Annotated in this window: 58 protein-coding genes and 1 other annotated feature (1 of these 59 running past the window's edge); of the genes, 38 read left to right on the top strand and 20 right to left on the bottom strand. The window is 57.5% G+C overall.

The genetic code is table 11. The annotated features are described in order from the left end of the window. Window positions 1–65: 65 nt before the first annotated feature. Together recF and gyrB are read left to right on the top strand one after the other, a co-directional pair. Complete coding sequence (gene recF / locus BJF97_RS28730) at window positions 66–1,139, top strand: DNA replication/repair protein RecF (RefSeq protein ID WP_032694288.1); 1,074 nt, start codon at window positions 66–68, stop codon at window positions 1,137–1,139. Between the two features lie 28 nt (window positions 1,140–1,167). Further along, the gene (gene gyrB, locus BJF97_RS28725; RefSeq protein ID WP_004126944.1) at window positions 1,168–3,582 is read left to right on the top strand and encodes a DNA topoisomerase (ATP-hydrolyzing) subunit B; all 2,415 of its coding nucleotides are present in this window, start codon (window positions 1,168–1,170) and stop codon (window positions 3,580–3,582) included. Window positions 3,583–3,614: 32 nt separating this feature from the next. Here gyrB and BJF97_RS28720 read toward each other — a convergent pair whose 3' ends face one another. Continuing rightward, window positions 3,615–4,550 (bottom strand): LysR family transcriptional regulator, encoded by a 936-nt coding sequence (locus tag BJF97_RS28720; protein WP_032694302.1) that lies wholly within the window; start codon window positions 4,548–4,550, stop codon window positions 3,615–3,617. A gap of 110 nt (window positions 4,551–4,660) precedes the next feature. On the opposite strand from BJF97_RS28720, the gene BJF97_RS28715 reads away from it, so the two are divergent. The 8 genes from BJF97_RS28715 to BJF97_RS28680 all read left to right on the top strand — a co-directional run bounded on the left by BJF97_RS28715 (window position 4,661) and on the right by BJF97_RS28680 (window position 12,958). Then, window positions 4,661–5,686, top strand: a complete 1,026-nt coding sequence (locus tag BJF97_RS28715; RefSeq protein ID WP_014839852.1) for a zinc-dependent alcohol dehydrogenase family protein — start codon at window positions 4,661–4,663, stop codon at window positions 5,684–5,686. Between the two features lie 115 nt (window positions 5,687–5,801). Continuing rightward, window positions 5,802–6,614, top strand: coding sequence for a sugar-phosphatase (gene yidA, locus BJF97_RS28710; RefSeq protein ID WP_004855697.1), 813 nt, complete (start codon window positions 5,802–5,804; stop codon window positions 6,612–6,614). Between the two features lie 241 nt (window positions 6,615–6,855). Further along, on the top strand, window positions 6,856–7,545 hold the full coding sequence (dgoR, locus tag BJF97_RS28705) for a D-galactonate utilization transcriptional regulator DgoR (protein ID WP_032694289.1): 690 nt from the start codon (window positions 6,856–6,858) through the stop codon (window positions 7,543–7,545). Beyond that, on the top strand, window positions 7,542–8,417 hold the full coding sequence (locus BJF97_RS28700) for a 2-dehydro-3-deoxygalactonokinase (protein ID WP_032694290.1): 876 nt from the start codon (window positions 7,542–7,544) through the stop codon (window positions 8,415–8,417). The genes dgoR and BJF97_RS28700 overlap by 4 nt, the downstream gene beginning before the upstream one ends. Beyond that, window positions 8,401–9,018, top strand: coding sequence for a 2-dehydro-3-deoxy-6-phosphogalactonate aldolase (locus BJF97_RS28695; RefSeq protein WP_070083019.1), 618 nt, complete (start codon window positions 8,401–8,403; stop codon window positions 9,016–9,018). The genes BJF97_RS28700 and BJF97_RS28695 overlap by 17 nt, the downstream gene beginning before the upstream one ends. After that, window positions 9,015–10,163, top strand: coding sequence for a galactonate dehydratase (dgoD, locus tag BJF97_RS28690; protein WP_014227329.1), 1,149 nt, complete (start codon window positions 9,015–9,017; stop codon window positions 10,161–10,163). The genes BJF97_RS28695 and dgoD overlap by 4 nt, the downstream gene beginning before the upstream one ends. 179 nt (window positions 10,164–10,342) lie before the next feature. After that, on the top strand, window positions 10,343–11,680 hold the full coding sequence (locus BJF97_RS28685) for an MFS transporter (protein WP_071846050.1): 1,338 nt from the start codon (window positions 10,343–10,345) through the stop codon (window positions 11,678–11,680). Window positions 11,681–11,731: 51 nt separating this feature from the next. Beyond that, on the top strand, window positions 11,732–12,958 hold the full coding sequence (locus BJF97_RS28680; protein ID WP_014839849.1) for a DUF3748 domain-containing protein: 1,227 nt from the start codon (window positions 11,732–11,734) through the stop codon (window positions 12,956–12,958). A 1-nt stretch (window position 12,959) separates the two neighbouring features. Here the strand turns inward: BJF97_RS28680 and BJF97_RS28675 are convergent, their stop codons facing one another. After that, the gene (locus tag BJF97_RS28675) at window positions 12,960–13,292 is read right to left on the bottom strand and encodes a YceK/YidQ family lipoprotein (RefSeq protein ID WP_032694303.1); all 333 of its coding nucleotides are present in this window, start codon (window positions 13,290–13,292) and stop codon (window positions 12,960–12,962) included. Between the two features lie 300 nt (window positions 13,293–13,592). Continuing rightward, window positions 13,593–13,667 (top strand) — a sequence feature (ROSE (Repression Of Heat Shock gene Expression) occurs in the 5'-region of heat shock genes and acts as an RNA thermometer to modulate expression.). Here BJF97_RS28675 and ibpA point away from each other — a divergent pair. The 3 genes from ibpA to BJF97_RS28660 all read left to right on the top strand — a co-directional run bounded on the left by ibpA (window position 13,661) and on the right by BJF97_RS28660 (window position 16,479). Further along, window positions 13,661–14,074: a small heat shock chaperone IbpA gene (ibpA, locus tag BJF97_RS28670; RefSeq protein WP_004126917.1), complete on the top strand. Its 414-nt coding sequence runs from the start codon at window positions 13,661–13,663 to the stop codon at window positions 14,072–14,074. It overlaps the preceding feature by 7 nt. 118 nt (window positions 14,075–14,192) lie before the next feature. After that, window positions 14,193–14,621, top strand: coding sequence for a small heat shock chaperone IbpB (ibpB, locus tag BJF97_RS28665; RefSeq protein WP_032694291.1), 429 nt, complete (start codon window positions 14,193–14,195; stop codon window positions 14,619–14,621). Window positions 14,622–14,817: 196 nt separating this feature from the next. Beyond that, window positions 14,818–16,479 carry a putative transporter gene (locus BJF97_RS28660; protein ID WP_004855675.1) on the top strand — a complete coding sequence of 554 codons (1,662 nt, stop codon included), beginning with the start codon at window positions 14,818–14,820 and terminating at the stop codon, window positions 16,477–16,479. Here the strand turns inward: BJF97_RS28660 and BJF97_RS28655 are convergent. After that, complete coding sequence (locus BJF97_RS28655) at window positions 16,447–17,193, bottom strand: GntR family transcriptional regulator (protein ID WP_070083018.1); 747 nt, start codon at window positions 17,191–17,193, stop codon at window positions 16,447–16,449. The genes BJF97_RS28660 and BJF97_RS28655 overlap by 33 nt on opposite strands. A gap of 341 nt (window positions 17,194–17,534) precedes the next feature. Between BJF97_RS28655 and BJF97_RS28650 the strand changes: the two genes are divergently transcribed. From BJF97_RS28650 to BJF97_RS28630, 5 genes are all read left to right on the top strand, one after another. Continuing rightward, window positions 17,535–19,157, top strand: a complete 1,623-nt coding sequence (locus BJF97_RS28650; RefSeq protein WP_009654320.1) for an alpha-glucoside-specific PTS transporter subunit IIBC — start codon at window positions 17,535–17,537, stop codon at window positions 19,155–19,157. After that, window positions 19,154–20,476, top strand: a complete 1,323-nt coding sequence (locus BJF97_RS28645) for a 6-phospho-alpha-glucosidase (RefSeq protein ID WP_004855669.1) — start codon at window positions 19,154–19,156, stop codon at window positions 20,474–20,476. The genes BJF97_RS28650 and BJF97_RS28645 overlap by 4 nt, the downstream gene beginning before the upstream one ends. A gap of 180 nt (window positions 20,477–20,656) precedes the next feature. After that, window positions 20,657–21,004, top strand: a complete 348-nt coding sequence (locus BJF97_RS28640) for a YidH family protein (protein WP_004855665.1) — start codon at window positions 20,657–20,659, stop codon at window positions 21,002–21,004. After that, entirely contained in the window at window positions 20,994–21,356 is a 363-nt protein-coding gene (locus BJF97_RS28635; RefSeq protein WP_014227322.1) for a DUF202 domain-containing protein, read from the top strand. Before BJF97_RS28640 ends, BJF97_RS28635 begins: the two co-directional genes overlap by 11 nt. Further along, entirely contained in the window at window positions 21,353–21,883 is a 531-nt protein-coding gene (locus tag BJF97_RS28630; protein WP_032694292.1) for a hypothetical protein, read from the top strand. The genes BJF97_RS28635 and BJF97_RS28630 overlap by 4 nt, the downstream gene beginning before the upstream one ends. A gap of 52 nt (window positions 21,884–21,935) precedes the next feature. Here the strand turns inward: BJF97_RS28630 and dsdA are convergent, their stop codons facing one another. Then, window positions 21,936–23,264 (bottom strand): D-serine ammonia-lyase, encoded by a 1,329-nt coding sequence (gene dsdA, locus BJF97_RS28625; protein ID WP_032694293.1) that lies wholly within the window; start codon window positions 23,262–23,264, stop codon window positions 21,936–21,938. Window positions 23,265–23,281: 17 nt separating this feature from the next. Continuing rightward, complete coding sequence (gene dsdX, locus BJF97_RS28620; RefSeq protein ID WP_032694294.1) at window positions 23,282–24,619, bottom strand: D-serine transporter DsdX; 1,338 nt, start codon at window positions 24,617–24,619, stop codon at window positions 23,282–23,284. Window positions 24,620–24,842: 223 nt separating this feature from the next. Between dsdX and dsdC the strand changes: the two genes are divergently transcribed. Next, on the top strand, window positions 24,843–25,772 hold the full coding sequence (gene dsdC, locus BJF97_RS28615; protein ID WP_014227320.1) for a DNA-binding transcriptional regulator DsdC: 930 nt from the start codon (window positions 24,843–24,845) through the stop codon (window positions 25,770–25,772). Window positions 25,773–26,017: 245 nt separating this feature from the next. On the opposite strand, the gene emrD is transcribed toward dsdC, so the two are convergent. From emrD to tisB, 4 genes are all read right to left on the bottom strand, one after another. Continuing rightward, window positions 26,018–27,202 carry a multidrug efflux MFS transporter EmrD gene (emrD, locus tag BJF97_RS28610; RefSeq protein ID WP_004855651.1) on the bottom strand — a complete coding sequence of 395 codons (1,185 nt, stop codon included), beginning with the start codon at window positions 27,200–27,202 and terminating at the stop codon, window positions 26,018–26,020. A 177-nt stretch (window positions 27,203–27,379) separates the two neighbouring features. Then, a complete protein-coding gene (locus BJF97_RS28605; RefSeq protein WP_014227319.1) occupies window positions 27,380–28,213 on the bottom strand; it encodes a DMT family transporter in 834 nt (277 codons plus the stop codon). Between the two features lie 70 nt (window positions 28,214–28,283). Then, entirely contained in the window at window positions 28,284–28,730 is a 447-nt protein-coding gene (locus BJF97_RS28600; protein WP_004855646.1) for a GNAT family N-acetyltransferase, read from the bottom strand. A 71-nt stretch (window positions 28,731–28,801) separates the two neighbouring features. Next, the gene (gene tisB, locus BJF97_RS28595) at window positions 28,802–28,891 is read right to left on the bottom strand and encodes a type I toxin-antitoxin system toxin TisB (protein WP_004107126.1); all 90 of its coding nucleotides are present in this window, start codon (window positions 28,889–28,891) and stop codon (window positions 28,802–28,804) included. A gap of 581 nt (window positions 28,892–29,472) precedes the next feature. On the opposite strand from tisB, the gene ivbL reads away from it, so the two are divergent. From ivbL to nepI, 11 genes are all read left to right on the top strand, one after another. Then, window positions 29,473–29,568 (top strand): ilvB operon leader peptide IvbL, encoded by a 96-nt coding sequence (gene ivbL, locus BJF97_RS33210; protein ID WP_004107123.1) that lies wholly within the window; start codon window positions 29,473–29,475, stop codon window positions 29,566–29,568. A 102-nt stretch (window positions 29,569–29,670) separates the two neighbouring features. Then, complete coding sequence (ilvB, locus tag BJF97_RS28590; protein ID WP_004855639.1) at window positions 29,671–31,359, top strand: acetolactate synthase large subunit; 1,689 nt, start codon at window positions 29,671–29,673, stop codon at window positions 31,357–31,359. 3 nt (window positions 31,360–31,362) lie between these two features. Beyond that, the gene (gene ilvN / locus BJF97_RS28585; protein WP_004855635.1) at window positions 31,363–31,653 is read left to right on the top strand and encodes an acetolactate synthase small subunit; all 291 of its coding nucleotides are present in this window, start codon (window positions 31,363–31,365) and stop codon (window positions 31,651–31,653) included. 182 nt (window positions 31,654–31,835) lie between these two features. Then, complete coding sequence (gene uhpA / locus BJF97_RS28580) at window positions 31,836–32,429, top strand: transcriptional regulator UhpA (RefSeq protein ID WP_004107112.1); 594 nt, start codon at window positions 31,836–31,838, stop codon at window positions 32,427–32,429. Between the two features lie 17 nt (window positions 32,430–32,446). After that, window positions 32,447–33,928 carry a signal transduction histidine-protein kinase/phosphatase UhpB gene (gene uhpB, locus BJF97_RS28575; RefSeq protein WP_162933650.1) on the top strand — a complete coding sequence of 494 codons (1,482 nt, stop codon included), beginning with the start codon at window positions 32,447–32,449 and terminating at the stop codon, window positions 33,926–33,928. Between the two features lie 9 nt (window positions 33,929–33,937). Beyond that, a complete protein-coding gene (locus BJF97_RS28570) occupies window positions 33,938–35,257 on the top strand; it encodes an MFS transporter (RefSeq protein ID WP_032694296.1) in 1,320 nt (439 codons plus the stop codon). Window positions 35,258–35,402: 145 nt separating this feature from the next. Beyond that, entirely contained in the window at window positions 35,403–36,794 is a 1,392-nt protein-coding gene (gene uhpT / locus BJF97_RS28565) for a hexose-6-phosphate:phosphate antiporter (RefSeq protein ID WP_004126843.1), read from the top strand. Between the two features lie 177 nt (window positions 36,795–36,971). After that, the gene (locus tag BJF97_RS28560; protein ID WP_009653860.1) at window positions 36,972–37,424 is read left to right on the top strand and encodes a DUF1198 domain-containing protein; all 453 of its coding nucleotides are present in this window, start codon (window positions 36,972–36,974) and stop codon (window positions 37,422–37,424) included. Between the two features lie 250 nt (window positions 37,425–37,674). Then, entirely contained in the window at window positions 37,675–38,016 is a 342-nt protein-coding gene (locus BJF97_RS28555; RefSeq protein WP_014227314.1) for a type II toxin-antitoxin system RelE/ParE family toxin, read from the top strand. Between the two features lie 9 nt (window positions 38,017–38,025). After that, a complete protein-coding gene (locus tag BJF97_RS28550; protein ID WP_014227313.1) occupies window positions 38,026–38,325 on the top strand; it encodes a helix-turn-helix domain-containing protein in 300 nt (99 codons plus the stop codon). Between the two features lie 118 nt (window positions 38,326–38,443). Next, window positions 38,444–39,625, top strand: a complete 1,182-nt coding sequence (gene nepI, locus BJF97_RS28545) for a purine ribonucleoside efflux pump NepI (protein ID WP_014227312.1) — start codon at window positions 38,444–38,446, stop codon at window positions 39,623–39,625. Between the two features lie 32 nt (window positions 39,626–39,657). Here nepI and phnX read toward each other — a convergent pair whose 3' ends face one another. Together phnX and phnW are read right to left on the bottom strand one after the other, a co-directional pair. Further along, on the bottom strand, window positions 39,658–40,467 hold the full coding sequence (gene phnX / locus BJF97_RS28540; protein ID WP_004855618.1) for a phosphonoacetaldehyde hydrolase: 810 nt from the start codon (window positions 40,465–40,467) through the stop codon (window positions 39,658–39,660). A 9-nt stretch (window positions 40,468–40,476) separates the two neighbouring features. Continuing rightward, complete coding sequence (phnW, locus tag BJF97_RS28535; protein ID WP_014227310.1) at window positions 40,477–41,580, bottom strand: 2-aminoethylphosphonate--pyruvate transaminase; 1,104 nt, start codon at window positions 41,578–41,580, stop codon at window positions 40,477–40,479. Between the two features lie 140 nt (window positions 41,581–41,720). On the opposite strand from phnW, the gene phnR reads away from it, so the two are divergent. From phnR to phnV, 5 genes are all read left to right on the top strand, one after another. Beyond that, entirely contained in the window at window positions 41,721–42,440 is a 720-nt protein-coding gene (gene phnR / locus BJF97_RS28530; protein ID WP_032694297.1) for a phosphonate utilization transcriptional regulator PhnR, read from the top strand. Between the two features lie 248 nt (window positions 42,441–42,688). Beyond that, entirely contained in the window at window positions 42,689–43,702 is a 1,014-nt protein-coding gene (gene phnS / locus BJF97_RS28525; protein ID WP_014227308.1) for a 2-aminoethylphosphonate ABC transporter substrate-binding protein, read from the top strand. A 5-nt stretch (window positions 43,703–43,707) separates the two neighbouring features. Further along, the gene (phnT, locus tag BJF97_RS28520; protein WP_014227307.1) at window positions 43,708–44,820 is read left to right on the top strand and encodes a 2-aminoethylphosphonate ABC transport system ATP-binding subunit PhnT; all 1,113 of its coding nucleotides are present in this window, start codon (window positions 43,708–43,710) and stop codon (window positions 44,818–44,820) included. Beyond that, complete coding sequence (gene phnU / locus BJF97_RS28515; protein ID WP_004855607.1) at window positions 44,820–45,680, top strand: 2-aminoethylphosphonate ABC transporter permease subunit; 861 nt, start codon at window positions 44,820–44,822, stop codon at window positions 45,678–45,680. The genes phnT and phnU overlap by 1 nt, the downstream gene beginning before the upstream one ends. Before the next feature lie 2 nt (window positions 45,681–45,682). Beyond that, the gene (gene phnV, locus BJF97_RS28510; protein ID WP_032694298.1) at window positions 45,683–46,480 is read left to right on the top strand and encodes a 2-aminoethylphosphonate ABC transport system, membrane component PhnV; all 798 of its coding nucleotides are present in this window, start codon (window positions 45,683–45,685) and stop codon (window positions 46,478–46,480) included. A 197-nt stretch (window positions 46,481–46,677) separates the two neighbouring features. Here phnV and BJF97_RS28505 read toward each other — a convergent pair whose 3' ends face one another. From BJF97_RS28505 to BJF97_RS28490, 4 genes are all read right to left on the bottom strand, one after another. Then, window positions 46,678–48,057 (bottom strand): carbohydrate porin, encoded by a 1,380-nt coding sequence (locus BJF97_RS28505; protein WP_064388188.1) that lies wholly within the window; start codon window positions 48,055–48,057, stop codon window positions 46,678–46,680. Window positions 48,058–48,284: 227 nt separating this feature from the next. Further along, complete coding sequence (locus BJF97_RS28500) at window positions 48,285–48,587, bottom strand: PTS lactose/cellobiose transporter subunit IIA (protein ID WP_004855598.1); 303 nt, start codon at window positions 48,585–48,587, stop codon at window positions 48,285–48,287. A 108-nt stretch (window positions 48,588–48,695) separates the two neighbouring features. Continuing rightward, a complete protein-coding gene (locus BJF97_RS28495; RefSeq protein ID WP_014227305.1) occupies window positions 48,696–50,021 on the bottom strand; it encodes a PTS sugar transporter subunit IIC in 1,326 nt (441 codons plus the stop codon). An 11-nt stretch (window positions 50,022–50,032) separates the two neighbouring features. Continuing rightward, window positions 50,033–50,344: a PTS sugar transporter subunit IIB gene (locus BJF97_RS28490; RefSeq protein ID WP_014227304.1), complete on the bottom strand. Its 312-nt coding sequence runs from the start codon at window positions 50,342–50,344 to the stop codon at window positions 50,033–50,035. A gap of 294 nt (window positions 50,345–50,638) precedes the next feature. Here BJF97_RS28490 and BJF97_RS28485 point away from each other — a divergent pair, with 294 nt between their 5' ends. Then, a complete protein-coding gene (locus BJF97_RS28485; protein ID WP_014227303.1) occupies window positions 50,639–51,580 on the top strand; it encodes a LacI family DNA-binding transcriptional regulator in 942 nt (313 codons plus the stop codon). Between the two features lie 23 nt (window positions 51,581–51,603). On the opposite strand, the gene BJF97_RS28480 is transcribed toward BJF97_RS28485, so the two are convergent. Then, window positions 51,604–51,897: a YicS family protein gene (locus BJF97_RS28480; RefSeq protein ID WP_014227302.1), complete on the bottom strand. Its 294-nt coding sequence runs from the start codon at window positions 51,895–51,897 to the stop codon at window positions 51,604–51,606. A 209-nt stretch (window positions 51,898–52,106) separates the two neighbouring features. Here BJF97_RS28480 and BJF97_RS28475 point away from each other — a divergent pair, with 209 nt between their 5' ends. Further along, window positions 52,107–53,072, top strand: coding sequence for an Rpn family recombination-promoting nuclease/putative transposase (locus BJF97_RS28475; protein ID WP_038423881.1), 966 nt, complete (start codon window positions 52,107–52,109; stop codon window positions 53,070–53,072). Window positions 53,073–53,203: 131 nt separating this feature from the next. Next, window positions 53,204–53,329 (top strand): hypothetical protein, encoded by a 126-nt coding sequence (locus tag BJF97_RS35425; protein ID WP_256557856.1) that lies wholly within the window; start codon window positions 53,204–53,206, stop codon window positions 53,327–53,329. A 3-nt stretch (window positions 53,330–53,332) separates the two neighbouring features. On the opposite strand, the gene BJF97_RS28465 is transcribed toward BJF97_RS35425, so the two are convergent. The 4 genes from BJF97_RS28465 to murP all read right to left on the bottom strand — a co-directional run. Then, window positions 53,333–54,235 carry an EamA family transporter gene (locus BJF97_RS28465; protein WP_014227300.1) on the bottom strand — a complete coding sequence of 301 codons (903 nt, stop codon included), beginning with the start codon at window positions 54,233–54,235 and terminating at the stop codon, window positions 53,333–53,335. Window positions 54,236–54,385: 150 nt separating this feature from the next. Next, the gene (locus tag BJF97_RS28460; protein ID WP_014227299.1) at window positions 54,386–54,694 is read right to left on the bottom strand and encodes a CcdB family protein; all 309 of its coding nucleotides are present in this window, start codon (window positions 54,692–54,694) and stop codon (window positions 54,386–54,388) included. A 2-nt stretch (window positions 54,695–54,696) separates the two neighbouring features. Beyond that, window positions 54,697–54,933 carry a type II toxin-antitoxin system CcdA family antitoxin gene (locus tag BJF97_RS28455; RefSeq protein WP_014227298.1) on the bottom strand — a complete coding sequence of 79 codons (237 nt, stop codon included), beginning with the start codon at window positions 54,931–54,933 and terminating at the stop codon, window positions 54,697–54,699. Between the two features lie 105 nt (window positions 54,934–55,038). Beyond that, window positions 55,039–55,771: the 3' portion of a PTS N-acetylmuramic acid transporter subunit IIBC gene (gene murP / locus BJF97_RS28450; RefSeq protein WP_014227297.1), read on the bottom strand. It continues 701 nt past the right edge of the window; only the last 733 of its 1,434 coding nucleotides appear in the window; its start codon lies off the right edge, out of view — the gene reads right to left on this strand; it ends in the stop codon at window positions 55,039–55,041.

Below are 55,771 nucleotides of genomic sequence, written 5' to 3'. Positions count from 1 at the left end.
TCTGCGCGCTGGCGGTAGACGAACTGGCTGCGACACCTACGCCCCTTGAATGATGACGAGCTGATATGTCGCTATCCCGACTTCTAATCAAAGACTTCCGCAATATTGAAAATGCGGATCTCGCCCTATCCCCCGGCTTTAACTTCCTGGTTGGCGCCAACGGCAGCGGCAAAACCAGCGTACTTGAAGCTATCTACACGCTTGGCCATGGTCGGGCGTTTCGTAGTTTGCAGATTGGCCGCGTGATTCGTCACGAGCAGGAGTCCTTTGTCCTGCACGGTCGCCTGCAGGGCGAAGAGCGAGAAGTCGCCATCGGCCTGACGAAAGATAAGCAGGGCGACAGCAAGGTTCGTATCGACGGCACTGACGGGCATAAAGTGGCGGAGCTGGCGCACCTGATGCCGATGCAGCTGATTACGCCCGAGGGGTTTACTTTACTCAACGGCGGCCCCAAATACAGAAGAGCGTTCCTTGACTGGGGATGCTTCCACAACGAAGCCGGATTCTTTACCGCCTGGAGCAACCTGAAGCGCCTGGTGAAGCAGCGCAACGCCGCGCTGCGTCAGGTCAGCCGCTATGCACAGCTGCGGCCCTGGGATCTGGAGCTGATACCGCTGGCGGAGCAAATCAGCCGCTGGCGGGCCGAATACAGTGCCGCTATCGTCGAAGACATGGCGGATACCTGTCGGCAGTTTTTACCGGAGTTTGCTCTCACCTTCTCTTTCCAGCGCGGCTGGGAGAAAGAAACGGATTATGCCGAGGTGCTGGAGCGAAATTTCGAACGCGACCGCATGCTAACCTATACCGCCCACGGCCCGCACAAAGCGGATTTCCGCATTCGTGCCGACGGCGCGCCGGTAGAGGATACATTGTCACGCGGGCAGCTTAAGCTGCTGATGTGCGCCCTACGACTGGCGCAAGGCGAGTTTCTGACCCGTGAAAGCGGGCGGCGCTGCCTGTACCTGATAGATGATTTTGCCTCGGAACTTGACGACGCGCGGCGCGGGCTGCTGGCCAGCCGCTTAAAAGCCACGCAGTCGCAGGTTTTCGTCAGCGCCATTAGCGCTGAACACGTTATGGACATGTCGGACGAAAATTCGAAGATGTTTACCGTGGAAAAGGGTAAAATAGCGGATTAACCTAAGATGAAATGAGCGAGAAACGTTGATGTCGAATTCTTATGACTCCTCCAGTATCAAAGTCCTGAAAGGGCTGGATGCGGTGCGTAAGCGCCCGGGTATGTATATCGGCGACACGGATGACGGCACCGGTCTGCACCACATGGTATTCGAGGTTGTGGATAACGCTATCGACGAAGCGCTCGCAGGTTACTGTAAAGACATCGTTGTTACTATCCACAGCGACAACTCCGTCTCCGTACAGGATGACGGCCGCGGTATTCCTACCGGTATTCACCCGGAAGAGGGCGTGTCGGCGGCGGAAGTGATCATGACCGTTCTGCACGCGGGCGGTAAATTCGATGATAACTCGTATAAAGTTTCCGGCGGTCTGCATGGCGTAGGCGTTTCCGTTGTTAACGCCCTGTCGCAGAAGCTGGAGCTGGTCATTCAGCGCGATAACAAAATTCACCGTCAGATTTATGCCCACGGCGTGCCGCAGGCGCCGCTGGCGGTTACCGGCGAAACTGAAAAAACCGGCACCATGGTTCGCTTCTGGCCGAGCTACGAAACCTTTACCAACGTGGTCGAATTCGAATACGAGATTCTGGCAAAACGCCTGCGCGAGCTGTCGTTCCTGAACTCCGGGGTGTCGATTCGCCTGCGCGACAAGCGCGACGGTAAAGAAGATCATTTCCACTACGAAGGCGGTATCAAAGCGTTCGTCGAATATCTGAACAAAAACAAAACGCCGATCCACCCGAATATCTTCTATTTCTCCACCGAAAAAGACGGCATCGGCGTTGAAGTTGCGCTGCAGTGGAACGATGGTTTCCAGGAAAACATCTACTGCTTTACCAACAACATTCCGCAGCGCGACGGCGGTACCCACCTTGCAGGCTTCCGTGCGGCAATGACCCGTACCCTGAACGCCTACATGGATAAAGAAGGCTATAGCAAAAAAGCGAAAGTCAGCGCCACCGGCGACGATGCCCGTGAAGGCCTGATTGCCGTGGTCTCCGTGAAGGTGCCGGATCCGAAATTCTCCTCGCAGACCAAAGACAAGCTAGTCTCTTCCGAGGTGAAATCGGCGGTCGAACAGCAGATGAACGAACTGCTGAACGAATACCTGCTGGAAAACCCGTCTGACGCCAAAATCGTGGTCGGTAAAATCATCGACGCGGCGCGCGCGCGCGAAGCCGCACGTCGTGCGCGTGAAATGACTCGCCGTAAAGGCGCGCTGGATCTGGCTGGCCTGCCGGGCAAGCTGGCGGACTGTCAGGAACGCGACCCCGCGCACTCTGAACTGTACTTAGTGGAAGGGGACTCTGCGGGCGGCTCTGCGAAACAGGGGCGTAACCGTAAGAACCAGGCGATTCTTCCGCTGAAAGGTAAAATCCTTAACGTTGAGAAAGCGCGCTTTGACAAAATGCTCGCGTCTCAGGAAGTGGCGACGCTGATTACCGCGCTGGGCTGCGGCATTGGCCGCGATGAGTACAACCCGGACAAACTGCGCTACCACAGCATCATCATCATGACCGATGCGGACGTCGACGGCTCGCACATTCGTACGCTGCTGCTGACCTTCTTCTATCGCCAGATGCCGGAAATCGTTGAGCGCGGACACGTCTACATTGCCCAGCCGCCGCTGTACAAAGTGAAGAAAGGCAAGCAGGAACAGTACATTAAAGACGACGAAGCGATGGATCAGTACCAAATCTCCATCGCGCTGGATGGCGCCACTTTGCATACCAACGCCAACGCGCCGGCCTTAGCCGGCGAGCCGCTGGAGAGACTGGTTGCCGAGTATAACGCCACGCAGAAAATGATTACGCGTATGGAACGTCGTTATCCTAAAGCCCTGCTGAAAGAGCTTATCTATCAGCCGACGCTGGCGGAGGCCGACCTGGCGAACGAGCAGACCGTAACGCGCTGGATCAACGCTCTGGTGAGCGAGCTGAACGAGAAAGAGCAGCACGGCAGCCAGTGGAAATTTGATGTCCGCGAGAACGCCGAGCTGCAGCAGTTTGAGCCAATCGTTCGCGTGCGTACCCACGGCGTGGATACCGACTACCCGCTGGATCACGAGTTTGTCACCGGGCCGGAATACCACCGTATCTGCGCGCTGGGCGAAACGCTGCGCGGTCTGATTGAAGACGATGCCTTTATCGAGCGCGGCGAACGTCGTCAGCCGGTTGCCAGCTTCGAGCAGGCGCTGGACTGGCTGGTGAAGGAGTCCCGTCGCGGCCTCTCTATCCAGCGCTATAAAGGTCTTGGTGAGATGAACCCGGATCAGCTGTGGGAAACTACCATGGATCCGGACAGCCGCCGCATGCTGCGCGTGACCGTCAAGGACGCGATTGCCGCTGACCAGCTGTTCACGACCCTGATGGGGGACGCCGTTGAACCGCGTCGCGCCTTTATCGAAGAGAACGCCCTCAAAGCGGCAAACATCGATATTTAATCGTCGTACACCGCCATACTCAGGCCGCGCGTTTAGCGCGGCTTTTTTGTGGGCGCAGGCATATCCAGCGACATCACGGACGGTAAGCGGCTGGCGAGCGTATCGACGGCAATTCTCACCCTCAGCGGTAGATGCGGCGTCTGTTGCCAGACCGCGTGAACGTCGAAGCGCACATCCGGCGCCTGCTTTAACAGCGGAACGAGTTTTCCCTGATGAATTTCTTTGCTGACCATCCAGCAGGGCAGCCATGCAATGCCGTGTCCGGCCAGTGCAGCGTCGCAGATCGCCTGCAAATCATCCATATTGAGCGATGAACGGGGAGTGAAGGTGTGCGAGGCACCTTCGCTATCCATCAGTTGCCAGGAGAGCACTCTGCCGGCCTGCAGATAGTTAATGGCCGCATGATGGGGTAAATCATCAACGCTTTGCGGCGTGCCCTTCTTCAGCAGATAATCCGGCGCGGCGCACAGCACCATGCGGTGTTCTCCCAGCCTTCGGGCGACCAGAACGCTGCTGTCCTGAAGCGTGCCGTTACGCACCGCCATATCAAACCCTTCCTCGACGAGATCCACCACGCGATCGCTGAATGACATCTCCAGCTCAAGGCCTGGATGTTCCTGCGCCAGCGCGATCAGCAGCGGGGCGACGCACTGGCGGCCAAACAGCACCGGCATGGCCACGCGCAGGCGGCCACTGACCTGCTGTTTCCCCGTTTCCAGCAGCGATTCTGCGCCCCGAATTTCCTCCAGCGCGCGCAGGCAGTGTTCATAAAAAAGGGCGCCGTTGTCGGTCAGGCTCTGGCTGCGGGTGGTACGTTGAAACAGACGTACCCCCAGTCGCTCCTCAAGGCGAGCGATGCTCTTTCCCACCGCCGAACGCGACAAATGCAAACGGATTGCGGCCTGAGCAAAACTCCCCGCCTCAACGGCGGCCACAAAAACCGGAATATCCTTCAGCGTATCGGTCATGGATTGTATCTTTTCTTTCATCAATAATGGGAAAACTTATCGCCACTGGCGACCCTGAGTCAACGGTAGACTGTCGCTCCTGAAGCTTATTTAATGGCAGGAGAGAAAAAATGACTGAGACAATGCAACGCTGGTCCATGGACGCCCTCGGGCGCGACAACCTCAAACTCATCCAGGCGCCTGTTCCGCAGCCAGGGCCGGGTGAAGTCCGCGTACGGGTGAATGCCGTTGCGCTCAACTATCGCGATAAAATGGTCATTGAAGGCACCATGCCGATTGCGCTTTCCTTCCCGTTTACGCCGGCGTCCGATATGGCGGGCGTGGTGGAAAGTACGGGTGAGGGCGTCACGCGTTTCACACCCGGCGCTCGCGTCATCTCGACCTTTTTCCCGGAGTGGATCGACGGTAGGCCAACAGCGGACGCCCGCACTTTGCCCTATAAAACGACCGGCGGTTACTTCCAGGGCATGCTGTCTGAGTACGTGATTGTGAATGAAAACGGGCTGGTGGCCGCCCCGGAAACCCTGGATGACGCCGAGGCCAGCACGTTACCGTGCGCCGGGCTTACCGCATGGTTCGCGCTGGTGGAGCGCGGTCATTTACGCGCCGGGCAATCGGTACTGGTGCAGGGCACGGGCGGTGTGGCGATATTCGCTTTGCAAATTGCCAAAGCGCAGGGGGCAGAGGTTTTTGTCACGTCCGGGAGCGATGAAAAACTGGCGCGGGCCAAACAACTCGGCGCCGATTATGGCATCAACCGGCTTAAAGGCGACTGGGCTGAAGGGATATACGAACTGACGAACGATCGCGGCATCGACCACATCATTGAAACCGTTGGCGGGGAGAACCTGAGGCATTCCCTGCGCGCCGTGGCTGTTCATGGGCGTATTTCGGTCATCGGCGTGCTGGCCGGCAGTGAAATCTCGCTACCGGCAGGCGAGCTTTTGCTGAAATCCCCGGTGATTCAAGGTATTGGCGTGGGTCACCGCCGCGCACTGGAAGATTTTGTCCGCGCCGTTGACGTGACCAGGCTGAAACCGGTGATTGAGCACCGTTACCGCTTTAACCAGCTTGCACAGGCGCTTGAACACCTCGATCGCGGTGCGTTTGGCAAAATCGTGCTCACCCGCGAGTAAGACCCCGTTCCCCGGATCTTGCCTAAAAGGGGGGGTTCTGCTGCGCAATGTAGCTCTATTTTTGTGGGCTTAATCGCGTTAGCATGAGTAAGGACTCATCTTACCCGGGGATTTCATGGCTATTAAACTGATTGCAATCGATATGGACGGCACGCTGCTGCTGCCTGACCATACTATCTCTCCTGCGGTGAAAACCGCGATTGCCGCAGCCCGTGAACGCGGCGTCAACGTGGTGCTGACCACCGGCCGTCCTTACGCTGGCGTGCACAGCTATCTGAAAGAACTGCATATGGAGCAGCCTGGAGATTACTGCATCACCTATAACGGTGCTTTAGTGCAGAAGGCGAGCGACGGTAGTACCGTTGCGCAAACCGCGCTGGGCTACGACGACTACCGCTATCTGGAACAGCTGGCCCGCGATGTCGGCTCCCACTTCCACGCGCTCGATCGTAACACCCTGTATACCGCGAACCGCGATGTGAGCTATTACACGGTACATGAATCCTACGTGGCGACGATCCCGCTGGTCTTCTGCGAAGCCGAAAAGATGGATCCGAATATCCAGCTGCTGAAAGTGATGATGATCGATGAGCCGGCGATTCTGGACAAGGCTATCGCCCGCATTCCGGCTGAAGTGAAAGAGAAGTACACCGTGCTGAAAAGCGCGCCGTACTTCCTTGAAATTCTTGATAAACGCGTCACCAAAGGTACCGGCGTGAAATCGCTGGCCGATGCGCTGGGCATCCAGCCGGAAGAGGTGATGGCGATTGGCGATCAGGAAAACGACATCGCGATGATTGAATACGCTGGCGTCGGCGTGGCGATGGATAACGCGATTCCGGCCGTCAAAGAAGCGGCAAACTTTATCACCAAATCCAACCTGGAAGACGGTGTGGCATATGCTATTGAAAAATATGTCTTAAACTAAAAATCTCTTTCTGAAAAACCCGCGTTAATCGCGGGTTTTTTTATGCCTTGAGTTTACCCCGCCGCAAAATCACCAAACCGAATTGTCGTTTTTGTGATCTAAATTGTAGTACAACATGTTTGTGTTGTACTACATTGTGTCCATAGCAATGACGAGTGACATCACGTTAGTACTACAAAGTTGCGGTTAAAACCGCCTGTCGCGGTAAAGTAGAGAGACATCCAGAGCACAAGGACTTTCCATGACTCTCAATAAAACCGATCGCATCTTCATCACGCTGGGCAAGCAGATTGTCAGCGGCAAATACGTTCCCGGCTCTGCGCTGCCCGCTGAAGCCGACCTGTGTGAGGAGTTTGCCACCTCGCGCAATATCATTCGCGAAGTGTTCCGTTCGTTGATGGCTAAACGGCTGATTGAAATGAAGCGCTATCGCGGCGCGTTCGTTACCCCGCGCAACCAGTGGAATTATCTCGACACCGACGTTTTACAGTGGGTGCTGGAGAGTGATTACGACCCGCGGCTGATTAGCGCGATGAGCGAGGTACGTAACCTGGTTGAACCCGCGATCGCCCGCTGGGCGGCAGAGCGCGCGACGTCGAGCGACCTGGCGCAAATAGAAGACGCGCTCAACGACATGATCGCCAATAACCAGGACAGGGAAGCGTTTAACGAAGCGGATATTCGCTATCACGAGGCGGTGCTGCAGTCGGTGCATAACCCGGTTCTGCAGCAGCTCAACGTGGCGATCAGCTCGCTACAGCGGGCGGTATTTGAAAGAACGTGGATGGGCGATGAGGCCAACATGCCGAAAACGCTCCAGGAACATAAGGCGCTGTTTGACGCCATCCGGCATCAGGACAGCGAAGCGGCGGAGCAGGCGGCGCTCACCATGATCGCCAGCTCGACACGAAGGTTAAAGGAAATCACATGACATCTCGCTACATCGCAATTGACTGGGGATCGACCAACCTGCGCGCCTGGCTCTATCAGGGCGAACGGTGCCTGGAGAGCAGGCAATCGGAAGCAGGCGTCACGCGTCTGAACGGACACTCCCCCGCCGCGGTGTTTAGCGAAATAACCCGGGGCTGGCTCGACGGCGCGACCCCGGCGGTGATGGCAGGAATGGTCGGCAGTAACGTCGGCTGGCAGGCGGTACCCTACTTGCCGGTTCCCGTTCATTTCTCCGCCATTGGTGAACAATTAACTGCCGTTAGCGACAACGTCTGGATTATTCCCGGACTCAGCGTCTCTCGCGACGATAACCATAATGTGATGCGCGGCGAAGAGACTCAGCTCCTCGGCGCGCGGGCGATAGCCCCTTCTTCCGTCTACGTGATGCCCGGCACCCACTGCAAATGGGTGCAGGCAGACCGCCAACAAATTAACGACTTTCGCACGGTGATGACCGGCGAACTTCACCACCTGCTGCTGCGCCACTCGCTGGTCGGCGCCGGGTTACCGGAGCAGGTCTCCGCTCCTGACGCGTTTAACGCCGGGCTTGAGCGCGGCCTGCATTCGCCAGACATCCTGCCGCAGCTTTTTGAGGTTCGCGCTTCACACGTGCTGGGTTCGCTGCCGCGCGCGCATGTCGGCGAGTTTCTGTCGGGACTGCTGATTGGCGCGGAAGTCGCCACCCTGAGCCAACGCTTTCGCGACCAGCAGGTCACCATTGTCGCCGGCGAGACGCTGGCGAACCGCTATCAGCAGGCACTGAGCGCCATTGGCCGTCAGACCATCGTGGTGTCGGGCGACAACGCATTTCAGACAGGAATAAGGAGCATCATCCATGCAGTGGCAAACTAACTTACTGCTTATCGCTATCCTGCGCGGGATTACGCCGGAAGAGGCGCTGGCGCACGTGGGGGCGGCGATCGACGCCGGCTTCGACGCCGTTGAAATTCCGCTCAACTCACCGCAGTGGGAAAAGAGTATTCCCGCCGTTGTTGAGGCTTATGGTGATAAGGCGCTGATTGGCGCGGGCACCGTGCTTAATGCAGAGCGGGTGGACCAGCTTGCCCGAATGGGCTGCAGGCTTATCGTCACGCCCAATATTCAGCCCGAGGTCATTCGCCGTGCGGTGAGCTACGGCATGACGGTTTGTCCCGGATGCGCGACGGCGACGGAAGCGTTCGCCGCGCTGGACGCCGGGGCTCAGGCGTTGAAAGTCTTCCCATCTTCGGCTTTTGGCCCTGACTACATCAAAGCGCTAAAGGCCGTTTTGCCGCCGGAGGTGCCCGTTTTTGCGGTGGGCGGCGTGACGCCGGAAAATCTGGCGCAGTGGATAAAAGCAGGCTGTACCGGTGCCGGGCTGGGCAGCGATCTCTATCGCGCTGGCCAATCCGTAGAGCGTACCCAACGGCAGGCGGCAGCATTTGTTAAAGCGTATCGAGAGGCAGTGCAATGAAAATAACCAAACTCACCACGTATCGTTTACCCCCGCGCTGGATGTTTCTAAAAATTGAAACCGACGAAGGCGTGGTTGGCTGGGGCGAGCCCGTGATTGAAGGGCGCGCGCGCACCGTAGAGGCGGCGGTGCATGAGCTCGGCGATTATCTCATAGGCCAGGATCCGGCGCGGATTAACGACCTGTGGCAGGTGATGTACCGCGCGGGCTTTTACCGCGGCGGCCCGATTTTAATGAGCGCCATCGCCGGTATCGACCAGGCGCTGTGGGATATTAAAGGCAAAGTGCTGAACGCGCCGGTCTGGCAGCTAATGGGCGGCCTGGTGCGTGACAAAATCAAAGCCTACAGCTGGGTTGGCGGCGACCGTCCGGCAGAGGTGATTGATGGCATCAAGAAGCTGCGCGGTATTGGTTTTGATACCTTCAAATTAAACGGCTGCGAAGAGCTGGGGCTGATCGATAATTCTCGCGCGGTGGATGCGGCGGTGAATACCGTCGCGCAAATTCGCGAAGCGTTCGGCAATGAAATTGAGTTCGGTCTCGATTTTCACGGCCGCGTTAGCGCGCCAATGGCGAAAGTGCTGATTAAAGAGCTGGAGCAATATCGCCCGCTGTTTATTGAAGAGCCGGTTCTTGCCGAGCAGGCGGAATATTATCCGCGGCTGGCGGCGCAAACCTCGATTCCTATCGCGGCGGGCGAACGCATGTTCTCGCGCTTCGAGTTTAAACGCGTGCTGGAAGCCGGTGGGCTGGCCATTCTCCAACCCGATCTGTCGCACGCGGGCGGTATTACCGAGTGCTATAAAATCGCCGGAATGGCCGAAGCCTACGACGTGGCGCTGGCGCCGCACTGCCCGCTGGGGCCTGTTGCGCTTGCCGCCTGCCTGCACGTCGATTTTGTCTCCTATAACGCCGTCTTCCAGGAGCAAAGTATGGGCATTCACTATAACAAGGGCGCGGAATTACTCGACTTTGTGAAAAATAAAGACGACTTCAATATGGAAGGCGGTTTCTTTAAACCATTAATGAAGCCCGGGCTTGGCGTAGAAATCGATGAAGCGCGGGTCATTGAATTAAGTCAGAATGCGCCGGACTGGCGTAATCCGTTGTGGCGGCATGAGGATGGTAGCGTCGCCGAATGGTAAATGCGCGTCATACTTTGCGCTGCTGATGCGTTGGCTGCATTTTCTTATCCCAGTCACATACTAATGTATGCTCCCGGGAATGCGAAAATTTGCCGCCTTTCCCCAGCACAAATTATTTAGCGCATTACGGTTAAGTTATTAATAAAAAATTTAAATAAACCCTCTGTAAATTACCGGGCATGGTGAGCGGCCTCGCTATGCCCAAAATCTGGAGACAGATTGCGATGGATATTTCAGTTACAGCTGCAAAACCCGGGCGTCGTCGTTATTTGACGCTGATTATGATCTTTATTACCGTGGTGATTTGTTATGTTGATCGCGCCAACCTTGCGGTGGCATCGGCGCATATTCAGGAAGAGTTTGGTATTACCAAAGCGGAAATGGGATATGTATTTTCCGCCTTCGCGTGGCTGTATACGCTTTGCCAGATTCCCGGCGGTTGGTTCCTTGACCGCGTGGGCTCAAGGCTGACCTACTTTATCGCTATTTTTGGCTGGTCGGTGGCGACGCTACTGCAGGGATTTGCCACGGGGCTAATGTCGTTGATTGGCCTGCGCGCGATTACCGGGATATTTGAAGCGCCGGCGTTTCCCACCAATAATCGCATGGTGACCAGCTGGTTTCCGGAGCACGAGCGCGCATCAGCCGTCGGTTTTTACACCTCAGGCCAGTTTGTCGGGCTGGCATTCCTGACCCCGCTATTAATCTGGATTCAGGAAATGCTGAGCTGGCACTGGGTATTTATCGTTACCGGCGCTATCGGGATCGTATGGTCACTGATTTGGATTAAGGTTTATCAGCCGCCGCGTCTGACGAAAAGCATCAGCAAAGCCGAGCTGGATTATATTCGCGACGGCGGTGGTCTGGTGGACGGCGATGCGCCCGTTAAAAAAGAGGCGCGGCAGCCGCTGACCAAAGCCGACTGGAAGCTGGTATTCCATCGCAAACTGATTGGCGTTTACCTTGGACAGTTTGCCGTGACCTCGACGCTGTGGTTCTTCCTGACCTGGTTCCCCAACTATCTGACCCAGGAAAAGGGGATTACGGCGCTGAAAGCGGGCTTTATGACCACGGTTCCGTTCCTTGCCGCCTTTGTTGGCGTGCTGCTCTCCGGCTGGCTGGCGGACAGGCTGGTGAGAAAAGGTTTCTCATTAGGCGCCGCGCGTAAAACCCCGATTATCTGCGGCCTGCTGATCTCGACCTGCATCATGGGCGCAAACTATACCAACGATCCGGTGTGGATTATGGTCCTGATGGCGCTGGCCTTCTTCGGTAACGGCTTCGCTTCCATTACCTGGTCGCTGGTCTCTTCGCTTGCGCCGATGCGGCTTATCGGGTTGACCGGTGGGATGTTTAATTTCGTCGGCGGGCTGGGCGGTATCACCGTTCCGCTGGTGGTGGGCTATCTGGCCCAGGATTATGGTTTTGCCCCTGCGCTGGTTTATATTTCCGTTATTGCGCTGGTAGGCGCGCTCTCTTACATCCTGCTGGTGGGGGATGTCAAACGAGTAGGCTAATTCTTTCCGATACGATACCCTGATGCGAAAGTCTCGCATCAGGGTATGTTTATGAAACAAGTCACCTTTGCTCCCCGTCATCATCAGCTTACCAACACGCGCGCCTGGACGGCGGACAGCCGGTGGCTGGTCTTTGACGTTCGTCCCTCTGGCGCCTCTTTTACCGGCGAAACCATCGAGCGGGTGAATGTCGAGACGGGAGAGGTTGAGATCCTCTACCGTGCCGGACAGGGCGCGTACGTTGGCGTGGTGACCGTTCATCCATCGATAGATAAATATGTCTTTATCCACGGCCCGGAAAACCCTGACGAGCGCTGGCATTACGATTTCCACCATCGTCGCGGCGTGGTGTCCTGGCAGGGAGATACGCATAACCTCGATGCGATGGATATTTCCGCCCCCTATACACCCGGCGCGCTGCGCGGCGGCAGCCATGTGCATGTCTTCAGCCCGAGCGGCGAATTTGTCAGCTTTACCTATAACGACCACGTGCTGCATGAACGCGATCCGGCGCTGGATTTGCGCAACGTTGGCGTGGCGGTTCCCTATGGCCCGGTAGTACCGCGTGGGGATCATCCACGAGAATACGGCGGCAGCCACTGGTGCGTGCTGGTCAGCCGCACAACGCCAACCCCCGCGCCGGGCAGCGACGAGATTAATCGCGCCTATGAAGAGGGCTGGGTGGGCAACCGGGCGCTGGCGTTTATTGGCGATACGCTGGCGGTAAATGGCGACAAAGTGCCGGAGCTATTTATTGTCGAGCTGCCGGAGAGCGAGCAGGGCTGGAAGCAGTCTGGCGATGCGCCATTGGCAGGAACGGAAACCACGATGCCGGCTCCCCCTGCCGGCGTTGTTCAGCGTCGCTTAACGTTTACCCACCAACGCCGTTACCCGGGACTGGTGAATACGCCGCGTCATTGGGTGCGCGCTAATCCGTCGGCAACGGACATCGCTTTTCTGATGCGCGACGAGGCCGGCGTGGTGCAAATGTGGCTTATCTCGGCGCAGGGAGACAAGCTGCGGCAGCTGACCAACAGCCGATCCGATATCCAGTCGGCGTTTAACTGGCATCCGTCAGGAAAATGGCTGGGCTTTGTGCTGGAAAACCGCATCGCGCTTTGTGATGCGCGAAGCGGGGAAATCGACTTTTTGACTGATGGGCATGCCAATCCGCCTTCGGCCGACGCGGTCGTCTTTTCGCCAGACGGCAAACGGCTTGCCTGGATGGAGGAGGTGGACGGTTACCGCCAGCTGTGGGTAACCGCAACGGCGCGCTAAATCAGGGGGTCGGCATTGGCGCTGGCGGGATCACTGCGTTGGTCGCCAGCGTCTCTTTCTCGCTCTTTTCCACGCGCGATTTAACCGAGCTATCGGTGCGGAACATATCCCACGGTAGCAGCAGCGTGTCCATAACGGCCGTGAGCGGCATATCCAGCGCCACCAGGGATTTCGTACCCCAGTTGGCATCGCTATCTCCCAGCATTTGCGCGCTGGCGCGCGTTCCCGGATAGGTTCCTTCCTTACCGCCGGTATGTGACATCACGCTGGAGCAACCGCCTAAACTTATCATCCCGCTAAACAGGACCAGCTTTAACAGACCGTTTTTCATCATTTTTCCGTCATCGTTACGGGCGTTGATAGAACCTTCTATGTACAAAATCATGCAGGGCGCAGCCAACAGAGCCGCGGCCCGAAGAATGGCGTACATATCGGTTATATCGGGCCATTCCATGGATGCATAGTGCCATTGCGCCGCACTGTGGCAGGCGTCGCACTTTGCCTTTTGTGCTGTCCCTCCAGTCTAAGCAATAGACCGCAAACTGCAAAAAAAATTGCCCATTTCCCCTTGAAAAGGTCATGGATATACCCATTTTAGGAATGTGTCTCCCGGAGAATACGCCGAATGGGTATTCCGGGTAATAACGGCCTGTCCATGATGGAAGGTCAGATAATTCTCGCTGATTTCAGGAGCTATGTATTATGCGTAATTTCGATCTCTCCCCGCTGTATCGTTCTGCTATTGGTTTCGACCGCCTTTTCAATCTGTTAGAAAATAATCAAAGCCAGAGTAATGGCGGCTATCCTCCGTACAACGTTGAGTTAGTAGACGAGAACAACTACCGCATCGCGATTGCCGTTGCCGGTTTTGCCGAGAGCGAACTGGAAATTACCGCGCAGGATAATCTGCTTATCGTAAAAGGCGCCCATGCCGCCGAGCAGAAAGAGCGCACTTACCTGTATCAGGGCATCGCTGAACGCAATTTTGAGCGTAAATTCCAGCTTGCGGAAAATATTCATATTCGCGGCGCCAACCTGGTAAACGGTCTGCTGTATATCGACCTTGAGCGAGTTATTCCTGAAGCGAATAAGCCGCGCCGTATCGAGATCAACTAATTTGTTGGGCCGCGAAGGCGGCCCGGTATTCATTCAAAAAAACTGCCCGCCGTCAGGGGGCAAAGGCGAATCCACAGGATTTGCAGATATCCACTCGCTTCTTAGAAGGAGAAAGACTATGCGTAACTACGATTTATCCCCGCTGCTGCGTCAATGGATCGGTTTTGACAAACTGGCCAACGCGCTACAAACCGCCGGTGAAAGCCAGAGCTTCCCGCCCTATAACATCGAAAAAAGCGACGACAACCATTATCGCATTACCCTTGCGCTGGCCGGTTTCCGTCAGGAAGATTTGGATATCCAGCTTGAAGGCACGCGCCTGACGGTAAAAGGCGTGCCGCAGCAGCCGGAAAAAGAGACCAAATGGCTGCATCAGGGGCTGGTTAACCAGGCGTTTAGCCTGAGCTTCACGCTCGCCGAAAATATGGAAGTCTCCGGGGCAACCTTTACCAACGGCCTGCTGCATATCGATTTGACCCGCAACGAGCCGGAACAGATCGCACCGCAGCGCATCGCCATCAGCGAGCGCCCCGCGTTAGATAGCTAATTAAGCTAACCACCTATAAAGCCCCGATGTTCGGGGCTTTTTTGTGCGTGATACGCATTACTTTGTCCTTTCTTGCTGTGTTCAACAAAATGGTCGTTGGCTGATCCCGTGATTATTGTGCGCCAGGCGGCATACAGCCTGGTGAGTACCGGTCATAATCCTCATTGTGAGTAATGTTATACACAGGGAAGAGACGATGAGTGATATAGCATTGACCGTTAGCGTATTGGCGCTGGTGGCGGTCGTCGGATTGTGGATCGGCAATGTAAAAGTGCGCGGTGTCGGCTTCGGTATCGGAGGCGTGCTGTTTGGCGGTATTATCGTCGGCCACTTTGTGGACCAGGCGGGCATTACGCTCAGCAGCCCAATGCTGCACTTTATTCAGGAATTTGGCCTGATTCTCTTCGTGTATACCATCGGTATCCAGGTGGGGCCGGGCTTCTTCGCCTCGCTGCGCGTCTCCGGCCTGCGGCTGAACCTCTTCGCTATTCTGATCGTCATTCTCGGCGGCCTGGTCACCGCGGTCCTGCATAAACTGTTCGATATCCCTCTTCCCGTGGTGCTCGGCATCTTCTCCGGCGCGGTAACCAACACGCCTGCGCTGGGGGCCGGGCAGCAGATCCTGCGCGACCTTGGCGTGCCGCTTGATACCGTCGATCAGATGGGGATGAGCTACGCCATGGCCTATCCGTTTGGCATCTGCGGCATTTTGCTGACCATGTGGCTGGTGCGACTGTTTTTCCGCATTAACGTCGAGAAAGAAGCCCAGCAGTTTGACGAGATCAGCGGCAACGGCCACGCGCATCTTCAGACCATCAACGTGCGGGTCGAAAACCCCAACCTGAACAATATGGCGATTCAGGATGTGCCGATGCTTAACAGCGACAAGCTGATCTGCTCGCGCCTCAAGCGCGAGGAGATGCTAATGGTGCCCGCGCCGAATACCCTGATTCAGCTCGGGGACCTGCTGCACCTGGTCGGGCGACCGGAGGATTTACACAATGCCCAGCTGGTGATTGGCAAGGAGGTTTCCACTTCGCTCTCCACGCGCGGTACCGATCTGAAAGTCGAGCGCGTGGTGGTCACTAACGAAAAAGTATTGGGTAAACGCATACGCGATCTGCACTTTAAACAGCGATATGACGTGGTGATCTCGCGACTCAATCGCGCCGGGGTTGAGCTGGTCGCCAGCAGCCATGCCAGCCTGCAGTTCGGCGATATTCTTAACCTCGTCGGCCGTCCGGAGGCGATTGACGCGGTGGCCGCCGAGCTGGGCAACGCCCAGCAAAAACTGCAGCAGGTGCAGATGCTGCCGGTATTTATCGGTATTGGCCTGGGCGTGCTGCTGGGCTCCATTCCGCTGTTTATTCCGGGGTTCCCGGCGGCGCTGAAGCTGGGCCTGGCTGGGGGGCCGCTGATTATGGCGCTGATCCTCGGGCGTATCGGCAGCATCGGTAAGCTCTACTGGTTTATGCCGCCCAGCGCTAACCTTGCGCTGCGCGAGCTGGGCATTGTGCTGTTTCTCGCGGTGGTTGGCCTGAAATCCGGCGGCGATTTTGTGGCGACGCTGATTGACGGTGATGGCATGAGCTGGATTGTCTACGGCATCTTTATCACCGCTATCCCACTGCTGGCTGTTGGTATTCTGGCGCGGATGCTGGCGAAGATGAACTACCTGACCCTGTGCGGGATGCTGGCCGGTTCAATGACCGACCCGCCCGCGCTGGCCTTTGCCAACAACCTGCATGCCACCAGCGGCGCGGCGGCGCTCTCTTACGCGACTGTTTATCCGCTGGTCATGTTCTTACGTATTATCACGCCGCAGCTACTGGCGGTGCTGTTCTGGGGGATAGGTTAACGGATTCTCCGCCTGGACGCGCCGCAGGTGGTAGTCCACCTGATACTCGCTGGCGTTACGGAACATCACCGAATAGTTAAGAAACTCGCCGCTGTCGCTGTAGGACAGGGAGGTTATACGCAGCAGCGGCGTCTGCTCCGGCACGTTCATCGACTGCGCCAGCTGCCTGTCCGCCAGCACCGGCGACTGCGTTTCATAGTTGCCGCTAATGGTTATGCCACACTCCTTCTCGATGTAATCGAACTTCGACCCTTCCAGATGCACCAGCGACAGATTGCGAAACAGCTTCACCGGCATATAGCTGTCCTCCAGCATTAGCGGCTTGCCATCGACATAGCGCACCCGGCGCGAGAAGTAGATCCGTTCATCAATTTGTATCCGCAGCAGGCTGGCGATAGCCGGGGGGGCGGGCATCACCTCAAAAACCAATACCCGGCTGACCACCTCTTTACCCTGCTTGCGCAGCACCTCGGCCAGCCCGGTCAGATTGCTGGTTTCATGATGCAGGTCTTTGCGGGCGACGTAGGTGCCGGAGCCGTGCCGACGCACCACCAGTCCCCAGGTGACCAGCAGATCGATGGCTTTGCGGATAGTCATGCGCGCGACGCCGAACTCTTCCGCCAGCTTTTTTTCCCCGGGAAGCGGGCTGCCGACTTCGAAATCGGAGGAGTTGAGGCGCAAACGTAATCTGTCGGCGATGGATTTGTAGATCACCAGTAGACCTCTATTCACTCAGTTGAAAACGATGATGCACGGATTATTAGCTTTAAAAATAGAGTTAATACATATGGATAAATACGCTTCGTTACAGAGGCGTAATCAGCGCAATTCAGAATGTCTAATTTTTACTTAAAAAGTAGACAACATTGGCGCAATTAAAACCATGAAAGCGATCACGAATCGTAACGGCGCCGCATGTTGTCGACCGGGCAAATTTCTATTCTCGTTTCAGGCCAGTACAAATAATTACCCTGAATCATTCACCGCGGTACGTGAAGCATGCCGGGTATGGATAAGGCCACTCACCCTATGAGTTGTTATATGAGGATTTTCAAATGCTCAGTCAAATACAACGCTTTGGCGGCGCCATGTTTACCCCGGTTTTACTCTTTCCTTTCGCCGGGATCGTGGTGGGTATCGCCATTATGCTGCGCAACCCGATGTTCGTCGGGGAAGCGCTCACAGCACCCGATAGTTTATTTGCTCAGATCGTTCACATTGTTGAAGAGGGCGGCTGGACCGTCTTTCGTAATATGCCGCTGATTTTCGCCGTCGGTCTGCCGATCGGCCTGGCGAAACAGGCCCAGGGCCGGGCCTGCCTGGCGGTACTGGTCAGCTTCCTCACCTGGAACTACTTCATCAACGCCATGGGAATGACCTGGGGCCACTTCTTCGGCGTCGATTTTTCCGTGGAGCCGACGCCAGGCAGCGGCCTGACGATGATGGCCGGGATTAAAACGCTCGATACCAGCATTATCGGCGCGATTGTTATCTCCGGGCTGGTGACCGCCCTGCATAACCGCTACTTCGATAAACCGCTGCCGGTGTTTCTGGGGATTTTCCAGGGCTCCTCGTTTGTGGTGATTGTCGCCTTCCTGGCGATGATCCCCTGCGCCTGGCTGACCCTGCTTGGCTGGCCAAAAGTGCAGATGGGCATTGAATCGCTGCAGGCCTTCTTACGCTCGGCCGGGGCGCTGGGGGTCTGGGTCTATATTTTCCTTGAGCGCATTCTGATCCCGACCGGTTTACATCACTTTGTCTACGGACCGTTTATTTTCGGCCCGGCGGTAGTGGAAAGCGGTATTCAGGTTTACTGGGCGCAGCATTTACATGAGTTCAGCCAGAGTACCGAGGCGCTGAAAACCCTCTTCCCGGAAGGCGGATTCGCGCTGCACGGTAACTCGAAGGTCTTTGGTTCCGTGGGTATCGCGCTGGCGCTCTACTACACCGCCGCGCCGGAAAATCGCGTGAAAGTCGCCGGTCTGCTGATTCCCGCCACCTTGACCGCCGTACTGGTGGGAATAACCGAGCCGTTAGAGTTCACCTTCCTGTTTATCTCGCCGCTGCTGTTTGCCGTCCATGCGGTGCTGGCGGCCACTATGGCGACGGTGATGTATATCTGCGGCGTGGTAGGCAACTTTGGCGGCGGCCTGCTCGACCAGTTCCTGCCGCAAAACTGGATCCCCATGTTCCACAACCATGCCTCAATGATGTTTATCCAGATAGGCGTTGGCGTGTGCTTCACCGCACTCTACTTCGTCATCTTCCGCACGTTGATTCTGCGCCTGAACCTGAAAACGCCGGGCCGCGAAGAGAGTGAAATTAAGCTCTATAGCAAAGCGGATTATCAGGCCGCGCGCGGCAAAACCAGCGCCGCGGGGGCCGCGGACACCAAACTGGGCCAGGCCGCCGGCTTCCTGCAGGCGCTGGGCGGAGCGGGCAATATCGAAAGCATTAATAACTGCGCCACCCGACTGCGCATCGCGCTGGTCGATATGGCGAAGACGCAAAGCGACGACGTCTTTAAAGCGCTGGGCGCCCACGGCGTAGTCCGCCGCGGCAACGGAATTCAGGTCATCGTCGGCCTGCACGTCCCTCAGGTCCGTGACCAGCTGGAAACCCTCATCAAAGATTCTCTACAGACCGAACAAACCACCATGACGGAGGCAGTATCATGAAAAAATTCTCAGTTGTTATCGCAGGCGGCGGCAGTACCTTCACCCCGGGCATCGTGCTGATGCTGTTAGCGAACCAGGATCGCTTCCCGCTGCGGTCGCTGAAATTTTACGACAACGACGGCGCGCGTCAGGAGACCATCGCCGAGGCGTGCAAAGTGATCCTCAAAGAGCAGGCGCCGGAGATTGAATTCAGCTATACCACCGACCCGCAGGCGGCTTTTACCGACGTTGATTTCGTGATGGCGCATATCCGCGTGGGCAAATATCCGATGCGTGAAAAAGATGAAAAAATTCCGCTGCGCCACGGCGTGCTGGGGCAGGAAACCTGCGGCCCTGGCGGTATCGCCTACGGTATGCGCTCCATCGGCGGCGTCCTGGAGCTGGTGGACTATATGGAAAAATATTCGCCGAACGCCTGGATGCTGAACTACTCCAACCCGGCGGCCATTGTGGCGGAAGCGACCCGTCGCCTGCGTCCGAACGCCAGAATTCTCAACATTTGCGATATGCCGATCGGTATCGAAGGGCGGATGGCGCAAATCGTCGGCCTCAAGGACCGCAAGCAGATGCGCGTGCGCTACTATGGGCTGAACCACTTCGGCTGGTGGACCTCGATTGAAGATCTGCAGGGTAACGATCTGATGCCGAAACTGCGCGAACATGTGGCGAAATTCGGCTATGTTCCGCCATCAAACGATCCCCATACCGAGGCGAGCTGGAACGACACCTTCGCCAAGGCGAAGGACGTGCAGGCGCTGGATCCGGATACGATGCCGAATACTTACCTTAAGTATTATCTGTTCCCGGACTACGTCGTGGCGCACTCCAATCCGGAACGCACCCGCGCCAACGAGGTGATGGACCACCGTGAGAAAAACGTCTTTAGCGCCTGCCGGGCCATTATTGCCGCGGGCCACTCGTCCGCAGGCGATCTGGAAATTGACGAACACGCGTCCTATATCGTCGATCTGGCGGCGGCGATTGCCTTTAATACTCAGGAACGCATGCTGCTGATTGTGCCAAACAACGGGGCGATTCATAACTTTGACGCCGATGCGATGGTGGAAATTCCGTGCCTGGTTGGCCACAACGGACCGGAGCCGCTGACGGTAGGCGACATTCCCCACTTCCAGAAAGGGATGATGAGCCAGCAGGTTGCGGTGGAAAAACTGGTGGTGGATGCCTGGGAACAGCGCTCTTATCACAAGCTGTGGCAGGCCATTGCGCTGTCGAAAACCGTGCCGAGCGCATCCGTTGCGAAAGCGATTCTTGATGACCTGATTGCGGCCAATAAAGCGTACTGGCCGGAACTGCATTAATCCTGCTGACCGGCAGCCACAGGGTGCCGGTTATTCATTTATCGGCCTGATAGCCCGACTTTATACGGTTATCAGGCCTGAGCTTCCTCTGAAACGGGGCGATTATTAATGCCCTCCGCTTTGGCAGTCAGGTAGAATCGGCGGTATTTTACGCAACCGGGAATCCATCAAGGAGTCATGATGAAAATATCCCGCCTTGGTGAAGCGCCGGATTACCGCTTCTCGCTGGCGAATGAACGTACCTTTCTGGCGTGGATCCGCACTTCGCTTGGCTTTTTAGCCGGTGGCGTCGGCCTGGACCAGCTGGCGCCGGATTTCGCTACGCCGCTGATTCGCGAAATTCTGGCGCTGCTGCTGTGCCTGTTTGCCGGCGGTCTGGCGATTTACGGCTATATACGCTGGCTGAGCAACGAAAAGGCGATGCGGCTGAAACAGGATCTTCCCTATACCCGCACGCTGCTGCTGATCAGTATTCTGCTGACCCTCGTCATCGTGGTGGTGATGGCGCTGGTGCTCTATGCCGGATAATCGCCGGGCGCGTCGCGAGAGCGATCCGGGCCTGCAGCCGGAGCGTACGTCGCTGGCCTGGTTTCGCACCCTTTTAGGCTATGGCGCGCTGCTGGCGCTGGCGATTAAGCACCACTGGCATCAGGCGGGGATCGCATTCTGGATTTCGCTGTGCATATTGCCGTTCGCCGCCCTCATCCTCTGGCGCTATACCCGCAGCCGCAATCTGATGAACGTTGAGCAAAGCGATTTTGCTCAGCCGCAGGCGGTTCGTGACAAATTTTTGATCGCATTCGCAGTACTTTCCCTGTCATTGTTGTTTGCTGTAACCCATATACGACAGGTGATTTTGTTTATTAAGGATATGACATGACAGGATGTCAGGCCGATTACGGTGACGATCGGCACTGCGGGAACTGCAAATCGCTGGCGAGCGATTTTCCGGTACAGGAAGTCATTATCGATCGTCAGGCGTGCCAACGCCCCGAGCGTGTCTACCATCAGCTGAGCGCTCAGGGAGCCGTGGCCATCAAGTTTATTCCCCATCTGCAACCTTCCGACGCCCGGCTGTGGGGGGATTTCCTCTGCGCGGTGTTTGCGATTTGGGTTAAAGAAGATGCTAACCGCATCGTCGTGCCGCTGTTTGAGGCCACGCTGCGCGCCTGGCGCGGCGAGTCGGTGCTGTATGCCAACAATCCGCCGGGGCCAGCCTGCGCGGGCTGCGCCTGGCTAAGATTATGCGGTGGGGGCTGCCCGCAGCTGCGTCTGGAGGATGGCTCCAATGCGCTATGCGAGGGTTACCGGCAGTTTTATAGCTGGAGCGCCCCCTATATGCGCGTTCTGCGCGATCTACTCAATCAGCATCGTTCGCCGGTTGAGCTTATGCATCTGCTGCGCTAAAAAATGGCGACGAAAGAGGCTTCGTCGCCATCGCGTTGACCTGACGGGAGGTTTACCGTCCTTTTGCCAGATACTGCGCCATCTCCTCTTCCGGCACCATGCCGCCGCCGGTTGCCCACACAAGGTGGGTCGCATTGCGCATCTGCCCGGCGGTGAAGCCGTGCATCTGCTGATACGCCTGGCTGGCGCAGACCCGCTGTGGACCGGCCATGCCGGCCAGCGCGGACGGCTCCAGGCGAATACCTTCTTCCTCGGCTAACCAACCCAGCATGTCGTACATTGTCTGGTCATCGAGAGAGTAGAACCCATCCAGCAGGCGCTCCATTGCCCTGCCAACGAAACCGGAAGCGCGGCCTACCGCCAGACCGTCCGCGGCGGTCAGATTATCAATTCCCAGATCCTGAACCGAAATCTGGTCATGCAGGCCGGTATACACCCCCAGCAGCATGCAAGGGGAGTGGGTCGGTTCGGCGAAGAAGCAGTGGACGTTATCGCCAAACGCCAGCTTCAGGCCAAACGCCACCCCGCCGGGGCCGCCGCCAACGCCGCACGGCAGATAAACAAACAGCGGATGACTGGCGTCCACCACGCGCCCTTCGCGGGCAAACTGCGCTTTTAGCCGCTCGCCGGCCACGGAGTAGCCGAGGAACAGGGTGCGCGAGTTCTCATCATCGATAAAGAAGCAGTTCGGGTCGGACTCGGCGGCTTTACGCCCCTGCTCAACCGCCACGCCGTAATCCTCTGCATACTCCACCACCGTCACGCCGTGGCTGCGCAGTTTGGCCTTTTTCCACGCTCTGGCGTCGGCGGACATATGGACCGTCACCTTGAAGCCGATGCGCGCGCTCATTATGCCAATCGACATCCCCAGGTTACCGGTGGAGCCAACGGCGATGCTGTACTGGCTGAAGAACGTCCTGAACTCGGGGGTCAGCAGCTTGCGGTAGTCGTCGGCTGTGTTTAACAATCCCGCGTCGATCGCCAGTTTTTCCGCGTGGGTCAGGACTTCATAAATGCCGCCGCGGGCCTTAATCGAGCCGGAAATCGGCAGGTGGCTGTCTTTCTTCAGCAGCAGATCGCCAGCAATGGGCTGACGAAAGGTTTTTTCCAGCCGGGCCTTCATTGCCGGGATGGCCACCAGCTCGGATTCGATAATACCGCCAGTGGCGGCGGTTTCCGGAAAGGCTTCCGCCAGATAGGGCGCAAAACGATCGAGGCGGGCGTGGGCTTCCTGAACGTCTTCTGTCGTCAGGCCAACGTAGGGTAACCCCTCCGCCAGCGACGTCGTTGACGGGTTAAACCAGGTGGTTTCTTTCAGGGCTATCAGCTCCTCCAGTAGAGGAAACTGGGCGAGTAAAGTGGTCATGTCAGCGTTTTTCATATTACGTCTCTTTGCGCTCAGATGATGAAAGAAAGCAGGAATGTACCGGCCAGTGCAAGCAGCGAAGCGATAAAGGTCGCCGTGGTATAGTATTTGAACGTTTCGTTAAGGCTTGCCCCGCAGTACTGCTTAACCAGCCAGAACAGGGAATCCGTCACGATAGTGCAGCCAATCGCGCCGGAGCCGATGGCGATAGCGATGATTTCCGGGCTCACGCCGGGATAGAGCGGCAGCATCGGCGCGACGATGGCGGTTGCGCCCATCATGGCGACGGTGGCGGAACCGACGGCGGCATGCAGAATCAGCGCCACCAGCCAGGCCAGCAGAATCGGGTGCATATCGAGGTTCGACAGAATCACCGCCAGCGTATCGGCCAGGCCGCTGGTTTTCAGAATGGCGTTAAAGGCCCCGCCTGCGCCGATAATCAGCAGGATATTGGCGATAGAACCGAAACAGTTTTCCGTATGCGTCAGCAGGGTGCTCATGCCCATATTCTGGCGGATACCCAGCACGTAGTAGGCCACAAAGACGGCGATAAACATGGCGGTGATCGGGTTGCCGATAAACTCCAGCAGCATATACAGCGTGCCGCCTTTGGTCATATTCAGTTCGGCGATGGTTTTTACCAGCATCAGGCCGATCGGCAGCAGCACCGTAAACAGCGTGGCGCCCAGCGACGGCAGGGTCTCTTCTTTGCGCACTTCGAGGTTGGCAAACTCAGCCGGCACCGCTTTAAACGGCAGGCGGTTGCCGAGGAACCGCAGGAACAGCGGGCCGCCGACCAGCGAGGCCTGCAGGCCCACCAGCAGACCGTAAACGATCACCGTTCCGATATCCGCGCCCAGCTTGTTGGCGACGAACAGCGCAGCCGGATGCGGCGGCACCACGCAGTGCACCGCCATCAGCGCCGTACACAGCGGGATGGCCAGCTTCAGCAGCGACGTGTTGGTCTTTTTGGCAATGGAAAACGCCAGCGGAATCAGCAGCACCACGCCCACTTCAACGAACAGGGTGATCCCGCAAATCAGGCCCACCAGCACCATAATAACGTCAGCGGACAGCCAGCGGCAGCGCTGGAGCGTCAGGCCGATACGTTCCGCTGCGCCGGAGACCTCCATCATTTTGCCGAGAATCGTCCCCAGCCCAATCACCGCCGCAAGGAAGCCCAGCGTGCCGCCAATCCCGCTCTCAATGGCGTTAACCATATCCAGCGGGCTCATGCCCATCATGGCGCCGACGAAAAAGCTTGCCAGCAGTAGCGCCAGAAACGGGTGAAACTTCAGTTTGACGATAGTTAATACAATCAACACGATGCTGACCAGCAGCGTGCTCACAACCCAGATCTGAGATTCCATACCCCACCTCGCCTGTGAATAATCTATGGGTATTGAACAGAAAAACGGCACGCGCTGACAAACGATATAAACGGCCCTTCAGGTGAATCAGATTGAATCAAAAAGGTGATTTTGCTCTAAAATTGTCTGTTATGTGTGCTATGCATCACTTTTATTCATCTTTAATGCGCAGCTGGCGCGAAAAATTTCTTACACTCGGCGGGGAATTGTGAAGGAGTAAGAGATGGAGACGCTAAAAGAGTTAGGCACTCGCCTGCTTAACGGCTGGCAGCTATCGAAGCTGTATACCTTTGAAGTCGCCGCCCGGCATGAGTCGTTTGCGCTGGCGGCGGAGGAGCTGTCGCTGACGCCCAGCGCGGTGAGCCACCGTATCAATCAGCTGGAAGAAGAGCTGGGGATCCAGCTGTTTGTGCGCTCGCACCGCAAAGTAGAGCTGACGCATGAAGGTAAGCGGGTGTTCTGGGCGCTGAAGTCCTCGCTGGATAGCCTGAACCAGGAAATTCTGGATATTAAAAACCAGGAGCTGTCGGGGACGTTAACGGTCTATTCGCGCCCGTCCATCGCCCAGTGCTGGCTGGTTCCCGCGCTCGGCGACTTTACCCGCCGCTATCCGTCGATCTCGCTTACCGTGCTGACCGGCAACGATAACGTCAATATGCAGCGCGCGGGCATCGATCTGGCAATCTACTTCGATGATGCGCCTTCCTCGCAGCTGAGCCACCATTTTCTGATGGATGAGGCCATCGTACCGGTCTGCACGGCGGATTACGCGCGCCAGCATCAGCTACAGCAGAACCCCGGCAATCTTCGCCACTGTACGCTGCTGCACGATCGTCAGGCGTGGAGCAACGATTCCGGCACCGATGAGTGGTTCAGCTGGGCGCAGACATTTTCCGTCGATTTGCCGCAATCGTCGGGTATTGGCTTCGATCGTTCGGATTTAGCGGTGATTGCCGCGATGAATCACGTTGGCGTGGCGATGGGGCGTAAGCGGCTGGTGCAAAAGCGCCTGGAGAGCGGCGAGCTGATCGCACCGTTCGGCGAGATGACCCTGAAGTGCCATCAGCACTACTACGTGACGACCCTGCCGGGCCGTCAGTGGCCGAAAATTGACGCCTTTATCCACTGGCTGCAGAGTCAGGCGCAATTATGATGACCGGCTTAGTTTCATCCCGGTGGCGCTGCGCTGACCGGGCTACGGGTTTACCTCCGTCTGCGGGCCGGTAGCCCGGACAGGCGCGTCAGGCGCCGCCTCCGGGAAATATGCCGGGGCTGATAATTCGCCACTGCTTCCCGGCTTGCGCTGCGCTTAGCCGGGCTACGGGTTTATCGGCGTCCGTCATTTGTAGCCCGGGTAAGACGCGCCGCGTCGCGACCCGGGGAACCCGCAAAGAAGCCTTAAACCGGCTGCTGGTGTTGATGAAAGCGCGACGCCAGCGGCAGCCAGCACAGCAGAATCAGCAATCCCATCAGCATCATTAGCAGGCCGAGGCTGCCCTGACCGGTTTGCGGCATCATCGCCGACAGCCACGCCAGCACGCCGGAACCGATATTCTGCAGCCCGCCCACCAGCGCCCCGGCGGTGCCGGCGAGGAACGGGAAGGGCTCCATCGCGCCGCTGGTCGCCAGCGGAAACAGCATCCCCGCGCCAAAAAAGAACAGCGCGGCGGGAACCAGCAGGGTCCAGACGGTCATCACGCCCAGCAGGCCAGGGATCCACATCAGCACCCCCGCCAGCAGGCAGCAAATCACCGACTGCCACATCAGCGTCGGGAAGCGTTTGTTCGGGCGGCCGGCAAACCAGGCGCCAAAGAACGCCGCCGGGATCGGCAGAATAAACAGAATGCTGACCGACATACTGCTCAGACCCAGTACCGCGCCCATCAGCACGCCGGAACAGGCTTCGAATACGGCAATGCCCGCCAGGCCGCCGATCAGCATCAGCAGATAGCAGTTGAACGCGCCGGTACCGAACAGCGTTTTATAGTTGGTGATGAGCCGGGTACGCGGCGCGCCGGTGGGCCGGGTTTCCGGCATCCAGCGCGCCATGCTGAAGGTGACGCCGGCGCAAAGTACCAGCAGAAATACGAAGCAGGCCCGCCAGTTCCATAAGGTATCGAGAATGCCGCCAATCAGCGGCGCGAGCAGCGGGCTAACCAGAATCCCCATATTCAGCAGGCTATTGGCGTGCCTGAGCTGCGCCCCTTCATACAGATCGCGCGGCAGGGTTCGCGCCATCACGCCGCCGACGCCGGTACCCATCCCCTGCATTGCGCTGGCGGCAATCAGCACCGGCAGGCTATGGGTGGTAATGGCAACCAGCGTCGCCAGCATAAAAATGGACATTCCCACCAGTATCACCGGGCGGCGGCCAACGCGATCGGAGAGCGGGCCGTAGAAAAGCTGCGAGACGCCGTAGGTCAGCAGATAAGCGGCCATTACGCTCTGCACCGCGCCTTCGCGAACGTTGAGCGATATCGCCATATCGGCAATCGCCGGAATATAAATGGTCTGCGCCATCTGGCCTACGGCCACTAGCAGCACCAGCATCAACAACAAATTGAAGTTCTTATGCCGTTTCATGTCGATGAATACTTTGTATAAAGTTGGAGATGAAGAATATGTGACTGGCACACCCGCTAAACGATGGAGGAATCTACCACATAAAAATGACAGAACAACCCTGTAAGGGGGGATTGTCGGGGATGTTCAGGCAGGTTTTGTAAACGAAAGTCGGCAACTAATGTTGCCATGTGTGGATTAAGACAGCCGCAGCAGAATCGCCCCGGCGGCAATGCCGCAGGCGGCGGCGATGCGCAATGGAACTACCTTCTCTTTCAACAGGATAAACGCGATAACCGCGCCAAAAAGAATCGAGGTTTCGCGCAGGGCGGCTACCACCGCCAGCGGCGCCTGGGTCATGGCCCACAGCGCCAGGCCATAGGAGCCCATGGTACCGACGCCGCCGACCATGCCTTTCTTCCAGTGCTGGCGCAGATAGCGGCTGGCCTGCGGGCGTCGGGCAATCATCGCCCAGCCCAGCAGACAGAAGCCGTTCATAAAAAAGGTCCACAGGGTATAGCCCAGCGCGGTTTCTGAAAGCCGCACACCGGTTCCGTCAACCAGCGTGTAGCCCGCAATGAAGCAGGCGTTGATCAGCGCCAGTACGATACCCTGGCTCGAACTGGCGCGCCCGTTAAAGGCCATCGCCAGAATCGCCAGGCAGATGACGCCGATGCCCAGCCACGCCAGCGGGGAGAGAGTGTCGCCAAGAAAGGCGACGCTGATTATCGCCACCAGTAGCGGGGCGGTCCCACGCATCAGCGGATAGGTCTGGCTCATATCCGAGACCTGATAGGTTTTTGCCACCAGCACCGTATACACCACCTGTAGCGCGCAGGAGACGGCAAGAAACGGCACGCTGGCGAGCGTGGGTTGGGGGGCAAAAGGGAGCAGAACCAGGGCGATGAGCGAGGCAGAGCCGCTAACGCCTACCGCTGCGTACATTTTATCGCCGCTGGCTTTAACGATAGCGTTCCAGCTGGCGTGAAGCAGGGCGGCGAACAGCAAAATACAGAATACGGTAATGGTCATTGCGGCCTGGCGCTGGGGAATAAATCGTCAACGGACTGTAACATGCGCACTCTTCAGCAGCCAGCGGCGGCTAGAGCGAACAGAACAGACGATGGGTGACCCGGGGTTCATCATATATCGGGCGAAATCCCAGATTTTCATAAAACGACCAGGCCGTTGACGGCGCATGGGTGTTGAGAAAATCAAAGCTGCTGCCGGAGTGGGTGATAACCGAGACCAGCAGCTGATGCCCGATCCCCTGCCGACGATGGCGCTCGGCGATATACAAATGGCGGATGCGACCGGCCCGCGGCTGCTGGCTAAAAGGGTCGATGTTAAGCCCGCACACGCCGACCAGCTGCCCGTGCGCAAAAGCCCCCAGCAGCTTTTCTCCCGGCGCGTTAAAACGGTTTTCCCCGTTCTGCCAGTTCTCCGCCAGGCGACGCAGCATGTTCAGGTTTTGCGCCAGGCTTTCGGCGCGGAGTGCCGAAAAACCAGGTTCGTCCGGGGTGATAGCGGCGATCAACAACGGTGCCATAATTTTTCTCCGTCAGGTTAGCCTGTAGAGGGGCGGTTTCCCGCCCCTCTCAGGTGCGACTTGAACCTGAATCAGCGGAACTGCTTCAGGACTGCATCAAGTAGTTGCAACACGGCAACCATGAGTTTCAGGATCAGAACAACGATATCCACTCCGCCCATACGCGTCTCCTCTGGTTCAGGAGCACAACCGGCTGGCGTACCTTTCCGCCGCCTGTTGCCAGCCAGGGTATACCCGTCATATTCAGGCGCCACCTGCCGGTGGCGGACTCAATAATTCGGGGTATTTGTTGACGTAACACAGTGTGCTCTTCTGGGGTTAAGGCGCTGACGGCACCACCCGTTTCAGCCAGGACTTTTTTGCGCCGGTAAAAGTGCGGCCCCAGATTCCCCCTGCGTACCCCCTCAGTATAGAATGAATACTGTATATATGAACAGTATTTTTTGGACAAATTTGTATACGCGATCCATACTCTAAATCAGCAAAAACCATCGTGAAAATTGCGCCTTCTTCCCCGATCGCGTATACTTTTTTCGTTGACGTAATACAGTGTGCTTGCGGCTACCAACCGTAAAAACACCGAACAGAAAACCTCGCCGCGGCGGGGTTTTTTGTTTTTATCCCGCCGCAAATTAATGTGATCTTCCGCGCAGTTTCTCCTGGTTGAAAATAAATCCATTGTGAAATGACAAAAGCTGTGTTTGTATAAATTCATTCCCTTTTTTGAGACAACAGGTCCCTCATGAACGCTACCACGCTGACTTCGACCCTACTACTAACCGCGCCTGCCGCGGTGGTCGTCGTGTCTGTGGTGGTCGTCGTCGGCAACGCGCCGTAGGGTCCGGAACAACACGAATTCCAAACCCCGCCGGCGCAAACCGAGCGGGGTTTTTCGTTTCATGCCCCCCGGTAAGTCGGCCCAGAATAAAAGGACTGGAGCATGGCAAGTTCGGGCACAACATCACAAAAAATGCGCTTCACTGGCGCACAGTTAGTCGTTCATTTACTGGAGCGTCAGGGGATCACCACGGTCAGCGGCATTCCGGGCGGCTCCATCCTTCCCATTTACGATGCGTTAAGCCAAAGCACGCAGATCCGCCATATTCTGGCGCGTCACGAGCAGGGCGCGGGGTTTATCGCCCAGGGCATGGCGCGCACCGAGGGCAAACCGGCGGTGTGTATGGCCTGTAGCGGCCCGGGAGCCACTAACCTGATCACCGCTATCGCTGACGCCCGTCTGGATTCGATTCCGCTGGTGTGCATTACCGGCCAGGTTCCGGCCTCAATGATCGGCACCGACGCTTTCCAGGAAGTCGACACCTACGGTATCTCTATCCCCATCACGAAACATAACTATCTGGTACGCAACATTGCTGAGCTGCCGCAGGTGATAAGCGACGCGTTTCGCATCGCGCAGTCCGGGCGACCAGGGCCGGTGTGGATAGATATTCCTAAGGATGTTCAGGCCGCGACCATTGAGCTTGACGCCCTGCCGGAACCCGGCGCCCGTACGGCGCCTCCGACGTTCGATAGCGCCAGCGTGCGTGAAGCGGCGGCGATGATTAACGCCGCGCAGCGTCCGGTGCTCTATCTGGGCGGTGGGGTGATCAACGCGCCTGAGCCCATTCGCCAGCTGGCGGAAAAAGCCAACCTGCCAACCACCCAGACCCTGATGGCGCTGGGGATGCTGCCGAAAGCGCATCCGCTGTCGCTGGGCATGCTGGGGATGCACGGCGCGCGCAGCACCAATTTTATTTTGCAAGAGGCTGATTTATTAGTTGTTTTAGGCGCGCGTTTTGATGACCGGGCGATTGGTAAAACCGAGCAGTTCTGCCCGAACGCGAAAATTATCCACGTTGATATCGACCGCTCTGAGCTGGGTAAAATCAAACAGCCGCACGTGGCGATTCAGGGCGACGTTGGCGAAGTGCTGGCGCAGCTGATCCCGCAGGTCGAGGCGCAGCCGCGCAGCGAATGGCTGCAGCTGGTGGCCGATCTGCAGCGGGAGTTCCCCTGCACCATTCCGCAGGAGCAAGACCCGCTTACCCACTATGGCCTGATTAACGCCGTTGCCGCCTGCGTTGACGATGAGGCAATCGTGACCACCGACGTCGGCCAGCACCAGATGTGGGTCGCGCAGGCGTATCCGCTCAACCGCCCGCGCCAGTGGCTGACCTCCGGCGGCCTCGGCACCATGGGCTTTGGCCTGCCTGCCGCAGTAGGCGCGGCGCTGGCTAACCCGCAGCGCAAGGTCATCTGTTTCTCCGGCGACGGCAGCCTGATGATGAACATTCAGGAAATGGCTACCGCGGCGGAAAATCAGCTGGACGTGAAAATTATCCTGATGAATAACGAAGCGCTGGGGCTGGTTCACCAGCAGCAGAGCCTGTTCTACAAGCAGGGCGTGTTCGCCGCGACCTATCCTGGCATGGTCAACTTTATGCAGATCGCCGCCGGTTTTGGTCTGCAAACCTGTGATTTAAATAACGAAGCCGATCCGCAGGCGGCGCTGCAGGCGATTATCGACCGCCCGGGTCCGGCACTGATCCACGTGCGTATCGATGCCGAAGAAAAAGTGTATCCGATGGTACCGCCGGGTGCGGCCAATACTGAAATGGTGGGGGAATAAGCCATGCAACAAGCGACTCATGAAAACGTTATTCTACAGCTCACCGTGCGCAACCACCCTGGCGTGATGACCCACGTTTGCGGCCTGTTTGCCCGCCGCGCATTTAACGTGGAAGGCATTCTTTGTCTGCCGATCCCGGACAGCAACCAGAGCCGCATCTGGCTACTGGTCAACGACGATCAGCGCCTCGGGCAGATGATTAGCCAGATCGAAAAGCTGGAAGACGTTGAGAAGGTGGTGCGCAATCAGTCCGATCCCTCCATGTTCAGCAAAATCGCGGTGTTCTTCGAATAATCGCTCGCGGCTTGATCCGCTGCGCGCGATAAACAAAATCACTCAAGCCGCATCAGGGCGGCAACTCTGAGAATCCCCCGGGAGCTGACTGAAGTCAGTGACTGGGGGGAACAGAGGCAGCTTGAAGGATGGCGTTTATACCGTTAAGGTAAGCGCGTTTTTTATCCTCCCCAGGAATCGCCATGACCACAATCGCCCTTATTGACGATCATCTTATCGTCCGCTCCGGCTTTGCCCAACTGCTGGGGCTGGAAGCCGATTTTCAGGTCGTCGCCGAATTCGGTTCCGGGCGCGAAGCGCTGGCGGGGCTGCCCGGCCGCGGCGTGCAGGTCTGTATCTGCGATATCTCGATGCCGGATATCTCCGGGCTTGAGCTGTTAAGCCAGTTGCCGAAAGGGATGGCGATCGTGATGCTGTCGGTGCACGACAGCCCGGCGCTGGTGGAGCAGGCGCTGAACGCCGGCGCGCGCGGCTTTCTCTCCAAGCGCTGCAGCCCGGATGAGCTGATCGCCGCCGTCCGCACCGTGGCGGCTGGCGGCTGCTACCTGACGCCGGATATCGCCATGAAGCTGGCGGCCGGGCGACGGGACCCGCTCACCAAACGCGAACGCGAGGTGGCGGAAAAGCTGGCGCAGGGGATGGCGGTAAAAGAGATTGCCGCCGAGCTGGGCCTGTCGCCAAAAACCGTGCACGTTCATCGCGCCAATCTGCTGGAAAAGCTGGGCGTCAGCAACGACGTCGAGCTGGCGCGCCGCATGTTCGATAGCTGGCAATGAACACCTTTCTCTCCCGGCTGCTCTCGGTTATCGGTTGTTGCTTTATCTTTTCCGCCGCGTGGTTTTGCCTGTGGAGCATCAGCCTGCACCTGGTGGAGCGTGCCGATCTTGCGGTGCTGCTTTTCCCCTTTGGCCTGCGTCTTGGCCTGATGCTGCAGTGTCCGCGCGGCTACTGGCCGGTTCTGCTGGGCGCTGAGTGGCTGCTGATCTTCTGGCTGGCGCAGGAAGTGGCGCTGGCGCACCCGATAATATTGATGACCGGAAGTCTGTTGACCCTGCTGCCGGTGGCGCTGATCTCACGCTATCGCCAGCAGCGTGACTGGCTCACCCTGCTGCGTCAGGGAGGGGCGCTGATCGCCGCTGCGCTGCTCCAGTCGCTGCCGTGGCTGCCGGAAGGCAAGGAGGGGCTGAACGCGCTGCTGCTGACCCTGACCGGCGGCCTGACGCTGGCGCCTACCTGCCTGGTTATCTGGCACTACCTTACCAGTACCGTCTGGCGGCCGCTGGGGCCATCGCTGGTCTCGCAGCCGGTAAACTGGCGCGGGCGGCATCTTATCTGGTACCTGCTGCTGTTCAGCGTCAGTCTCTGGCTCCAGCTGGGGCTGCCCGCCGAGCTCTCGCGATTTACGCCTTTCTGCCTGGCGCTGCCGATTATCGCCCTGGCCTGGCACTACGGCTGGCAGGGCGCGCTGATCGCGACCCTGATGAACGCCATCGCGCTGATTGCCAGCCAGAACTGGCACGATCATCCGGTGGATTTGCTGCTTTCGCTGCTGGCGCAAAGCCTGACGGGCCTGCTGCTGGGCGCAGGCATTCAGCGGCTGCGCGAGCTGAATCAGTCGCTGCAAAACGAGCTGGTGCGTAACCAGCGGCTGGCGGAACGCCTGCTGGAAACCGAAGAGAGCGTGCGCCGCGAGGTGGCCCGCGAGCTGCACGATGATATCGGGCAGACCATCACCGCCATCCGTACTCAGGCGGGGATCGTCCAGCGTCTGGCGCCTAACAGCGCCAGCGTCAGGCAGAGCGGCCAGCTGATTGAGCAGCTTTCGCTCGGCGTCTATGATTCGGTGCGCCGCCTGCTGGGCCGCCTGCGCCCGCGCCAGCTGGACGACCTGACGCTTGAACAGGCGGTGCGTTCGCTGATGCGCGAAATGGAGCTGGAGGACCGCGGTATGGTCAGCCATCTGGCGTGGCGCATTGATGAGTCGCTGCTGAGCGAAAACCAGCGCGTCACCCTGTTCCGCGTCTGCCAGGAAGGGCTGAATAATATCGTCAAACACGCCAGCGCCAGCGCCGTCACGCTGCAGGGCTGGCAGCAGGAGCAGCGGCTGATGCTGGTGCTGGAGGACGACGGCTGCGGCCTGCCGCCGGGCTCAGGTCAGCAGGGCTTCGGCCTGACCGGCATGCGCGAGCGCGTCAGCGCGCTGGGCGGCACCTTAACCATCTCCTGCACCCACGGCACCCGCGTTTGCGTCAGCCTGCCGCTGCGCTACGCCTGAGGAGCGACGATGTTTGCCTTTTTGAAATCCCCGCCCGATGCTCCGCCGATTACCGACAAACCGGCGCTGGACGCGTGCTACCGCTACTGGCGTCGGCATATTCTGCTGACCATCTGGCTGGGCTATGCGCTGTTTTATTTTACGCGTAAAAGCTTTAACGCCGCCGTGCCGGAAATCCTCGCCAGCAACGTGCTGACGCGCAGCGATATCGGCCTGCTGGCAACGCTGTTCTACATCACCTACGGGCTGTCGAAATTTTTCTCCGGTATCGTCAGCGACCGCTCTAACGCCCGCTATTTTATGGGCATCGGTCTGGTCGCTACCGGCGTGGTGAATATTCTGTTTGGCTTTTCCACTTCGCTGTGGGCCTTCGCGCTGCTGTGGGCGCTGAACGCCTTCTTCCAGGGCTGGGGCTCGCCGGTGTGCGCCCGTCTGCTGACGACCTGGTATTCGCGCACCGAACGCGGCGGCTGGTGGGCGCTGTGGAATACGGCGCATAACGTCGGCGGGGCGCTGATCCCGATGGTGGTTGGCGCGGCGGCGCTGCACTACGGTTGGCGAACGGGGATGATGATTGCCGGCATGCTGGCGATCCTCGCCGGACTGTTTCTCTGCTGGCGGCTGCGCGACCGGCCGCAGGCGGTAGGACTGCCCGCCGTGGGCGACTGGCGGCACGATGAGCTGGAGATTGCCCAGCAGCAGGAGGGCGCTGGCCTGACCCGTAAAGAGATCCTCACCAAATACGTGCTGCTGAATCCCTATATCTGGCTGCTCTCGCTGTGCTACGTGCTGGTGTACGTGGTGCGCGCGGCGATTAACGACTGGGGCAACCTGTATATGTCGGAAACGCTCGGCGTCGATCTGGTCACGGCGAATTCGGCGGTTACCATGTTCGAGGTGGGCGGCTTTATCGGCGCGCTGGTGGCGGGCTGGGGCTCGGATAAACTGTTTAACGGCAACCGCGGGCCGATGAACCTGATTTTCGCCGCCGGTATTTTGCTGTCGGTGGGCGGCCTCTGGCTGATGCCGTTCGCCAGCTACGTGATGCAGGCGGCCTGCTTCTTCACGACCGGCTTTTTCGTTTTTGGCCCACAGATGCTGATCGGCATGGCGGCGGCGGAATGCTCGCACAAAGAGGCGGCGGGGGCGGCAACCGGCTTTGTTGGCCTGTTTGCCTATCTTGGCGCATCGCTCTCCGGCTGGCCGCTGGCGCAGGTGATGGAAATCTGGCACTGGAGCGGCTTTTTCGTGGTTATCGCCATTGCCGCCGGCATTTCCGCCCTGCTGCTGCTGCCGTTTTTAAACGCCCAGGCGCCGCGAGAAGCGTGACCCACTTCACCTTTCTTCGCCGAATGGCGTAAAACTAAGAAATTTTCCCGGTTTCGCCTGGACGCTGTCTCAGGCGAGTCTCCCGGCTGATTTTTACAATGCCTGCCATTCGCAGGTACTAAATCAGCTCAGGAGTCACCCAATCATGCTGGCCTTCTTAAACCAGGTGCGTAAGCCAACCCTGGACCTGCCGCTCGAAGCGCGGCGCAAAATGTGGTTCAAACCGTTCATGCAGTCGTATCTGGTGGTTTTCATCGGCTATCTGACCATGTACCTGATCCGCAAAAACTTTAACATCGCGCAGAACGACATGATCTCCACCTACGGGCTGAGCATGACGCAGCTGGGGATGATCGGTCTCGGATTCTCAATCACCTACGGCGTCGGTAAAACGCTGGTTTCTTACTACGCAGACGGTAAGAACACCAAGCAGTTTCTGCCGTTTATGCTGATCCTCTCGGCCATCTGTATGCTTGGCTTCAGCGCCAGCATGGGCGCGGGGTCGACCAGCCTGTTCCTGATGATCGCCTTCTACGCCCTGAGCGGCTTTTTCCAGAGCACCGGCGGGTCGTGCAGCTATTCGACCATTACCAAGTGGACGCCCCGCCGTAAACGCGGCACCTTCCTCGGCTTCTGGAATATCTCTCACAACCTCGGCGGCGCCGGCGCGGCGGGCGTGGCGCTGTTTGGCGCCAACTACCTGTTCGACGGCCACGTGATCGGGATGTTTATCTTCCCGTCGATTATCGCGCTGATCGTCGGTTTTATCGGCCTGCGCTTCGGCAGCGACTCCCCGGAATCCTACGGTCTCGGTAACGCCGAAGAGCTGTTTGGCGAAGAGATCAGCGAAGAGGATAAAGAGACGGAAGAGAACGCCATGACCAAATGGCAGATCTTCGTCGAGTACGTACTGAAGAACAAAGTCATCTGGCTGCTGTGCTTCTCCAACATCTTCCTGTACGTGGTGCGCATCGGTATCGACCAGTGGTCCACCGTTTACGCTTTCCAGGAGCTGAAGCTCTCCAAAGAGGTGGCGATTCAGGGCTTTACCCTGTTTGAAGTGGGCGCGCTGGTCGGCACGCTGCTGTGGGGATGGCTGTCGGATCTGGCAAACGGTCGTCGCGCGCTGGTGGCCTGCGTTGCGCTGGCGCTGATTATCGCCACCCTGGGGGTTTATCAGCACGCCAGCAACCAGTACGTTTATCTCGCCTCGCTGTTTGCGCTGGGCTTCCTGGTGTTTGGCCCCCAGCTGCTGATCGGCGTTGCCGCGGTAGGTTTCGTGCCGAAAAAGGCGATTGGCGCTGCCGACGGGATCAAGGGCACCTTCGCCTATCTGATCGGCGACAGCTTCGCCAAGCTGGGCCTCGGGATGATTGCCGACGGTACGCCGATTTTCGGCCTCACCGGCTGGGCGGGCACCTTTGCGGCGCTGGATGCGGCGGCGATTGGCTGCATCTGCCTGATGGCCATCGTCGCGGTGTTTGAGGAACGTAAAATCCGCCGTCAGAAAAAGACGCAAACGTTGCAGACTGCCTGAGTCATTGAGTGTGAGTCACGTTGCCCGGCCCCTGCGCCGGGCTTTTTTATGCCTCTTGCCGGGCGGTTTGATGATAGCGAGACGGTGTCGCGATAAGTCACATTCTGGTACCTCCGGCAGTCGACAGCGGGCAATTTCCCATTATGATAGTGGGGCTGCGATTGAATGAGAGGATGCATGATCTGGTTAGGACTGGCCACGCTGATAGTGGTATTTGTTGTGGGATTTCGGGTACTTACCTCTGATTCACGCCGTGCGATTCGCCGTCTGAGCGAACGGTTAGGCATTACGCCGGTACCGCTGGAATCGATGATCGATCAGCTGGGAAAAACCGCCGGCAACGAGTATCTGCGCTACCTGGAGCGGCCGAATGAAGCGCATTTGCAAAATGCTGCGCAGGTGCTGCTGATCTGGCAGGTCGCTATCGTCGACGGCAGCGAGCAGAACCTGCACTACTGGTATCGGTTGATGAAAAAGTCCCGCCTCGCGGCGCCGATTACCGAAGCGCAAATCCGCCTGGCACAAGGTTTTCTTCGCGAGCTGGAGCCGGAAGTGAGCGACCTGCACGCTTTGCAGGAGCGCTATAACGCGCTGTTTTTGCCGGAGGATGGCGTCCACTGGCTGCACTGATATCACTTCCCGGTGCACTGTTGGCTTCGTTAAACGTCACGCCGATGAGGCCACCGGTGCATAAGTCATCGTAACAAAGGGCCATCATCTGGCCGTCCTTCCAATGAAATCCTCATTAGCGGGCTGGGCTGGCGACGGCGGCACGTGACAGCAGATTAGCCAATGCGTAAGTCATTTTATAAAGAGGGGTTGCTTTTATAGCTAGTAGGCTATAATTTACTTATAGCTTATTGGCTATGAGGGATCGCTAATGTGGGATGTTGAAACAACGGAGGTTTTTGACAAGTGGTTTGAGGCGCAGACCGAAGCGCTCAAAGAGGATATGCTCGCCGCAATGGTGATCTTATCCGAGTATGGCCCCCGGTTGGGAAGGCCGTTTGCGGATACAGTAAACGATTCTGCCTTTTCGAATATGAAAGAGCTGCGCATTCAGCATCAAGGTAGACCCATCCGAGCTTTCTTTGTATTTGACCCTTCTCGTTGTGGCATCGTGTTATGCGCCGGAGATAAAACAGGGTTAAATGAAAAGAGATTCTATAAAGATATGATCAAGCTTGCAGATGCTGAGTACCGTAAGCACCTTAATCAGTAAGGAAAAAATATGGCGACCCTTAAAGAATTAATGGCCAAACAGAGCCCGGAAAGCCAGGCGCGTATTGCTGAAAAAGTCGAGGAGATGCGCCAGGCTATCGCTTTAAGTATGTTAAGGGAAGAACTCAATATGTCTCAGGCAGAGCTGGCTAAGGCAATGGGCGTTAAACAACCCACCATAGCAAAAATGGAACAGGCTGATAACGACCCGCGTTTGTCAACGCTGAAGCGCTATGTTGCAGCGCTCGGGGGGGAACTCAGTATTGATGTTAAGCTGCCAACCGGTAAGCGAATCGCATTCCATCTTTAATCCTGCGAACCTTGTGTCCGTTGGCGATGCTGGTGAGAAAGTTGTCAAAACGTTAAATTCGTCACATTTAAAATGTTACACTGCGCGGCTTCCCCGTGTTCAACCATGCAGGTAACTTATGACTCCTTCGAATGCCTCTACGCCACAGGCTCATCAGGCGGCGCGACCCAACTGGTCGGCGGTTTTTGCGGTGGCCTTCTGCGTCGCCTGCCTGATTACCGTTGAGTTCCTGCCGGTAAGCCTGCTCACGCCGATGGCGCAGGATTTAGGCATCTCCGAAGGGGTTGCCGGACAGTCGGTCACCACCACGGCGTTCGTGGCGATGTTCGCCAGCCTGTTTATCACCTCGATCATCCGCAGTACCGATCGCCGCTACGTGGTGATTCTGTTTTCGGTTCTGCTGACCCTTTCCTGCCTGCTGGTCTCTTTTGCCAACAGCTTTGCGTTATTGCTGCTCGGCCGCGCCTGCCTCGGGCTGGCGCTGGGCGGCTTTTGGGCGATGTCGGCGTCGCTCACCATGCGGCTGGTGCCGATGCGCGTGGTGCCCAAAGCCCTGTCGGTTATTTTTGGCGCGGTATCAATAGCGCTGGTGATCGCCGCGCCGCTGGGCAGCTTCCTCGGTGGGATTATCGGCTGGCGTAACGTCTTTAACGGCGCCGCGGTGATGGGGGTGGTCTGTACGATTTGGGTGCTGAAGGCGCTGCCGTCTCTGCCGGGCGAGTCGACCTCGGCGCAGCAAAATATGTTCGGCCTGCTAAAGCGCCCCGGCGTGATGGCCGGGATGTGTGCCATTTTTATGGCCTTCGCCGGCCAGTTCGCCTTCTTTACCTATATTCGCCCGGTGTATATGACGCTGGCAGGCTTTGACGTTGACGGCCTGACGCTGGTGCTGTTGAGCTTCGGCATCGCCAGCTTCGTCGGCACCTCGCTCTCTTCGATGCTGCTCAAACGTTCGGTGAAAGCGGCGCTGGCGGTTGCCCCGGTGGTGCTGGCCATCAGCGCGGCGGTGCTGGTACTGTGGGGGGAGAGTAAAATCGTGGCGTCGACGGTTGCCGTTATCTGGGGCTTTGCCTTCGCGTTGATACCGGTTGGCTGGTCAACGTGGATCACCCGCTCCCTGTCCGATCAGGCGGAGAAAGCCGGGTCGATTCAGGTGGCGGTGATCCAGCTGGCCAACACCTGCGGCGCCGCGGTTGGCGGCGTGGCGCTGGATCACCTTGGTCTGCTCTCGCCGCTGGTCCTCTCCGGTACGTTGATGCTGCTGACCGGCCTGCTGGTGGCGACGAAAGTACGAGTGTAATGGGGCCGCAGTCAGGCGAATCGTCAATAAAACTACGGGCGTTCGCCCTGCGCCAGACGACGGTTGATGTCGGCAATCACGCCCGGCAAATCCGCCAGCGTATCCACCACATAGTGCGCACCGGCGGCGTACAGCTTCCCGGCAGCGTGCTCGCGGCGGGCGGCGATCTCTTCGGCGCTCATCTGCTGATATTCCTCCCAGCTGGCGCCGAATTCGTTACCGGAAACCGCCAGACCCACGCTCCACATCCCGGCGTTTAATCCTTCGGTAATGCCGGGAGCGGAATCATCAACCTTGACGCAGTGGGCTACCGAGTCGATGCCGAGGACAATGACGTTCTGTAACGCCATCCACGGGCCTGGCCGCCCCCCGACGGCGAGGTCGTCCGTCGCCACCCAGTGGTCAGGCGCATAGCCCTGCGCGGCGGCGGCCGGCGCCAGCTTTTCCATCACCGGACGCGGATAGCCGGAACAGGAGCCAATTTTTATGCCTTCGGCGCGCAGCGCGGCAATGGTGTCGACAACCCCGGCGATCGGCGCAGAAAAATCGACAACTTTGGCAATCTGCAGCGGCATAAAAGCAGCATAGATCGCGTCGATATCGGCAGCGTTCATCGCCCGGCCAAACTTCGCTTGCCAGCGGGCGTCCACGGCGGGCAGTTTCCCCAGCGCTTCAATATGCTGCCATTTGCCGAGACCCATCGGCACCCTGGCTTCTTCGAGCGTAATCTCCACGGCAAAAGCCTGACGGAAGGCCTCAACGAAAATCTGCGTCGGCGCGAAGGAGCCAAAGTCGACGGTGGTGCCTGCCCAATCAAGAATAACGGCGTTAATACGGTTCATGACGGTTCCTTAGCATTGCCAGTACATGGCGTTTTTGATGGCCGCCAGCAGGGCGGTGATGTCGGCGTCGTACACTTCTCCGATGTTGCCGATACGGAAGCAGTCGCTTTGCGACACCTTGCCCGGATAGATCACGAAACCCTGCTCTTTAAGCCGCTGATAGAAATCCTTAAAGCGATACTGCGGCGCATCCGGGGAGTAAAACGCGGTGATGATCGGCGAGTGCAGGCTATCGTCGAGCAGCGGCTGAAAGCCTAGCGCACGCATTCCCGCCACCAGACGCTGCTGGTTCGTGCTGTAACGCTGATGACGTGCGCGCACGCCGCCTTCCTCCGCCAGCTCCTTCAGCGCCTGGGCAAAGGCCAGCACGGTATGGGTCGGTGAGGTGAAGCGCCACTTGCCGTGGTTATCCTCCATGCAGCGCCACTGGGCGTACAGATCCAGCGACAGCGAGCGCGAGCGGCCCTGGCAGTTTGCCAGTTCCGCCTCCCGGGCAATGACGAAGGCAAAGCCCGGCACACCCTGAATGCATTTGTTGGCGGAGCTGATCAGATAATCGATATTCAGGGCGGCGACGTCCATGGGAATGCCGCCGAAGCTGCTCATGGCATCGACGATGTAGCGTTTGTCGTACCGTTTCGCCAGCGCGGCGACCTCTTCGATCGGGTTGAGCATGCCGGTTGTGGTTTCGCTATGCACCATGGCGATATGGGTGATCGCCGGGTCGGTTTGCAGGATCCGTTCGATCGCCGCCGCGTCCGGCCGCGCCACTTCGCCGCAGTCGTAGGGATGGTGCGCAATGCACATCAGTTTCGCCATCTCGATCATGCGCGCGCCGTAGGCGCCGTTGCTGATAATCAGCACTTTCCCCTGCGCGCCGATCGCGCTACCGAGTACCGCTTCAACCGCGTAGCTGCCGCTGCCTTGCAGCAGCACTGAGGTGTAGCCGTTAGCGGGCGTCGCCAGTTCCACCAGCCGTTGGCGAATGACCTGAACGACGCCGAGATTGTAGTCGTCGTCCCAGGTACAGCTATCGAACAGCATCGCCTCTTTTACCGTACGGGAAGTGGTTAGCGGTCCGGGCGTCAGCAGCAGATAATTACGCGAAGTCATTGTTTTCACCATTTGGTCTATACCAGATGTTTTTTATAATGACGATCGAGCCCCGAAAAGGTCAAAGGGAAAGTAGCGCTGCAACAAAAAATTCATCTGGTTATGTATAATGAGCGCATCAAATTTGGCCGCGAGCGAACATGAAATCACCCTCTGGCGAGACGCCACAGTATCTGCTGATCAAGGCGCAGCTTCAGGCGCGTATTCAAAACGGCGCGTTGAAGAGCGGCGATAAGCTGCCGTCCGAGCGCGAGCTGTGCGCGCTGTTCAATACCACGCGTATTACGGTGCGCGAGAGCCTGGCGCAGCTTGAGTCCAGCGGCGTGATTTATCGCGCCGACCGCCGCGGCTGGTTTGTTACGCCGGAGCGCTTGTGGTTGGATCCGACGCAGAATACCAACTTCCACAAGCTGTGCCTGGAACAGGGACGAGAGCCGAAAACGGTACTGCTCGATGGGCGTCTGGCCGCCGTTCCGCTGGACGTTATGGCGCCGCTGGCGCTGCAGCCATTCGATCAGGTTTACCTGCTCACCCGTCTGCGTTATGCCGACGGGCGGGCGATTTGCTACTGTGAAAACCACTGTCTGCCCGCCAGGGTTCCGGAGCTGCTGCGCCACGATTTAAACGGCAGCCTGACCGAGATTTATCAGACCCGCTATGACCTGATATATACCAGTATGCATCTGTCGTTCTGGCCCACCTCAATGCCGCCCCAGGCCGCGGAAGCCCTGGGGGTGATGGAAGGGCGGCCGGCGCTGCTCTTGCGCCGCCTCAACTACGATCAGCACGGGCGAATTCTCGATTACGATATTGAGTACTGGCGCCACGACAGCCTGCGTATTGAAGTCGATACCCATTGATTTTATTGGTCCAGCCCGAGCGTTTTCCCGGGTTGCGGCTGGCGCCTTACCCGGGCTACGGGTTTACCGCCGTTTGCGGACGGGTAGCCCGGACAGGCGCGTCAAGCGCCGCCTCCGGGAGGGGGGTCTTCTGCTCCGGCGTCATCCTTTCGCCACACTTCATTCATCGTTTTGTCATAAACCCCCGGTAGCGTGAAAAACAATCTGGTCTACACCAGAATGACTAACTACCCGATGAGGCATATACGATGAAACTCTCCCGACTTGCCCTGCTGTCCCTGTTCGCGCTGACCAGCTCTCCGGTATGGGCAGATGGCATCGTCACGGTTTACTCCGCTGACGGCCTGCACGATGGTGATAACAGCTGGTACCAGCACCAGTTCGCCGCTTTCACCAAAGCAACGGGCATCAAGGTGCAGTACGTGGAAGGCGGTTCCGGGGCGATTGTTGAACGCCTGGCAAAAGAGCGCACCAACCCTCAGGCCGATGTGCTGGTGACGGTGCCGCCGTTTATCCAGCGTGCCGCGAAAGAACAGCTGTTGGCCGAATTTCAGCCGCAGGACAGCGCTCGGATCCCGGGCGTACACGACCGCTACTCGCCGCTGGTGAATAACTATCTGACCTTTATCTATAACAGTAAGCTGCTGAAAACCGCGCCGGCCAGCTGGCAGGATTTGCTCGATAGCCGCTTCAGGAACAAACTGCAGTACTCGACGCCGGGGCAGGCGGGTGACGGTACGGCGGTCATGCTACAGGCGTTTCACAGCATGGGGAGCAAAGAGGCGGGGTTCGATTATCTCGGTAAGCTCCAGGCCAATAACGTTGGTCCGTCTGCTTCCACCGGTAAGTTGACCGCGCTGGTCAATAAAGGTGAGCTGTACATCGCTAACGGCGATCTGCAAATGAACCTGTCGCAGATGGCGCGTAACCCGAATGTGCAAATCTTCTGGCCAGCGGACGCGCAAGGCGAACGCAGCGCGCTGGCGCTGCCCTATACCATCGGCCTGGTGCAGAACGGTCCGAACGGCGAAAACGGTAAAAAGCTGATTAACTTCCTGCTCGATAAATCCGCTCAGTCCAGCGTCAGCGCGCTCTCCTGGGGTCTGCCGGTGCGCAGCGACGTGACGCCGGAAGACGCTAACTTTAAAGCGGCGAAAGCGGCGCTTAACGGCGTGAAAAGCTGGGAACCCAACTGGGACGACGTTGCGGTTTCGCTGTCGGCGGATATTGCCCGCTGGCATAAAGTGACGGACAGCGAGTAAGCGTGATGTTAATGAAAACGACCGTTGCCCCAACCCCGTCGCTGGCGGGGACGTCCGGAATTACTCTCGACGCGCTGCGCGTTTCTTATCACGGCAACGTGGTGCTGAAGCCGCTGACATTAACCATTGAGCCCGGTGAGGTGCTGGCGCTGATCGGCCCTTCGGGATCCGGGAAAACCACGGTGCTGCGGGCGATAGCCGGTTTTGTGCAGCCTGCCGGTGGTCGAATTTTGCTTGGCGACACGGATATTACCCACCTGCCGCCGTATCAACGCGGCCTTGGTATGGTGGTTCAAAACTACGCCCTGTTTCCGCACATGAAGGTAGAAGATAACGTCGCCTTCGGCCTGCGGGCGCAGAAGCAGCCCAAAGCGCAGATCGCTGAACGGGTTCAGGAAGCCCTGAAAATCGTCGGCATGGCGGATTACGCCAGCCGCTATCCGCACCAGCTTTCCGGCGGCCAGCAGCAGCGAGTCGCGATTGCCCGCGCCATCGCCGTGCGTCCGCGGGTATTGCTGCTTGATGAGCCGCTCTCGGCGCTGGATGCGCAAATCCGTCACAACATGGTGGAGGAAATTGCCCGTCTGCACCGTGAACTGCCGGAGCTGACCATTCTCTACGTCACCCACGATCAGACCGAAGCCCTGACCCTGGCGGACAAGATTGGCATCATGAAAGACGGCTCGCTCATTGCCCACGGCGAAACCCATCAGCTTTACCACTATCCGCCTAATCGTTTTAGCGCTGAGTTTCTCGGACGTGCCAATATCCTGCAGGCGACGGCGCTGACAGATACCGCGGGACCTGGCCTGGTCAGCGTCAGCTGCGGCGGCGGATTGATCGCCGCGTTCAGCCGCGGCGGCCAGCATGGCAACAATAAGCTGCTGTGTATTCGCCCGCAGCATATGAGTCTCGCGCCGCGATCGGCCACCAGCAACCGTCTGAACGCCATCCTGACCTCCGTGCACTGGCAGGGCGATTTGACCCATCTGCTATGCGACGTGGCGGGGGAGGCGGTGCGTATCGTGATGACCCACGTGAATCCGCTGCCGCGTGCGGGCGACAGGCTGGCGCTCTATTTTGAACCCAACGATGCGGTCCTGATTGAGGTGTCATAATGTCGCAGATCTTAACGCTCCCGCGTCGCTCTGTTCATCTGCGGCCCTTACTGTGGCTGCTGCCGCCGCTGCTGGTGCTGGCGACCCTGTTTTTCTACCCGCTGCTGCTCATCGGCGAACAGGCGCTGCGCGATACCGAGGGTCATCTGGGCCTCGAAACCTTCTGGCAGGTGGTGGAGTCCCGGCGCTTTCTCAGCGCATTGCTCAATACCTTGCAAATCGCGGTTATCGCGACATCAGGCTGTCTGCTGCTCGGCAGCGTGCTGGCGCTGATTCTGGTGTTTATCCCGTTTCCCGGTAGCCAGCTGATTAGCCGGATAATTGATACCTTTATTGCGCTGCCGACCTTTCTCATCACCCTGGCTTTCACCTTTATTTACGGCTCCGCCGGTCTGCTGAACGGAACGCTGATGTCGCTGTTTGCTTTTGAACTGCCGCCGGTGGATTTTCTCTATTCGATTCAGGGGGTCATACTGGCGGAAATGACCGTCTTCACCCCTCTGGTGATGCGCCCGCTGATGGCCGGGCTGCGGCAGATTGATAAAAGCCAGCTTGAAGCGGCGAGCATCCTCGGCGCGCATCCGCTGCGGGTCATCGGCCAGGTGATTTTTCCGGCGGTGCTGCCGGCGCTAATGGCGGGCGGCAGCCTGTGTCTGCTGTTGACCACCAACGAGTTCGGCATCGTGCTGTTTATCGGCGCCAAAGGGGTAAATACTCTACCGATGATGGTCTACAGCAAGGCTATTCTCGAGTCGGACTACAGCGTCGCCTGCATGATTGCGCTGATTAATATTCTGCTGTCGCTGGGGCTGTTTATGCTCTATCGGCTGGCCGCCGCGCGTACCGGCGTGAGGAGCTAACGATGTTGATTTGGTCGCGTAAAGGCCGTACGGCGGCAGGAGCGCTGGCGGTGACGCTGTTTGCCGGGATTTTCTTCCTGCCGCTGGCGGTGATTTTGATGTCCAGCCTGAGCCAGCAGTGGAACGGCCTGCTACCGTCCGGCTTTACCTTCGGACACTTTGTTAACGCGTTTCGCGGCGCCGCGTGGGATGCGCTCTTTTCCAGCCTGATGGTCGGGTTTTGCGCCAGCCTGTTCGCTCTGCTGTGCGGCATGTGGGCTGCGCTGTCCCTGCGGCAGTACGGTGCGAAGCTGCAAAAATACCTTGGGCTGATGTTCTATCTGCCAAGCGCCATCCCATCCGTTTCTGTGGGTCTTGGCATTCTGGTGGCCTTCAGCCAGGGACCGCTGCAGATGAACGGCACCTTTTGGATCGTTCTGGCGGCGCACTTCGTGCTGATTTCCGCGTTTACCTTCAGCAACGTTTCCACCGGTCTGGCGCGGATTTCCGCCGATATTGAAAACGTCGCCTCCAGCCTCGGGGCATCGCCGTGGTATCGCCTGCGCCACGTTACGCTGCCGCTGATGACGCCGTGGATGATTTCAGCACTGGCGTTAAGCCTGTCGCTGTCGATGGGGGAGCTGGGCGCGACGGTGATGATTTACCCGCCGGGCTGGACAACGCTGCCGGTGACGATTTTCAGCCTGACCGATCGCGGCAATATTGCCGATGGTTCGGCGCTGACCATCGTGCTGGTGGGCGTCACGCTGCTGCTGATGATTAAGCTTGAACGCATCGCTCGCCGGATGAGCCAGAGGTGATCTCCGGCTCCTTTTGCAAACCACCTAAGCCAGTGGTAGCCGGGGTAAGGCGTTACGCCGCCACCCGGGGAATGCGCCGGGATAAATATATCGATGCGGCTTCTTCCCGGCTCGCGCTGCGCTTAGCCGGGCTACAGGTTACGATCTGATAGCCCGGATCGGGCTCTGACGCCACGACCCGGGGCGGTTTCACTCTCTTAGAACCACGCCTCAAACATGCCGCCGACGTTCAGCGAATCCAGCTGTTCGTCTTTGGTGCCGTTAACCTTCGCGGTGCGCTTGTTATCCACCTGGCCGCCGGTCACGTAGAAGCGCAGCATCGGGCGGAACTCCGGCCCCATACCGATGGCGATGTTCTGCGACAGCGTCAGCTTCCAGCCGTGGTTATCGCCGCCCTGGTCGTAATCGACGCGCTGGTAGCCCGCTTCCAGCCAGGTGGAGTGCACATCGTTCCAGAAGTACATCGGACGGACAATGGCGCCGTAGTTTTTACGGTTATCGGTGTTGTCCTTGCCGTTGTCATAGTCGTGGAAGGCCAGCAGATATTCGATCTGCGCCTGCCGGGTAAATTTATGCAGCCCTTCAAAGCTGGCGTAAATCGCGGTCAGGTCATCGGTTTTGTTGTAGACGCTGTTATCCGAGTTATCGGAGTAGCGCAGGATCACTTTATTGACGCCGCTGTCGTTGGTGTGGCTCAGCACCAGCCCGCCCTGCCAGGCGTCGAGACGTTCGTCGCTGTCCACCGCTTTCGAATCGAAACCGTAGTTGGCGTACACCTCAACGTCGATCGGCCCGGCCTTGATGTTGTGGGTTTTGGTGGTCAGGGCGTAGTGGCCGTTATCGCCGGTACCGGAGCCGCCGGTACAGGTGATGCGCGACGGGTTGGCCTCGTCCGCCATCACTTCCGGGCTACAGGACTCCACCTGCGACACTCCCGCCACGTCAAACTGCACGCCGCTGATATCAAAGTTCTTCACCCCGGCGCCCTGGCCGTCGTGGTTCATCCAGAAGTAGTCGTTGATCCCCTGCTGCGGGCGCTGATGGAAGTCGCGGCCGGCCCAGATATAGGCGTTGGGGTTAGACTCGAGCACGTTGGTGACGCCGACGTAGGCTTTTTTCAGGTTAACTTCATCGCTCCAGTGGTCAAACATGACGTTGATATCCCAGATAGCGCCTTTACTGCTCCTGAAGGCTTTGGTTATCTGGAATTCGCCGCCGTTGCCTTCGTTGCCTAAACGGCCGATCGCCGAGGCGCCGTTATAGGAGCCATCCACGCCGACAAACTTCTGATCGCCGGTCTGGAACTGCGCGCCGTAGCGGGCGTAGCCGCTGAACTTCAGGCCGAAGGGGATCGCCATATCCGGCGTGGCCGCGGTGGTCTGCGGGTTGGTGATAACATCCACTTTTTTATCAGCCGCGGCGTCGATTTTCGCCTGGCGTTCGGCCAGGGCTTTATCGACGGCTTTCGCCACAATGGCGTCGATCTGTTCCTGAGTAAATTCTTGTGCGAATACGGAAATTGGGCACAGCGCGGCGACGACCGCCATGGTTAATGGCAGCATTTTTACAGTTTTCATCATTATCTCGCTTTTAATAATTTATATATATCCTAAATAGTTCGAGTTGCAGGAAGGCGGCAAGGGAGTGAATCCCGATGAGCTTACTTTGGTAAGTGATTCGGGTAAGCGAGCGCAGCCAACGTACATGCAGCTTGAAATATGACGGATATATTTAGATAATAGCTATCCCGCCAGGATAAGCTGGTATATTTAGTTCGGGTACAGTTGCTAAATATTGATATAAATTAACGCTGGTATAAATGAATTAACTCTTCCGAAAATTCACGGGCGAGCAGTGAATTCATTAAGTGATCCTGAGCATGGACCATAATTAACGTCATCGGCTGGCGCGCTTCGCCAGCGTCCTGCTCGATAAGCCGGGTCTGCATCTGGTGCGCCCGGCGGGCATAGCCATCGGCTTCATTCAGAAGCAAGCGCGCTTCATCTATATTACCGTTGCGGGCGCAATGGAGCGCTTCAAAACATAATGAGCGTGACTGGCCCGCATTAACGATAATTTCCATTACCGCATCTTCTAATTCAATCATGATAGATCCTGAGGTCATTAATTTTATTCTTTAAATAATGCAGTGAAAGTCCCTTTTCCGCATTATTTATGCCGTCATTTTAAATATAATATTAAATATAGAGATTAATTATTGGCTGACCGTTTCGGCAACCGGCACTGCGGCTTTTGCTTTTTCAACTTCAGTTTTCATTAACGAGCGTTCATAGGCGCGCAGGAAGGGCAGGTAGATTACCGCCGACATCACCATGCAAATTAAACACATCACCACCGGGCTTAGCGTCCAGTTTGCAGCCCATGATGCGCCGATAGGCGCCGGCGTCGTCCACGGCGTCAGCGAAACGACCTGGCTGAGCCAGCCGAGGCGCGTCGCCCCGTAAGCCAGAACGGCGTTAATCATCGGCACAAAGACGAACGGGATAAACATCATCGGGTTCATGATAATCGGCGCGCCGAACAGAATCGGTTCATTGATATTAAAGAAGCTCGGTACGATACCCATTTTGCCAATGGTGCGCAGGTGGGTGACGCGGCTACGCAGCAGCAGGAACGCCAGCGGAAGCGTGGAGCCGACGCCGCCAATCAGCAGGTAGTGGTCCCAGAAACCCTGCAGATAGACATGCGGCAGAGCCGCACCGGCCGCCAGCGCTGCCTGGTTCGCCGACAGGTTGGCCATCCAGAAGGGGTTCATAATGCCGGTCACGATCAGCGAGCCGTGGATCCCGGCGAACCAGAAGATCTGGCACATCAGGACGGAAAGCAGAATCGCCGGCAGGGAGTCAGAGGCGGAAACCAGAGGCTCCAGCAGATGCATAATCGCCTGCGGCAGGATCATACCGGTCTGCGCTTCGATAAACAGATTCAGCGGATGCAGGGTCGCGATCACCACCAGCACCGGGATAAGGATTTCAAACGAACGCGCAACGCCGGTCGGCACTTCTTTCGGCAGGCGAATCGTAATGTTGTTCTGCTTTAGCCAGGCGTAAACGCGGGTGGAATAGATGGCGGTGATCAAGGCGGTAAAAATACCCTGACCAGAGAGGTACTGGGTGGAGATTTTGCCATCGGCGTACGGCGCGGCAACCAGTAAGAAAGCCATAAACGCCAGCAGACCGGACATCACCGGGTCGAGCTGGAACTGGCGTCCCAGGCTGGCGCCGATCCCCACCGAAATAAAGAACGTCATCACGCCCATGCTGAGGTTAAACGGCAGCATCAGCTGTTCGCGATACTGCTGGGAGAAGTCCAGCCAGCCGCGGGCGAAACCGTTAGTGGTATCCGGGGAAAAAGGCGGAAAGATAAATACCAGCATGAATGAGCCGATGATCATAAACGGCAATGCGGCAGTGAAACCATCGCGAATCGCGATAACGTATTTCTGCTGCCCAAGGCGTCCTGCCAGCGGGGTAATTGATTGCTCGATCGCGGCAATCATGGACTGATACAGAGAACTCATTTGCACACCTCTTAATGCGCTTCAATCAGCGACAGGGCATAATCCAGGACGTTGTCTCCCCGCTGCATTCCGTAATCCATGGCGTTAATCGGCTGGACCGGAATATTCAGGGGAGCGGCTTTCTCAGCTAAGTTTTTCAGCATGTATTTCACCTGTGGCCCAAGAAGCACCACCTGGTATTGCGGAAACTGCATGTCAAATTCGGAAACTCCGTAGGCGTCAATCTGCACCGGCAGGTTACGTTCCTTCGCGGCATCAACCATCTTTCTGACCAACAGGCTGGTGGACATTCCGGCAGAGCAGCACAGCATAATCTTGTACATCGACGATTGTCCTCAAAATGTAAAAAGTTATTGCGTGGATGATTTGATATCAGACGGAAACCGGTTTCCATTTATAAAAAACAGAACTGTGATAACCGTCAAGATCTGTCAGTCAAAGGGCGTGTTAATTAGATTTGGCTCACAAATTTTCCTGGTTTTTGCTACGATTTTCCATGAAACGGAAAATCGGTTTCCAAATAAAAAGGGAAACGGATATACTGCCGCTGGTTATTATTGAAGCGATTCAGGTTCAAGGATTTACAGGGATCGGACTGGCCCTGTCAGGGGAAAATAATGTCTACAATCAACGATGTATCACGGTTAGCTGGGGTATCTAAAGCCACAGTCTCTCGGGTGTTGAGTGGTTCGCGCGGCGTAAAGGAAGCCAGCCGACAGGCGGTATTGCAGGCGGCGGAAGCGCTTAACTACCGGCCGAATATGATCGCGCAATCTTTGCTGAGTCAGACCACCGGCTGCATCGGCGTCATTTGCGCCCAGGACAACATTAATCAAACCACCAGCTATCTCTACGCGCTGGAAAAACAGCTCAGCCAGCACCAGATGCACCTGCTGCTGCGTTTTGCCAACAGCCGCGGCAGAGTGCTCCATTCGCTGGAAGAGTTGACCTGCGGCCTCTGCGATAATGTGTTAATCATCGGCGCGCGGTTTCCGCTCAATATCGACCGGCCCGACGTAGTGCTGATTGACTGCCTGGAAAGCGACGCAACGAATAGCATTCAGTTTGACCACGCCTTTGCGGCGGAAACGGCCTGCAACTATCTGATAAGCCAGGGGCGGCGGCAGATTGCGCTGATTCATCCTCAGGCCAGCGGATTTGCTGACCAGGTTCTGCTGGGCTATAAGCACGCGCTGGAAAAGAATTTTCTGCCGTTCAATCGCAACCTGGTTTTTCTCGACAGCCATTCGCCGTCCGTGGCGGTTCAGGAACTGGTGAACAACGCAACCACCCTGAATTTTAATGCGTTATTGGTTGCCAACGAGCAGCAGGCGCAGCTGGTGGTGCCGCAGCTCCAGGCGTTTAATCGCGCGGTACCGGAAAAAGTCATGGTGTTCAGCCTGGCGGGCTCGTTACAGCTGCCCGGTATTCCGACGATTCCGGCGATTGAATATTCCATGGACGCGATGGCCAGCCAGATAGTCAACTGGCTGACCGAGAAGACGCAAATGCTCGCCAGCAGCCCGCTGCGCGGAGATTTGATTATTCCGAACCGCTAATGGTGACGTCTCCGCGCCCGGTACTAGGGCGTAGGGCACTGAATGCCGCTAATGGCCTTCTGATAAGCGGCGCTGTTGTTTTTATCCAGCGCCCGCGTCGCGCTTTGTACGGCGGTCTTATTTTCCGCTGATTCCAGCACGCGGTTAGCAAACTGCGTATCATCCAGCGCGCTGCTGGCAGGGCAATTTTTCCTCACATCCTTCACTATCTGCTGCTTTTGCTGTTCAAACTTCAGCCCGGAGAGCGGTGCGGCTGTCGCCACGCTGGAGAACATCAGGCTGGCTGCCAGCGAAAGCGCAAAACTCATTCTCTTCATCACGGATATCCTTATTTTTATTAAAGGGTTCCTCTAACTATAGACGCATTCCTGAACCAACATTTTGCGCGCTGGTTTCCATAAGAATGAGTCTGTTTCAGCCGCTGAAATTTATCTTTCGTACCGGCAAGCAAAGCCGTTGATGCGCAGGTGTTTGCGCTTTTTGGGACGGATATATTCCAGCCATTACGTTTCAGTGATGGCGGATCATGACGCAAAAAGGAACCCCCTCGACGCCGCACGATGCGGTATTTAAACAGTTTTTATCGCATCCCGAGTGCGCCAGGGATTTTATCGAGATTCATCTGCCCGCTTCGCTACGTCAGCTGTGTAATCTGCAAACGCTCAGGCTGGAGTCCGGCAGCTTTATTGAGGCAGATTTGCGTGCCAGCTACTCCGACGTGCTGTGGTCGCTGAAAACCCGCGACGGCGACGGCTATATTTACGTGGTGATTGAACACCAGAGCACGCCGGATGCGCATATGGCCTTCAGGCTGATGCGCTACGCGCTGGCGGCGATGCAGCGTCACCTGGATGCCGGGCATAAAACGCTGCCGCTGGTGGTGCCGATGCTGTTCTATCACGGCGCGAAAAGTCCCTATCCCTTCTCGCTTTGCTGGCTGGATGAGTTTACTGATACGCAGACGGCGCGAAGACTTTATGCCGCCGCTTTCCCGCTGGTGGATATTACGGTGGTGCCGGATGACGACATTATGCAGCACCGGCGCGTGGCGCTGCTGGAGCTGATTCAAAAGCATATTCGCCAGCGCGATTTACTTGGCCTGGTGGAGCGATTAGCCGAGCTGTTGGTTAAAGGTTGCGCTAATGACAGCCAGCTGAAAGCGCTGTTTAATTACATGCTGCAGTGCGGCGATGCGCCTCACTTTGGTGAATTTCTTCACGAGGTCGAGCGGCGCGTTCCTCAACATAAGGAGGTACTCATGACGATTGCGGAAAGGCTACGGCAGGAAGGGAGACAAGAAGGCAAGTTGGAGGGCAAGTTAGAGGGCAAGTTAGAAGGTAAACAAGAGGGTAGACAAGAAGAAGCGTTGCGTATTGCCCGTTCACTTCTGGAGCAGGGGTTTGAGCGCGAGCTGGTACGGATGACTATTGGGCTCTCTGATGACGATCTGAATGCATTCCAGGATGCATCCCTCAAGATGGGGGAAAATTAATGAAGATTGTAGAGAGGCTACCGCTGGAAGAGATACCACAGGAGTTACAACCTGAGTATTTACTGGGATATCTGTTGGAATTATACCTGGAGTTTTATGAATGATTTCAGGAAGGTAAACGAGAAGAGGCGTTGCGTATTGCTCGTTCATGTCTGGAACAGGGATTTGAGCGCGAGCTGGTGCAGGTGGTTTGTGAGCTGTCGGATGACGACCTGAAGATGCTGCAAACGCCGGTCGCAGCCCCTCCTGGCCGATAATCGTCAGGCCGTTTTAACCCGCCGCCGCGAATCCATGGCGATCAGCACCACCGATGAGAGAATCAGCAGCGTGCCCAGCCAGTCCGGGAGAGTAAAAGTGATGCCGAGCAGCAGCAGGGAGAGCAGGGCGCTACTCAGCGGCTCCGCGCAGCTGAGGATCCCCGCCTTCGCGCCGCCAATCTTCTGCGCGCCGTTCAGGTAGAGGCTGAAGGTCAGCGAGGTGCCGATTACCACCAGGTAGAAAAAGGCCAGCAGCAGGCCGCCGGTCACCACAAAATGGTTGCCCTGTCCGGCGTAGAACGGCAGCAGCATGGCGCCGCCGAGCAGCATGCTCCAGCCGACAATCGGCAGCGTGCCGTAGCGGGCAATCAGCGTCGAAGGATAAGTTGTATAAAAAGCGGCGGCAAACGCCGAAGCAATCCCCCAGAACAGCGCCGTGGGGGAAATCGACAGCGTCGTCGGGTTGCCGTGGGTCACCAGCAGGAAAGTGCCCGCCAGCGAGGTGGCGATGGCCGCGAGCACCAGCGGGCTGGGGCGCGTTTTGCGGGCGATGGCAAACCAGGCGACGATAATCGTCGGCGACAGAAACTGCAGCACCGTCGCGGTGGCGGCGTTGGATTGCTCGATAGTCATCAGAAAGGTGTACTGCACGGTGAGCGCGCCGAACAGCGAAAAGATCAGCAGGCTGGCGGCGTCTTTGCGGTTTTGCAGGACGCGGAAAATCTTATCGCCGTGGAAGAACGAGAGCATCAGAAGGATCAGGCCGGCGAACAGCAGGCGCGTCATGGTCAGAAACGGCGATGACATCTGGCTTTGCTGCATAATATATTGCGCGCAGACGCCCGAGCTGCCCCACAGCACGGCGGCGATCAGTACGTTCAGCATCCCTTTTTTGCTGGAGCCCATCTTTCCCTCAGGTGAAAATAATGCGAAAGCAGTATCATAGCATGAGTACGCGCGGGAAGCGGGGCAGGAAAGGGTAGTCGGAGTATTTGCGTGCCCCTTGCAGCGGAAGATCGTTGGGTTTGGCGATCTGACGCGTAAGCTTGTAGCGAGTTAGATCCCGTCGAAAAGAAAATCCATTGAAGCTTTAACGACTTCGCGCTGGTGATTCAGATTACAAACTTCTTCACCCAGAACACGATGTGGGATGCTGGCGAGTTCGTGAGTCATCACGACGTATTCTTCCCCTTCTACGGTGACAAGCGGTGTTAAACGATCGGCGCGTGGACCTTTATAGTTTTTCAGTGGAAACAGTGGAATCACGACCCGAGTATTGCGCTTGCCGATAATGTCACTCTGTACATCAAGGAGGTAAGGATACGCAGCAATTCGACCTGTATTCTTATAAACGTAATACTGCATATTTAGAACGTCCTGTATTCATCAGAGAGAAGTCCATTTTCCTCAGTTAAATTATTGAGGTAGTCGATTGCCTGGGCATTTTCTTTTTGCCAGCGGGCTATTTCGAGGCTGTGGATTTCGCTTTTTAGAGCGTTAGTCAACGTTAGAGACAGATTGATGCCGACCTCACGAGCCTGTTTGACCAGGCCTGGGTCCAGTGTCACGCTGACGTTCTGCTTATTGCGTTTTGCGGCTGGCATAGGGCATCTCCTGTGTAATCTACACGTGTAGATTACACAGAAATAAATAAACCCGCCATTCGGCGGGTTAAAAAAGATTCAATTTTTATGCGCCGGACGCGCCTCTTAGCTCAAATCAACGTTTTTACTGCCGAACAGCCAGGTCAGGGCAAAGCCGCACAGGTAAGAGACCGCCAGTCCGGCGGCATACACCGCCATTCCGGCGTAGATGCCGCTGCCGGAGGTCATCAGCGGCAGCGCCACCAGCCCGGACGGGCCAAATACCGTATTCAGGCCGACCGGTAGCCCCAGCCAGGCGATGAGCCCGAGGAAAAAACCGCCGCAGGCGCCGCCGAGGCAGGCGGTGATAAAGGGCTTCATGCGCGGTAGCGTCACGCCGTAAATCAGCGGTTCGCCGATGCCGAGAAAGCCGGGAATAATCGCCCCTTTAATCTGCGTGCGCAGCAGAGAACCGTGCTTCGCCCGCCAGAACAGCGCCAGCGCCGCACCAACCTGTCCGGCACCGGCCATGGCCAGAATCGGAAACAGCGAGTTAAACCCCTGGGCATCCACCAGCGCGAAATAGACCGGCACGAAGCCCTGATGGACGCCGAACATCACCGCCAGCAGGAACAGGCCGGCCAGTACCGCAGAGCCGAACGGGTTACCGTTAAGGTGCAGAAACAGCCATGACATCCCGGTGAACAGCCAGCCGCCGATAGGCATAATGACGGTAAAGGTGATCGCGCCCATGATCAGCAGCGTCACCGCCGAGGTGAGGATCATATCGAGGTTGGCAGGCATGATGCGGCGTACCTGTCGTTCCACCCACGCGCCGATAATCGCGGCGATAAGCACG

The organism is Klebsiella sp. LTGPAF-6F, from assembly GCF_001753185.1.
Taxonomy (GTDB): domain Bacteria; phylum Pseudomonadota; class Gammaproteobacteria; order Enterobacterales; family Enterobacteriaceae; genus Klebsiella; species Klebsiella michiganensis.
The sequence above is the reverse complement of the archived record's forward strand: the minus strand, read 5'-3'. Positions and strand labels throughout refer to the sequence as shown.

Bases quoted from the DNA above. Each gene is read 5' to 3' on its own strand.
- recF (WP_032694288.1), top strand. From the start codon at position 66: ATGTCGCTATCCCGACTTCTAATCAAAGACTTCCGCAATATTGAAAAT.
- gyrB (WP_004126944.1), top strand. From the start codon at position 1,168: ATGTCGAATTCTTATGACTCCTCCAGTATCAAAGTCCTGAAAGGGCTG.
- BJF97_RS28720 (WP_032694302.1), bottom strand. From the start codon at position 4,550: ATGACCGATACGCTGAAGGATATTCCGGTTTTTGTGGCCGCCGTTGAG.
- BJF97_RS28715 (WP_014839852.1), top strand. From the start codon at position 4,661: ATGACTGAGACAATGCAACGCTGGTCCATGGACGCCCTCGGGCGCGAC.
- yidA (WP_004855697.1), top strand. From the start codon at position 5,802: ATGGCTATTAAACTGATTGCAATCGATATGGACGGCACGCTGCTGCTG.
- dgoR (WP_032694289.1), top strand. From the start codon at position 6,856: ATGACTCTCAATAAAACCGATCGCATCTTCATCACGCTGGGCAAGCAG.
- BJF97_RS28700 (WP_032694290.1), top strand. From the start codon at position 7,542: ATGACATCTCGCTACATCGCAATTGACTGGGGATCGACCAACCTGCGC.
- BJF97_RS28695 (WP_070083019.1), top strand. From the start codon at position 8,401: ATGCAGTGGCAAACTAACTTACTGCTTATCGCTATCCTGCGCGGGATT.
- dgoD (WP_014227329.1), top strand. From the start codon at position 9,015: ATGAAAATAACCAAACTCACCACGTATCGTTTACCCCCGCGCTGGATG.
- BJF97_RS28685 (WP_071846050.1), top strand. From the start codon at position 10,343: ATGGTGAGCGGCCTCGCTATGCCCAAAATCTGGAGACAGATTGCGATG.
- BJF97_RS28680 (WP_014839849.1), top strand. From the start codon at position 11,732: ATGAAACAAGTCACCTTTGCTCCCCGTCATCATCAGCTTACCAACACG.
- BJF97_RS28675 (WP_032694303.1), bottom strand. From the start codon at position 13,292: ATGATGAAAAACGGTCTGTTAAAGCTGGTCCTGTTTAGCGGGATGATA.
- ibpA (WP_004126917.1), top strand. From the start codon at position 13,661: ATGCGTAATTTCGATCTCTCCCCGCTGTATCGTTCTGCTATTGGTTTC.
- ibpB (WP_032694291.1), top strand. From the start codon at position 14,193: ATGCGTAACTACGATTTATCCCCGCTGCTGCGTCAATGGATCGGTTTT.
- BJF97_RS28660 (WP_004855675.1), top strand. From the start codon at position 14,818: ATGAGTGATATAGCATTGACCGTTAGCGTATTGGCGCTGGTGGCGGTC.
- BJF97_RS28650 (WP_009654320.1), top strand. From the start codon at position 17,535: ATGCTCAGTCAAATACAACGCTTTGGCGGCGCCATGTTTACCCCGGTT.
- BJF97_RS28645 (WP_004855669.1), top strand. From the start codon at position 19,154: ATGAAAAAATTCTCAGTTGTTATCGCAGGCGGCGGCAGTACCTTCACC.
- BJF97_RS28640 (WP_004855665.1), top strand. From the start codon at position 20,657: ATGAAAATATCCCGCCTTGGTGAAGCGCCGGATTACCGCTTCTCGCTG.
- BJF97_RS28635 (WP_014227322.1), top strand. From the start codon at position 20,994: ATGCCGGATAATCGCCGGGCGCGTCGCGAGAGCGATCCGGGCCTGCAG.
- BJF97_RS28630 (WP_032694292.1), top strand. From the start codon at position 21,353: ATGACAGGATGTCAGGCCGATTACGGTGACGATCGGCACTGCGGGAAC.
- dsdA (WP_032694293.1), bottom strand. From the start codon at position 23,264: ATGAAAAACGCTGACATGACCACTTTACTCGCCCAGTTTCCTCTACTG.
- dsdX (WP_032694294.1), bottom strand. From the start codon at position 24,619: ATGGAATCTCAGATCTGGGTTGTGAGCACGCTGCTGGTCAGCATCGTG.
- dsdC (WP_014227320.1), top strand. From the start codon at position 24,843: ATGGAGACGCTAAAAGAGTTAGGCACTCGCCTGCTTAACGGCTGGCAG.
- emrD (WP_004855651.1), bottom strand. From the start codon at position 27,202: ATGAAACGGCATAAGAACTTCAATTTGTTGTTGATGCTGGTGCTGCTA.
- BJF97_RS28605 (WP_014227319.1), bottom strand. From the start codon at position 28,213: ATGACCATTACCGTATTCTGTATTTTGCTGTTCGCCGCCCTGCTTCAC.
- BJF97_RS28600 (WP_004855646.1), bottom strand. From the start codon at position 28,730: ATGGCACCGTTGTTGATCGCCGCTATCACCCCGGACGAACCTGGTTTT.
- tisB (WP_004107126.1), bottom strand. From the start codon at position 28,891: ATGGGCGGAGTGGATATCGTTGTTCTGATCCTGAAACTCATGGTTGCC.
- ivbL (WP_004107123.1), top strand. From the start codon at position 29,473: ATGAACGCTACCACGCTGACTTCGACCCTACTACTAACCGCGCCTGCC.
- ilvB (WP_004855639.1), top strand. From the start codon at position 29,671: ATGGCAAGTTCGGGCACAACATCACAAAAAATGCGCTTCACTGGCGCA.
- ilvN (WP_004855635.1), top strand. From the start codon at position 31,363: ATGCAACAAGCGACTCATGAAAACGTTATTCTACAGCTCACCGTGCGC.
- uhpA (WP_004107112.1), top strand. From the start codon at position 31,836: ATGACCACAATCGCCCTTATTGACGATCATCTTATCGTCCGCTCCGGC.
- BJF97_RS28570 (WP_032694296.1), top strand. From the start codon at position 33,938: ATGTTTGCCTTTTTGAAATCCCCGCCCGATGCTCCGCCGATTACCGAC.
- uhpT (WP_004126843.1), top strand. From the start codon at position 35,403: ATGCTGGCCTTCTTAAACCAGGTGCGTAAGCCAACCCTGGACCTGCCG.
- BJF97_RS28560 (WP_009653860.1), top strand. From the start codon at position 36,972: ATGATCTGGTTAGGACTGGCCACGCTGATAGTGGTATTTGTTGTGGGA.
- BJF97_RS28555 (WP_014227314.1), top strand. From the start codon at position 37,675: ATGTGGGATGTTGAAACAACGGAGGTTTTTGACAAGTGGTTTGAGGCG.
- BJF97_RS28550 (WP_014227313.1), top strand. From the start codon at position 38,026: ATGGCGACCCTTAAAGAATTAATGGCCAAACAGAGCCCGGAAAGCCAG.
- nepI (WP_014227312.1), top strand. From the start codon at position 38,444: ATGACTCCTTCGAATGCCTCTACGCCACAGGCTCATCAGGCGGCGCGA.
- phnX (WP_004855618.1), bottom strand. From the start codon at position 40,467: ATGAACCGTATTAACGCCGTTATTCTTGATTGGGCAGGCACCACCGTC.
- phnW (WP_014227310.1), bottom strand. From the start codon at position 41,580: ATGACTTCGCGTAATTATCTGCTGCTGACGCCCGGACCGCTAACCACT.
- phnR (WP_032694297.1), top strand. From the start codon at position 41,721: ATGAAATCACCCTCTGGCGAGACGCCACAGTATCTGCTGATCAAGGCG.
- phnS (WP_014227308.1), top strand. From the start codon at position 42,689: ATGAAACTCTCCCGACTTGCCCTGCTGTCCCTGTTCGCGCTGACCAGC.
- phnT (WP_014227307.1), top strand. From the start codon at position 43,708: ATGTTAATGAAAACGACCGTTGCCCCAACCCCGTCGCTGGCGGGGACG.
- phnU (WP_004855607.1), top strand. From the start codon at position 44,820: ATGTCGCAGATCTTAACGCTCCCGCGTCGCTCTGTTCATCTGCGGCCC.
- phnV (WP_032694298.1), top strand. From the start codon at position 45,683: ATGTTGATTTGGTCGCGTAAAGGCCGTACGGCGGCAGGAGCGCTGGCG.
- BJF97_RS28505 (WP_064388188.1), bottom strand. From the start codon at position 48,057: ATGAAAACTGTAAAAATGCTGCCATTAACCATGGCGGTCGTCGCCGCG.
- BJF97_RS28500 (WP_004855598.1), bottom strand. From the start codon at position 48,587: ATGATTGAATTAGAAGATGCGGTAATGGAAATTATCGTTAATGCGGGC.
- BJF97_RS28495 (WP_014227305.1), bottom strand. From the start codon at position 50,021: ATGAGTTCTCTGTATCAGTCCATGATTGCCGCGATCGAGCAATCAATT.
- BJF97_RS28490 (WP_014227304.1), bottom strand. From the start codon at position 50,344: ATGTACAAGATTATGCTGTGCTGCTCTGCCGGAATGTCCACCAGCCTG.
- BJF97_RS28485 (WP_014227303.1), top strand. From the start codon at position 50,639: ATGTCTACAATCAACGATGTATCACGGTTAGCTGGGGTATCTAAAGCC.
- BJF97_RS28480 (WP_014227302.1), bottom strand. From the start codon at position 51,897: ATGAAGAGAATGAGTTTTGCGCTTTCGCTGGCAGCCAGCCTGATGTTC.
- BJF97_RS28475 (WP_038423881.1), top strand. From the start codon at position 52,107: ATGACGCAAAAAGGAACCCCCTCGACGCCGCACGATGCGGTATTTAAA.
- BJF97_RS28465 (WP_014227300.1), bottom strand. From the start codon at position 54,235: ATGGGCTCCAGCAAAAAAGGGATGCTGAACGTACTGATCGCCGCCGTG.
- BJF97_RS28460 (WP_014227299.1), bottom strand. From the start codon at position 54,694: ATGCAGTATTACGTTTATAAGAATACAGGTCGAATTGCTGCGTATCCT.
- BJF97_RS28455 (WP_014227298.1), bottom strand. From the start codon at position 54,933: ATGCCAGCCGCAAAACGCAATAAGCAGAACGTCAGCGTGACACTGGAC.